This is a genomic window from Edwardsiella anguillarum ET080813, from assembly GCF_000264765.2.
Taxonomy (GTDB): Bacteria; Pseudomonadota; Gammaproteobacteria; order Enterobacterales; family Enterobacteriaceae; genus Edwardsiella; species Edwardsiella anguillarum.
On record NZ_CP006664.1, the window covers coordinates 3,042,478 to 3,098,911 of the forward strand.

Here is a 56,434-nt window from a genome sequence, read left to right on the forward strand (position 1 = left end):
AGGACGATCAACTGACAGCCGCGCCCCTGCAGCGCCACCACAAAGCGGTTGTACAGCTCGCGGGCATAGCTGGGCGGCGTTCCGGTATCGAACAGATCGCCGGCCACGATGATGGCGTCGGCCTGCTGCTGCTCGGCCTGCAGCAGCAGCCAGTCGAGAAACACACGGTGTTCATCGGCGCGGCTTTTACCGTAGAAGTGCTGGCCAAGGTGCCAGTCGGAGGTATGGATCAGACGCATGGTGTCCCTTGCTTGGCAACGGGGGCGCGCCCGCGGCGGCGGGCGGAGGATATGGTGGCCAGTATACCCGGCGCGGCAAAAGGGCGCCAACCCGTTGGCCGCCGCGGCTGGGGGGATCTCTTTTTTTTCATAAATCTGTCATAAAAATGACGCATAATTGCAGCGGATGACAATTAACCGGGAAGTCAGTATGACCATACGCATTTTAGTCGTAGAAGATGAAACGCCCATCAGGGATATGGTGAGTTTCGTTCTGGAGCAGAACGGCTATCAGCCGCTGGAGGCGGAGAGCTATGACGGTGCGTTAAGCCAGCTGTGCGAGCCTTACCCCGATCTGATTCTGCTGGACTGGATGCTGCCCGGCGGCTCGGGTATCCAGCTTATCAAGCAGCTGAAGCGGGAGCCGGCGACCCGGGATATTCCGGTGATGATGCTGACGGCGCGCGGCGAAGAGGAGGATCGGGTGCGCGGCCTGGAGGTGGGCGCCGATGACTATATTACCAAGCCGTTTTCGCCCAAAGAGCTGGTGGCGCGGATCAAGGCGGTGATGCGGCGCATTTCGCCGATGGCGCTGGAGGAGACCATCAACCTACAGGGGCTGAGCCTCGATCCCGTCTCGCACCGGGTGATGGCCAATGACATCGCGCTGGAGATGGGGCCGACCGAATTTAAGCTGCTGCACTTCTTTATGACTCACCCTGAGCGAGTTTACAGCCGCGAACAGTTGCTCAATCATGTCTGGGGCACTAACGTGTATGTGGAGGATCGTACCGTCGATGTCCACATCCGTCGTCTGCGCAAGGCACTGGAGGGCAGCGGTCACGATCGCATGGTGCAGACCGTGCGCGGTACCGGCTACCGTTTCTCCGCCCGTTTCTGATCGGCGACGGAGTTCTGACTGTGTTAGATAAACTCTCCTGGAAGACGCTGCTGTCTGAGCTGCTGCTGTGCTGCGTGCCGGCGCTGCTGCTCGGCGCGCTGTTCGGCCATTTACCCTGGTTTTTACTGTTGGCGCTGTGCCTGCTATTGATGTGGCACGGCTGGAATCAGCTGCGGCTCTCCCACTGGCTGTGGGTGGATCGCAGCATGACGCCGCCCAGCGGGCGCGGCAGCTGGGAGCCGCTGTTTTACGGGCTGTACCAGATGCAGCAGCGCAATCGGCGGCGGCGGCGTGAGCTGGCCTTGCTTATCAAACGGTTCCGCAGCGGGGCGGAGTCGCTGCCCGACGCCATTGTGATGCTGACCGATGAGGGCAACATCTTTTGGTGTAACCATCTGGCGCAGCATCTGCTGGGGTTCCGCTGGCCGGAGGACAATGGGCAGAATATCCGTAATCTGCTGCGCTATCCCGAATTCAGCCGCTATCTGGGCACCGCCGACTACGCCCGGCCGCTGACGCTGCACCTTAACAGCGGGCGCTATATGGAGTTTCGCCTGATGCCCTACAGCGAGGGGCAGATGCTGATGATCGCGCGCGATGTGACTCAAAAGCGTCAGCTGGAGGGCGCGCGGCGCAACTTTTTTGCCAACGTCAGCCATGAGCTGCGCACGCCGCTGACGGTGCTACAGGGCTATCTGGAGATGTTTGGCGACGATGCCATGCCGGCGCCGCAGCGCGAGAAGGCGCTGTTGACCATGCAGGCGCAGGCGCAGCGTATGGATGGACTGGTCCGGCAGCTGCTGGTGCTGTCGCGGATTGAGGCGGCGCCGGACATCGATCTCAGCGCGGTGGTCGATGTCCCGGCGATGCTGCATATGCTGGAGCGGGAGGCCAACGCGCTGAGCGACGGTCAGCACAGGCTGCACTTTAGCATTGATGACGGCCTGCGGGTGCGCGGCAACGAGGAGCAGCTGCGCAGCGCCGTCTCCAACCTGGTGTATAACGCGATCAACCATACGCCGGCGGGGACGCAGATCAGGGTATGCTGGCAGCGTACCGCGCAGGGGGCCCATTTTACCGTACAGGACAATGGGCCGGGCATCGCTCGGGAGCACCTCAGCCATCTGACCGAACGCTTTTACCGGGTCGATCGCTCCCGCTCCAGTCGCACCGGCGGCAGCGGGCTGGGACTGGCCATCGTCAAGCATGCGCTGCAGCATCATGAGGCACAGCTGGCGATCGATAGCACGCTCGGGCAGGGAACCCGCTTCGCGTTTACCCTGCCGTCCCATCTGGTGTTCAACGGCGTGCCGCCGGGCTGATGCCGCCGGGCTCGCGTGCGCACCGGCGCACGCTAGTCCTCCAGCTGCGCTTCGATCACCAGGCTCCAGCCGTCGACGCTGCGCCAGTACTCCTGCTCCTTCTCCACGTCCAACTGCACCAGGCTATTTTGCCGCAGATAGTGGGGCGGGAAGCGCAGCACCCATTGAAAGCCATAGGTCTCCAACTGCAGCGTATCGGGCGGCGCGGTGGACTGGCGCTGATTGTTGAGCAGGGTGGCCAGACGCAGGATCTGGATCAGCGGCAGATACTGCTTTTTCTTAAACAGGGTGAAGCGCGGCAGCTCCTCCAGCCGCAGCGCCTTGCGCTGGCTGCGCACCAGCGTCGCCAGCATCAGTTGCTGCTCCTGGGTGAAGCCGGGCAGATTGGTGTTCTGCAGGATATAGGCCGAGTGGCGCTGCATGCCGCTGTGGTTGATGCTCAGCCCCACCTCATGCAGCGCGGCCGCCCAGTTGAGCAGGGCCTCTAGCTGCGGATGCACCAGGCGCGGGTTTTGCACCATCCACTGTGCGTAGAGTTGCTGTGCGCTGGTCTGCACGCGCTGGGCCTGCTCACGGTCAATATTGTAGTGTTCGGCCAGGCTGCGCGCGGTGCGGCTGCGGATATCCTGGTGACGGAAACGCCCCTCCATCTCATACAGCACCCCTTCGCGCAGCGCGCCGTCTGACAGGCGCAGCTGCTTTATCGCCAGCGCGTCGAACACCCCGCACAGAATGGCCAGCCCCGGAACGAAGACCTGGCGGCGATCCTCGGACAGCCCCGGCAGACGCAGGCGATCGACGTGGTCGTAGCGCAGCACCTCGTCGCACAGCATCGCCAGGCGCGCCGGGGTGAGCAGCCCATCTTTCTCGCCCATGGCGATCAGAACCTCATAGGCCGCCTTAATGGAGCCGGAGGCGCCCAGCGCGGCGTTCCAGCCCTGAATGCGGTACTGCCAGGCCATGTTCTCCAGCTTTTGTGCCGCGGCCAGGCGGGCGCGCTGAAAGCCGGCGGCGCTGATGACCCCGCCGGCAAAGAACTGCTGGGCAAAGCTGACGCAGCCCATGCGCCGGCTCTCGACCAGAATCGGGTCAAAGTCCTCGCCGATCACCATCTCCGTGGAGCCGCCGCCGATGTCGATCACCAGCTTGCGGCCCTTCTCCGGCTGGGTATGGGCGACGCCCATAAAGATCAGGCGCGCCTCTTCATGGCCGGAGATGATCTCGATGGGGTAGGGGATCACCTTGGCGGCGCGCTTGAGAAACTCCTGAGCGTTGTCGGCCTGACGTAGGGTGTGGGTGCCGACGATGCAGACGTTTTCCGCCGGAAAGCCCTGCAGGCGCTCGGCGAACAGGGCCAGGCAGGCCAGGCCGCGCGCCATGGACTCCTCGCTCAGGCGCTGGTGTTGATCCAGGCCGTCGGCCAGGTGGACGCGCTGCTTTAGCCGCCCCAGCACCTGGAGCGCGCCGTTGACGACGCGCGCGATCACCATATGAAAACTGTTGGAGCCGAGATCGACGGCGGCGATCTCCTGCGGACGGGGCGAAGTGGGAATCAGCGGCATAGGCAGTCCGGTTCAGTCATGGGTCGGCGGCGCGGGGAGTTCCTGCGCTTGTTGGGCGCCGGCGTGTTCCAGCGCCCGAATGTAATCATAGATGGCCAGCTGTGAGCGCACTTTGCGGCGGTTGCCGCGCGGTACATAGCGATTGCTCAGCTCCCGATCGAGGTAGCGGGCCTTGACGGTATCGCTGAACTGCAGCTCCAGCAGATCCAGCACCCGCTGGCGCAGCTGGGGATCGAGCAGGCTCACCGCCACCTCAATGCGGTAGTCGATGTTGCGGGTCATCCAGTCGGCCGATGAGAGAAAGACCTGCGGATCGCCGTGGTTGTCAAAGACATAGACCCGGGCATGCTCCAGGAAGCGATCGACGATGCTGATGGCGCTGATATTATCGCTGACTCCCGGGATCCCTGGCACCAGCGCACACATGCCGCGCACCAGCAGGCGGATTTTCACCCCGGCGCTGGAGGCCGCGTACAGACGATCGACCAGCCCTTTATCCACCAGATTGTTGATCTTGAGGGTGATCCCGGCGCTCAGCCCGGCCTGGGCATGGGTTATCTCCTGATCGATCAGTTGATACAGCATGCGGCGTGAGTTCTGCGGGGAGACCATCAGGTGCTCAAAGTTAACCGGGCGATAGGGGTTTTCGATGAAGTTGAATACCCGGCGGACTTCGTTGGTGATGCGGGCATCGGCGGTCAACAGCGAATAGTCGGTGTACAGCCGGGCGGTTTTTTCGTTGAAGTTGCCGGTGCCAATATGGGCATAGCGCACGATGTCGTCGCCTTCGCGGCGCGAGATCAGGAACAGCTTGGCGTGGATCTTCAGCCCCGGCGCCGAGAAGATCACGTGTACGCCGGCCTCCGTCAGCCGCTTGGCCCAGTGAATGTTGGCCTCTTCATCGAAGCGCGCCTGCAGCTCCACCACCACCGTGACCTTCTTGCCGTTGTGGGCCGCATGGATCATCGATTCGATGATGCGGGAGTTCTTGGCCACCCGGTAGATATTGATCTTAATCGCCAGCACGCTGGGGTCGAAGGAGGCCTGGCGCAGCAGCTCCAGCACGTGCTCGAAGGTGTGGTAGGGGTAGTACAGCAGTACGTCGTGGTCGCGGATAGCGTCGAAGCCGTTACGGAAGCGGTCGAACCAGACGTGGCGCAGGCGCGGCAGCGGGCGATTGAGTAGATTGGCCTTACCGACGTTGGGAAACTTAATGAAATCCTTAAAGTTGTGGTAGCGCCCCCCCGCGATGACCGAATCGTAGGAGGAGATACCTAGCCGGCGGGTCAGCAGGCTGACCAGCTCGTCGGGCATGTCGCGCTGGTACACAAAGCGCACCGGCTCGGCGGTCAGGCGCTGCTTGAGGCTAGAGGACATCAGCTCCATCAGGCTGGACTCCATCTCCGTCACCAGATCGTATTCGGCGTCGCGGGTCATCTTCATCGAATAGGCGTTCAGGGTGTGGTAATCGAAGAAGCCACAGAATATGTCATCCAGGCAGTAGCGCAGAATGTTATCCACCAGAATCATTGGCTTGCGTCGGCGCGGCGTCTCCGGCGGCAGCATGATGAAGCGCTCGACCTTGTCGGAGGGGATCTCCAGCAGCGCATAGCGAGTCTGCTGGCCGCTGACGATCTCCACCGCCAGATAGGTGTAGTCATCCTTGAGGAAGGAAACCAGATCGGTCTCCTCATCGAGCATGATCGGCGTGATATGCTGGCGTAGATGGTTGCGGTAGTACTGCCGTAGCCATACCTGCTGGTTTTCGGAGAGCTGGCGTTCGTTGATCAGGAAGATCTGATTGCGTGCCATCTCCAGCAGCAGGTCGTTGTACAGGGAGTCGAACTCCTGATCGGCCTTGAGCACCTTGGCCTGGATCTGCTGCAGCAGGTGGCGCGAGCTGCCGTTATCCGTGCCTTGCTCCTCGCTGATCAGTATGCGGCGCTTCAGCTCGGCGAAGCGTACCTTATAGAATTCGTCTAGGTTGCTGGAATAAATGCCGAGAAAACGCATGCGCTCGATCAGCGGGTTGCTTTTATCGGCGGCCTCCTGCAGTACGCGCTCATTGAAGGATAGCCAGCTGAGCTCTTTGTCGATGTAGCGCTTTTCCTGCCCCATTGTGACTCCAGTACTAAAGCAAAAACGATCCGTCCCGCGCTGCGCGGGGCGGCTGCCCGGCGGTGATACCGCCGTGGACGGAACATTGCCCTACTATTATGGCGAGTCTGTGGTGGGAAAGTCCAACCGCGGAGCTATACGCCCGGCGCCGGCGCGCGGTACATGGCCAGATAGCGGTGCTGGAACATGCACATGCGGATGGCGTTGCGGTACTCGCCGTTGATGAAAAACTCGTGGATCAGCTCCCCCTCGACCTCAAAGCCCAGTTTGCTATAGATATGGATAGCCTTGTGGTTCTCTTTGTCGACGATCAGGTACAGCTTATACAGGTTGAGCACGGCAAAGGCGTGCTCCATGGCCAGCTGCGCCGCGCGGCTGGCGTAGCCGTGCCCCTGATGGGTGGGATCGATGATGATTTGAAATTCGGCGCGGCGGTGAATATGGTCTATTTCGACCAGCTCAACCAGCCCTATCTTGGTGCCGTTCTGCTCGACCACAAAGCGGCGTTCGCTCTGATCGTGGATATGCTTATCGTACAGTTCGGCCAGCTCGACAAAGGCGATGTAGGGCTCCTCGAACCAATAGCGCATCACGCTGGCGTTGTTATCAAGCTGGTGGACAAACGGCAGGTCTTCCCGTTCCAGGGGATGTAGCCTGACGTCGCTCTCGCTGGACATAATCGTTCCTCTCGTCGCAGGGAATGGGCGGCCGGGGCCGCCGGATAGGGAACGATATTATAACCGCTGTTTATGAATAACTGCAGGGGGCGACGGCGTCTGATACGGTCGCCGCGTGGTTAATCGCTGGCGTACCCCTGCGGCGGCAGCGCCTGTCCGTCCAGCCAGGCCAGGCCGTCGCGCTGGCGTAGACGATCGCTGCAGAACCAGGCGACCGCCAGCGGATAGATGGCGTGCTCCTGTACCTGTACCCGGGCGGCGATCCCGGCGACGCTGTCGTCGGCGAAGATCGGTACCTGGGCCTGCAGCACCACCGGGCCGCCGTCCAGCGTGTCGCTGACAAAGTGCACGGAGGCGCCGTGCCGGGTATCGCCATTGTCCCGCGCCCGACGGTGGGTATCCAGACCGGGGTAGCGCGGCAGCAGCGAGGGGTGAACGTTGAGCATGCGTCCAGCGAAGCGCTGGACAAAGGCCGGCGAGAGGATGCGCATATAGCCGGCCAGCACCAGAAGATCGGGGTGATAGGCGGCGATCTGGGCCGCCAGCGCCATGTCGAAGGCCTGGCGGTCGGGGTAGTCATCCACGCCCAGGGCGCACGTGTCAATGCCGGCCCGGCGCGCGCGCGCCAGTCCGTGGGCGTCGGCGCGGTTGCTGAAAACGGCGACGATCCGTCCCGAAATTCGCCCGGCGGCGCAGGCGTCGATCAGCGCCTGCAGATTGCTGCCTTGGCCGGAGATCAGCACGACGATACGCTTCATGGCAGTCCCCCTCAGCGCAGGATCTCGACCTGCGGTTCGTCGCCCTGTGCCTCGGCGATATGGCCCAGCAGCCAGGCCTGTTCGCCGCGTTGGCTCAGGTGCGCCAGCGCGGAGTTAGCCAGTGCCTGCGGCAGGGCGATCACCATCCCGACGCCGCAGTTAAAGGTGCGGTACATTTCGTGACGGCTGACGTTGCCGGCCTGCTGTAGCCAGTCGAAGACGGCCGGCCACTGCCAGCTGTCCTCGTCGATGACGGCCTTGGCACCGGCCGGCAGCACGCGAGGAATGTTCTCCCAGAAGCCGCCGCCGGTGAGGTGGGCGAGGGCGTGCACCTCATGGCTGGCGATCAGGTCTAGACAGGCGGCGACGTAGATACGGGTCGGCGCCAGCAGATGGTCGGCCAGCGGGCGCCCGGCCAGCATCGTCGTGCGCGGATCGCAGCCGCTGACCTCTAGGATCTTGCGGATCAGCGAGTAGCCGTTGGAGTGCGGCCCGCTGGCGGCCAGGGCGATCAGGGCATCGCCGGGGCGAACCTGACTGCCGTCGATAATCTGGGACTTCTCTACCACGCCGACGCAGAATCCGGCCACGTCGTAGTCTTCGCCGTGGTACATGCCGGGCATTTCGGCGGTCTCTCCGCCCACCAGCGCACAGCCGGCCTGTTTACAGCCCGCCGCGATCCCGCCGATGACGCTCGCCGCGGTATCGACGTCGAGCCTGCCGGTGGCATAGTAATCCAGGAAAAACAGCGGCTCGGCGCCCTGAACCACCAGGTCGTTGACGCACATGGCCACCAGATCGATACCGATGCTGTCGTGGCGCTGCAGGTCCATCGCCAGACGCAGCTTGGTGCCGACGCCGTCGGTGCCGGAGACCAGCACCGGCTCACGGTATTTTTGCGGCAGTGCGCACAGTGCGCCAAAGCCGCCCAGGCCGCCCATCACTTCAGGCCGGCGGGTCTCTTTGACGACGCCTTTAATTCGGTCAACCAACGCGTTGCCGGCATCAATGTCTACGCCGGCGTCTTTGTAACTGAGAGCGGTTTTGTCGGTCACTGCGTAAATCCCCATGGCGGTTAGGCGTGGTCCGTCGGCGGCGCGATGAGGCGTCCGCGAACCCTGCGGAAAATGTCAGGCGGCGCAATTCTAGCAGTCAAAGCAAACGTTTGCTATCCCGTTATGCCCGACGGTAACGTTTTCGCCCGTCAGGTAACAGAGTGTTTCTTTCTTGATTGAGATCATGCTTTTTTCTCTGGTAAGCGGGCGAAAAGGCGGTATAATCTCGCGATTTTTTTGGGCGCAGAACAGCTACATGGGAGAAAAAAAATGAAGATCGTTGAAGTGAAACACCCGCTTGTGAAACACAAACTGGGTTTGATGCGTGAAAATGACATCAGCACCAAACGATTCCGTGAACTGGCCTCTGAAGTGGGCAGTTTGCTGACCTATGAAGCGACCGCAGACCTCGAAACAGAAAAAGTAACCATTGATGGTTGGTGCGGCCCGGTCGAAGTTGAACAGATTAAAGGGAAAAAGATCACCGTGGTGCCGATCCTGCGCGCAGGGCTGGGCATGATGGAAGGGGTGCTGGAGCATGTGCCGAGCGCCCGTATTAGCGTGGTGGGGATCTACCGTAATGAAGAGACGCTGGAGCCGGTTCCCTATTTCCAGAAGCTGGTCTCCAACATCGATGAGCGTATGGCGCTGGTCGTCGACCCGATGCTGGCCACGGGCGGCTCCATGATCGCCACCATCGATCTGCTGAAGAACGCCGGCTGCCGCTCCATCAAGGTGCTGGTGCTGGTGGCGGCGCCGGAAGGTATCGCCGCGCTGGAGAAGGCGCACCCGGACGTGGAGTTGTACACCGCCTCCATCGATCAGGGCCTAAACGATAAGGGTTACATTATTCCGGGTCTGGGCGACGCCGGCGATAAGATATTTGGTACCAAATAACCCGTGAGCCGACTCGTTAGTCGGCTTTTTTTTGGCGTGACGCCGGGAGCGTCGCGCCCCTTTCAAACACCAACACTATCGATTAACGAGAGAGGAAATACACCATGACCCGTCGCGTCATCGGCGTCAGCGAGCGTCCGCCGCTTCTGCAAACGATTCCGTTGAGCTTTCAGCACCTGTTCGCCATGTTTGGCGCCACCGTGCTGGTTCCCATTCTGTTTAAGATCAACCCGGCGACGGTACTGCTGTTCAACGGCATCGGCACTCTGCTGTATCTGTTTATCTGTAAGGGCAAGATCCCGGCCTATCTCGGCTCCAGCTTTGCCTTTATTTCTCCGGTGATGCTGCTGCTGCCGCTAGGCTATGAGCTGGCGCTGGGCGGCTTTATCGTCTGCGGCGCGCTGTTCTGCCTGGTGGCGCTGATTGTTAAAAAAGCCGGTACCGGCTGGCTGAACGTGATCTTTCCTCCGGCGGCAATGGGGGCGATTGTGGCGGTGATCGGACTGGAGCTGGCCGGTGTGGCGGCCAATATGGCCGGCCTGCTGCCGGCCGACGGTGCCCGCGCCGACGGCACCACCATCACCATCTCGATGGTGACGCTGGCGGTGACGGTGCTGGGCTCGGTGCTGTTCCGTGGCTTTTTGGCCATCATCCCGATCCTGATCGGCGTGCTGGTAGGCTACGGGCTCTCCTTTTTCATGGGCGTGGTGGATATTACGCCGATCAAGGAGGCCCACTGGTTTGCGCTGCCGACCTTCTATACGCCGCGTTTTGAATGGTTCGCCATTTTGACCATCCTGCCGGCGGCGCTGGTGGTGATTGCCGAGCACGTCGGCCACCTGGTGGTGACCGCTAATATCGTGAAGAAAGATCTGATGCGCGATCCGGGGCTGCACCGCTCCATGTTTGCCAACGGCTTCTCCACCATGTTCTCCGGCTTTTTCGGCTCGACGCCGAACACCACCTATGGCGAAAACATCGGCGTGCTGGCGATCACCAAGGTCTACAGTACCTGGGTGATCGGCGGGGCGGCGGTGCTGGCGATTCTGCTCTCCTGCGTCGGTAAGCTGGCGGCGGCGATCCAGGTGATCCCGGTGCCGGTGATGGGCGGGGTCTCCCTGCTGCTGTATGGGGTGATCGGGGCGTCCGGGATCCGGGTGCTGATCGACTCCAAGGTCGACTACAACAAGGCGCAGAATCTGATCCTGACCTCGGTTATCCTGATCATCGGCGTCAGCGGTGCCAAGGTGCACATCGGCGCCGCGGAGCTGAAGGGGATGGCGCTGGCGACCATCGTCGGTATCGGGATGAGCCTGTTGTTCAAGCTGTTCAGCCTGATGCGCAAAGAAGAAGAGATTATCGAGCTGCCGGAGGATATTTAACGCCGCCGACGGGAGCCGGGCGGTGTCCGGCTTTCGTCTTTCCGCCTGCGCGCGTCGGGATGATGCGGGGCGGATCTGTCGCATACAATGTCCGCTTTTCTCCACGCTCCGTGGCTATGTTAAGCGCGTGATGGCGCGCTGCCGCCGCTGGCTATTCTCTTGATCCTGCTTCTTTTTATTTATCTTCCTCCCCGGAGAAGGTGGCGTTGGCGCCGCGTCAGTGGGCTCCCCGGCCCGTCAGGATAATTAACGGTAAAAAAGGAGTTATCCCATGCATGCACTCCTGCTGCGTCTGAACCCCCTGCTTCACAATGAGGATCTTGGTAAATTGCTGCTGCGTATCACGCTGGGCGGTCTGATACTGCTGCATGGCGTCAATAAAGCTGCCTTCGGCCTGACGGGCATCCATGCGCTGCTGGCGCCGGCGCTGATCGTGCTGGGGGTGCTGGTCCGGCCCTCGGCCCTGATCATGGCGTTTACGATGCTGTTCGCCTGGTATTTGGCCCACGTCGGCGATACCTTCAGCCTGACGAAGAGCGGTGCATCGGCGATCGAGAGCCTGCTCTATTACGGCGTGAGCGGCCTGGCGCTGGCCTGCCTGGGGGCGGGGAACTATTCCCTGCTGAAGACGGCCCGCTCCGGGGCGTGTCCCTGCGGGGGTTTTTAGCGCCGCGGCGTGATTAGCGCATGCCTGTGCGCATTTCTGTGTTAAACTGAAAACGTTTTTTGCAAGTTCATGTCTGAGGTGCATCTGAACACGCCCACCCAGCTTTCATTGCCGCTCTATCTGCCCGACGATGAAACCTTTGCCAGTTTCTACGCGGGGGAGAATGCCGCGCTGCTCGCTGCGCTGCGTAATGCATTACGTCAAGAGCACGGATCCTACATCTATTTCTGGTCACGTGAGGGCGGCGGACGCAGCCACCTGCTGCATGCGGCCTGCGCTGAGCTGTCGCAGCGCGGAGAGGCGGTCGGGTTTGTGCCGCTGGATAAGCGGGCCTACTTTGTCCCCGAAGTGCTGGATGGCATGGAGCAGCTGGCGCTGGTCTGTATCGATAATATCGAATGTATCGCCGGCGATGAGGCCTGGGAGATGGCCATCTTCAATCTGTATAACCGGATCCAGGAGAGCGGACGCACCCGCCTGCTGATCACCGGCGATCGTCCGCCGCGCCAGCTCAATCTGCGGCTGCCCGATCTAGCCTCGCGCCTGGACTGGGGGCAGATTTATAAGCTGCAGCCATTGGGCGATGAGGAGAAGCTGCAGGCGCTGCAGCTGCGCGCCCGTCTACGCGGCTTTGAGCTGCCGGAGGACGTGGGGCGTTTCCTGCTTAAGCGTCTGGATCGTGAGATGCGCACCCTATTTATGACCCTGGATCAGCTCGATCGAGCCTCTATCGCCGCCCAGCGTAAGCTGACCATCCCCTTCGTTAAAGAGACGCTGCTGCTGTAGCCGAGCGGCGATCTATGTCGCGCGACGGGCTTGCCCGGCGCCCAACTCTATTTACAGAATCTCCAGCACCTGCGGCGGCGGGCGGCCCAGGCGCGCCCGCGGGCCGTTGACCACGATGGGGCGTTCTATCAGCGAGGGATGTGCGGCCAGCGCGTCGATCAGCGCGGCCTCGTCCAGCGCCGGGTTGTCCAGATCCAGCTGCCGATACAGATCGTCGCCCCGGCGCATCAGCTGACGCGCGGAGTCAAAGCCCAGCGCGGCGATCAGGCCGCGCAGCGCGTCGGCATCCGGCGGCGTCTCCAGATACGGCACGATCTCGGGGTGGATGCCGCGCTCTTCCAGCAGCTGCAGCGTGGCGCGGCTCTTAGAGCAGCGGGGATTGTGATAGATAACGACGGAGGACATAGGGGCTCCTGTAGTTAGGGGAATCCCCCGGCGCCCGCGGTGCCGGGGAGTGGGCATCAGCGCCGCTGGTACTGTTTAAAGCGTTCCTGCAGCTGGCGCAGCTGATCGATTCGGGCGTCATAGCGCGCCTGTTTCAGGCTGCCGAGGGGCATCAGCGCGCTGGCGTTGCCCAACAGCCCGATAGCCTGCTGCAGTTCGCCGGTCAGTGCCAGCTGTTCGGCGCGGGCGGCCAGCTCCTCGTCGCGCAGCCCCTGTGCGGCGCTGGCTTGCGCCAGCAGATCCCAGCCGTTGACATCGCTGGGGTAGCTGTAGGTATAACGGTACAGCAGGCGAGAGGCCAGGGGCGCCTTCCCGCCCTGAATATAGGCGTTGGCCAGATTGATCTGCAGGACGGGATCGCTGCGATTTTTTGCTAGCGCCGCCTCCAGACGGGCGATGGCCGCCGCCGCCTGCTTCTGGCTGAGGTCGATATCGGTTATCAGGTCGATATACCAGACGTTGTCCGGATCGGCCGCCAGCAGCGGCTGCAGGGTACGGCGCGCATCGTCAGGCTTGTTGGCCTGAGAGAACAGAATGGCTCGCCCATAGCGCGCCGCCTGCTGCTCGCGTACGTTGCCGCGCGCCAGCGTATCCAGCATGTCGCTGCTGAGATAGCCGCCGTCGAGGTCGTTACCGCTGTACATGCCCAGGGTGCGAACCTTGGCCAGCAGGTAGTCGAGAGAGGACTGAACCGGGTGGGGGCGCATCTGGTTGGCGCGGTTGCGGGTATCGGTCAGGCGGCTGTCCGGCAGGGGATGGGTCAGCAGGATCTCCGGCGGCTTGGAGGAGTAGCGCGACTGGTCGGCCAGCTTTTGCAGAAAGTTGGGCATAGCCTGGGGGTCGAATCCGGCGCGCTGCAGCACCTGAATACCGATGCGATCGGCCTCCTGCTCATTCTGCTGGGTAAAGCTGATGATCCCCTGCTGGGCGCCCGCCAGGGTGCCGGTCAGGGCCGCCATGCCCGCCTGCGGGCTGGCCATCGCCAGCAGGATGGATCCGAGGGCGCCGACCCAGGTCAGCGGCGCAGTGCGCTGCTGCTCCTCCATCGCTCGCGCCAGGTGGCGCTGGGTAACGTGGGAGATCTCATGGGCCATCACCGAGGCCAGCTGACTCTCATTGTCGGTATAGCGGAATAGGGCGCTGTGCAGCACCACGTTGCCGCCGAAGAAGGCAAAGGCGTTGATGTCGTCATTGCGAACTAGATAGAAGTGGAACGGTGTCCGCACGCCGTCGGCGTGGGAAACCAGGCGCTCTCCCAGCCGGTTGATATAGCCGTCGAGCAGGGGATCGTTAATCAGCGGCGCGCTGGCCCGCAGCTGGCGTACGTAAAAGTCCCCCATCGCCAGCTCCTGATTGATGCTGAGGATATTACCGGCGGTGGTGCCGATATCCGGCAGCGATTGATCCTGTATGGCGGCGGCGTGCAGCGAGGGCGCGGCACCGAATAGCCCGCCCACCAGCAGCAGGGCGATAAGCGATCTGTTGAACCGTAAAGTCATGAGTGACGCTTCCAAAGCAACGATAGACATTTGACGCCGATCCCGGCGAAGAGTTCTTCTTCCCGCACCCGCTCTCTATTACACTAGGCCAGATAAAGGGCCGTGTCCTGCAATAACCTGATGGTTGTCCATTCTGCCACTATTGCCCGGCCGTGCCAAAACTTGTTGGTTATTATTTATCATATTGTTATATAACGTGATTTATGGAGCAGTCGCGCCGCGGCGCAGAATGAAGGAGTATAACCGTGCTTGAAATGCTGAGGCAGTGGTACCGGCGCCGCTTTACCGACCCCCAGGCGATCGCCCTGCTGACCATCCTGCTGGTGGGATTTTGCATTATCTATTTCTTTAACGGCATCCTGGCGCCGCTGCTGGTTGCCATCGTCCTGGCGTACCTGCTGGAGTGGCCGACCCATAAGCTGCAGCTGGTCGGCTGTTCGCGGCTATGGGCGGTCTGCGTGGTGCTGCTGCTGTTTATTGGGATTGTGCTGCTGACGATGCTGGTGGTGATCCCGATCGCCTGGCAGCAGGGGCTGGCGCTGATGAGTGACATGCCGAAGATGGTGACCCGCTTTTATGAGTATGCTGCCACGCTGCCGCGCCGCTACCCGGCCCTGATGGATGCGGGCATCATCGATGTAGTGGTGGAGAATCTGCGCGCGCGGATGGCGCTGATGGGCGAGTCGGTGCTGAAGTTCTCCCTGGCGTCGCTGGTCGGACTGGTCACGCTGGCCATCTATCTGGTGCTGGTGCCGCTGATGGTGTTCTTCCTGCTCAAGGATAAGGGACAGATGCTCAATGCGCTGCGCCGGGTGCTGCCGCGCGAGCGCGGCCTGGCCGGTCAGGTCTGGCTGGAGATGAATCAGCAGATCACCAACTATATCCGCGGCAAGGTGGTGGAGATGGTGGTGGTCGGCGTGGCGACCTATCTGGTGTTTCTGGTGCTGGGGCTGAACTATGGCCTGCTGCTGGCGGTGCTGGTCGGCGTCTCGGTGCTTATTCCCTATATCGGCGCGGTGCTGGTGACCATTCCTGTGGTGCTGGTGGCGCTGTTTCAGTGGGGGATGGGGGCAGATTTCTGGTCGCTGTTCATCGCCTATCTGGTGGTGCAGGGGCTGGACGGTAACGTCCTGGTGCCGCTGCTCTACTCCGAGGCGGTTAACCTGCATCCGCTAGTGATCATTCTGTCGGTGATCATCTTTGGGGGGCTGTGGGGATTCTGGGGGGTCTTCTTCGCGATCCCGCTGGCGACCCTGGTGAAGGCGGTGATCCACGCCTGGCCGGATGACTTCGGTAATGACTCGACGCCGGGCGCCAACGGGTAGCGCCTAGGCGGGCGCGGCGCCAGAGGGCGTCGCGCCGCGGGCGTTACGGGTGGCTGCGCAGGTACTCCAGCACCACGTCGCTGTGGTTGCTGGTTTTAAACCCCTCGAACACGTGTTCAATGCGGCCGCTGCCGTCGATCAGAAAGCTGATGCGGTGAATGCCGTCATAGGTTTTCCCCATGAAGGTTTTCTCTCCCCAAACGCCAAACAGGGCGGCGACCCGGTGCTCTTCATCGGACAGCAGGGTAAAGTTCAGCAGCTCCTTCTCCGCAAAGCGGGAGAGCTTTTCCGGTTTATCGGTGCTGATCCCCAGCACCTCTACGGCGTACTGTTTCAGCTCATTCATGCTGTCGCGCAGCCCGCAGGCCTGTACGGTACAGCCTGGGGTCATGGCTTTGGGATAAAAGTAGACCAGTACTCTCTGGCCCTGGAAGTCAGCCAGACCGATCTGCTCACCGTCTTGATCCAATAGGGTAAACTGTGGCGCGATGCTACCGGCTTGCAATGGACTCATTACGACTCTCTCCGTCTTTAACCGTCATGCTGAGAATAATTGACTACGTTGATGCTGCCCTGCGCGTTGAGCTCGAGACAGAGCTGGTTAAACGCGCGCTCGATCAGCGTGGGGTCTTGGCTGGCCGGGCTATGGGCGGTGATTTGAATATAGAGCTGTTGCTCATCGGAACCGTCGCGGGTCTGGGTTCGGGAGACCAGTTCGGCGATGTTCATGCGCTGTGAGTCAAACAGATCGGTAAAGCGTTCGATGATGTGCGGCGAGTCTTTGACTTCGACCTGCACCCAGACCGTGGCCGGCATGGTAGGACGCTCGTGCCAGGTGGTGCGCTTCATTACGATCAGCAGGTCCATCTCTACGCCTTTCAGCGGCAGGGTGGACTCTATCAGGGTGATCGCGTTCCAGCTGCCGGAGAGCAGCATGATGAACGTGAACTCTTCGCCCAACATCGCCAGTCGGCTGTCTTCAATATTGCAGCCACAGCTACTGACGTGGCGGGTAATATTGTTGACGATGCCGGGGCGGTCCGCGCCAAGGGCGGTGATGACTAGATAGTGTTGATTGGGCTGTGGCAAAAGAGTTCTTCCTGTATCGATAGTGGGTGTACCAAGGTAATCATAAAAAAAAGTATGCTACAAGCAATTAGCATTCAGATGTCTACTTGCGTTGGCAATGCTTTAAAACGTACCATGAGACGCCTGTTTTTAGAGGGGGGATGGACTATGTTCACGGGAAGTATTGTAGCGCTGGTAACGCCGATGGATGACAGGGGCAATGTCGATCGCGCGAGCCTGAAAAAGTTGGTCGATTACCATGTAGCCAGCGGGACGTCCGCCATTGTTGCCGTGGGCACCACCGGTGAGTCCGCCACGCTGAGCCATGACGAGCATGTCAACGTGGTTTTACAGACGCTGGAGCTGGCCGATGGCCGGATTCCGGTGATCGCCGGGGCGGGCGCCAACGCCACCGCCGAGGCCATTGCGCTGACCGAGCGCTTTAATCACAGCGGGGTGGTGGGATGTCTGTCGGTCACGCCGTATTATAATAAGCCGACGCAGGAAGGGTTATATCAGCACTTCCGTGCCATCGCCTCTTGTACCGATCTGCCGCAGATCCTGTATAACGTGCCGTCGCGCACCGGTTGCGATATGCTGCCGGAGACCGTGGCGCGTTTGGCGCAGATTGACAATATTATCGCGATTAAAGAAGCGACCGGGAACTTAAGTCGCGTTGGGCAGATCCAAGATCGGGTCAACGACGATCGCTTTATCCTGCTCAGCGGCGATGATGCGTCGGCGCTGGACTTTATGCGTCTGGGCGGAAAAGGGGTTATCTCGGTAACCGCGAACGTGGCTGCGCGCCAGATGGCTGAGATGTGCCGCCTGACGCTGGCCGGGGATTTCCATGCCGCACGCAGGCTAAACCAGAGCCTGATGCCGCTGCATCATGATCTGTTTATAGAAGCAAACCCGATACCGGTAAAATGGGCCACCAAGGTATTGGGACTGATAGCGACCGACACCCTGCGTCTGCCGCTGACTCCGCTGAGCGCCAGTGCGCGTCCGGCGGTTGAGCGCGCACTGCAGCATGCCGGTGTGCTGTAACTCTTAGGGAGATTGAATGGCTTACTCAGTACAAAAGTCGACGATTGCGACCCTGGTTGGCGTGTCGCTGGCGATGATGCTCTCCGCCTGCTCCAGCGATCAGCGCTATAAGCGCCAGGTCAGCGGAGATGAGGCCTACCTGGAAACGCCGGCTCTGCAGGAGCTGAAGGCGCCTGCGGGGATGATCCTGCCGCTGCAGAACAGCACCTACGATATCCAGAGGAGTAACGATAAGGGCGCCGTCGGCAAGGCGCTGGATATCCGTCCTCCGGCGCAGGCGCTGGCGCTGCTGAACGGTTCGCGCACCCAGTACACCAACGGCGCAGCGATCATGCTGGTGGAGAACTCAGCCGGGATGAGCGGGCTGTGGCAGCAGGTCGTACGCTCGGTGCAGGAGGATAACTTCCCGATTGCCAGCCGCCAGGATGCCAGCCAGTCGCTGACGACGGAGTGGATCGCGTTCAATCGCGCCGATGAAGATCAGCAGTACCGCGGCCGCTATCAGATCTCGGTTCAGCCGCAGGGATACCAGACGGCGATCGTGGTGAAGTCTCTGGCGTTGGAGCAGAGCGGAACGCCGGTGACCTCAAGCAGCGAGATCCAGCGCTATGCGGTGAATGTGCTGAACGACGTTGCCGGCAATCTGGATAAAATCCAGAGCGATCAGGCGAACGCGCGCGCTAACCGGAGCCTGGGACAGATCGACGTACAGAGCGGGGCCGACGATACCGGTCTGCCGCTGCTGATCGTGCGTGCGCCTTATGCCCAGGTCTGGGAGCGCCTGCCGTCCGTGCTGCCGCGCGTTGGCATGACCATCGGCGATCGCAGCCGCCCGCAGGGGACGATCGCCGTCAGCTACAAGGAGCCGGGCAGCAGCACCTGGGAAAGCCTGCGGGCCAGCGTGCCGGATCTGGCCAACGGCGACTATAAGATCCAGGTCGGCGATCTGGACAACCGTACCAGCCTGCAGTTCCTGGACAGCAAGGGGCAGCCGCTGACCCAGGCGCGTAACGACGCGCTGGTCAAGGTATTCCAGGCGGCGTTCGCCCGCCCGTAACCCGAACGGACATCGCGAAGGGGGCTAACGCCCCCTTTTTTTGTATTTTTTTCTCCACGCAATCGTTTGGCTGGCGTATAATGGCCCGCATCCTGCGGCGCTGTCTCGCCCGAACGCTTCGGTTTGTTCTGTTCTTAACCTATGGAGTATACAAATGCAAAAGCTCGCTGAGTTGTACCGCGGCAAGGCTAAAACGGTCTATGCCACGGAGGATCCGGATCTGCTGATTCTGTCGTTCCGCAACGATACATCAGCCCTGGATGGTCAGCGCATTGAGCAGTTTGATCGCAAAGGTATGGTGAACAACAAGTTTAATCACTTCATCATGAGCCAGCTGGAGGCGGCCGGGATCCCGACGCAGATGGAGCGCCTGCTGTCCGATACCGATGCGCTGGTGAAGAAGCTGGAGATGGTGCCGGTGGAGTGCGTGATCCGTAACCGCGCCGCCGGTTCGCTGGTGAAGCGTCTGGGTATTGAAGAGGGCATGCCGCTGAATCCGCCGCTGTTCGACCTGTTCCTGAAGAACGACGCCATGCACGATCCGATGGTCAATGAATCCTACTGCCGTACCTTTGGCTGGGTCAGCGACGAGCATCTGGCGCAGATGAAGGCGCTGAGCTACCGCGCCAACGAGGTACTCAGTCAGCTGTTTGACGACGCCGGGCTGATCCTGGTGGACTTTAAGCTGGAGTTCGGTCTGTATAAGGGCCAAGTCGTTCTGGGCGATGAGTTTTCGCCGGACGGCAGCCGACTGTGGGATAAGGCGACGCTGGCGAAGATGGATAAGGATCGCTTCCGCCAGAATCTGGGCGGGCTAATTGAGGCCTATGAAGAGGTGGCTCACCGTCTGGGCGTGCCGCTCGACTGAGCGGTGACGCGTCGAATGGAGAGACGACGGGGGCGCTAGCCCCCGTCGTCATTATGGTGCCAGCCCGGCCATGACGCACTCCTGCCCACGGCCGGTGTCCCCGATCCGGCGCGGTTTCGGGGTGATCCGCCAGGCGGTACCAATACGTCCGACCTGGCAGTGCGCGCTGTACAGCGGCATGGTGCCCCCTTGGCGGCGCGATCGGCAGAAAACGCGCGACCTGCGGTGCATAACGGCGCGCCAGCCCGGTAGTGATGTGACCGCGGATCCGCCGGGATCGCCCGGGGCACGGTTGTGCCGCGTCAGATCCATCCGTGCGCGGCCGTGAAAGGACAAGTTGCGGGCATCCGGTCGGCATGGCGTGGGGGGTGGCGCCTGTGCGGCGGAGAGCCGTGCCGACGGTAGGAAAAACAGACGGAAAGCCGAGCGCAGGCGCGTTTCTCCTTTGGGCCGAGGAGAAACGGACATGGCACGAGCCAGACCGCGCCGGGGCCGATAGGCCGCGGGTAGCTTGGCGATGATTGGTTATTTATTGTGATGTTATGGCGCGTCATGATCGTTTTGCGATCGCTTGTCGATGATGGCGCGCGGCAGTGCAGACGGCGGCGATGCTGGTATACTCAGGGATTCCCTTTTGCTGCCCTGGTGTCGCTATGCCGCTTTCCGCCTCTCTTCCTGCCATGTCCCGCGCCGGCGTGCGCCGCCTGCTGGTGATCAGCGGCGAGGCCGACTGGTGCCGACGGCGCGCCGCCCTCGCCCTCGCCCCGCTGGCCGATGCAACCTGGTGCGGCAGCCCGGCACCGGCGGGATGTCAGGCGCTGCCGCTGACGCAGATCCGTACGGTGTTGGGACGTGAGCTGGGGCACTGCGTGCTGGACTGGCATCCGGGCTGTCACGCGGAGGCGCTGGCGGCGCTGGCCGGCGCGTTACGCGCCGGCAGCTGGCTGATCCTGCTGACTCCGCCGTGGTCTGCCTGGGCGCAGCGTCCCGATGATGACAGCCTGCGCTGGAGCGAGCGCGAGCATCCTATCGCCACGGCGAATTTTGTTCACCATCTGCAGCGGACGCTGTCCGACGCCGACGGCGTCACGCTATGGCGCCAGGGGGAGGCGTGCCCGGCGCCGGCGCCGCTGAGGCGCGCGGCGTGGCGGGCACCGGATGGCGCGCCGACGGCGCAGCAGCGGGCGATACTGCGCACGCTGCGTACGCCGGCTGCCGTCAACGTGGTGCTGGGCCCCCGCGGGCGCGGCAAGTCAACCCTGAGCGGTATGCTGGCCGCCGAGCTGTGCGGTGACTGTCTGCTGACGGCGCCGGCCCGGGTCGCCGCCGAGCGGGTGCAGACGGCGGCGGGCGCGCTGCCGTTCGTGGCGCCCGATCTGCTGCTGCAGCGGATCGAGGCCGGGGAGGCGCTGCCCGGCTGGCTGCTGATCGATGAGGCGGCGGCGATTCCGACGCCGCTGCTGCAGCGCCTGATCGCGGCGTTTCCCCATGTGCTGATGACCACCACGGTGCAGGGCTACGAGGGGACCGGCCGCGGGTTTCTGCTCAAGTTTTGCACGGCGCTGCCCGATTGCCGTATCCATCGCCTCGATCGGCCGCTGCGCTGGGCCAGCGGCGATCCGCTGGAGGCGTGGCTGAACGCCGCGCTGCTGTTCAGCGATACCTGTGGGGCGGCGGCGCCGGTCAGCGCGCTGCGCTGGCTGGATCAGGAACAGTGGCAGACGGCACCGGCGCGGATGGCGGCCTTTTATGCCCTGCTGACCAGCGCCCACTACCGGACATCGCCGCTCGATCTGCGGCGCCTGATGGATGCGCCCGGTCAGCGCCTGTGCGCGGCGCTGGGCGAGGCGCGAGTTCAGGGGGCGCTGTGGCTGGTGGAAGAGGGAGGACTGTCCGCCGCGCTGGCGCAGGCGGTGTGGGCCGGTGAGCGTCGTCCGCGCGGCAGCCTGGTCGCCCAGTCGCTGGCGGCGCACGGTGGTGAGGCCGACGCTCCGCGGCTGCGATCCTGGCGCGTTAGCCGTATCGCCGTGATGCCGGCGCTGCGCCGGCGCGGCGTCGCATCGGCGCTGATAGCCGCGGCGCTGACGCAGGCGCGCGCGGGGGCGGTGGACTTTGTTTCGGTCAGCTTTGGCTATACCGATGCGCTCTGGGCGTTCTGGCAACGCAGCGGATTTACCCTGGTGCGCATGGGGACCCAGCGGGAGGCCAGCAGCGGTTGCTATACGGCGATGGCGCTCTGCCCGCTGACGGCGGCGGGAGAGGCGTTGACCCAGCGCTTGGCCCGGCGTCTGGCGCGAGATGCCCGTTGGCTGATGGCGCAGACCGGGCTCGCGCTCCCGCTGACGCAGCTGACGGCGGACCTGCCCGATGAGGCCGATCTGCGTGAGCTGGACGGCTTTGCCCATCACGCCCGCCCTTACGATAGCGCCTGTCCGGCGCTGCTGCGTTTTCTGGCCTGTCGACCGGCCTCTGCGCTGCCGCCGCTGTTGGCGCAGCTGTTGCAGGCGCAGGGCGATCTGGCACGGCTGCCGCCGCAGGGGGGCATCAGCGGACGGCGGGCCCTAATCGCCGCCCTGCGCCGGGCGCTGGCCGCCGCGCTGGCGGCGGAGGCGTAACGCCGTCGGCACACCCGGCCGTGGGGCTCGCGGGCAGCGTGGTTTTTCTCCTGTCGCGGCAGGCGTATAGTAGGTAACAAGAGAGTCCGCATGAGTGATTAGGAGCCGCGTATGGAACATCATCATCACGTTGTGCAACAGCCGGTGGGGGCGGCGCAGCAGCTGATTCTGCTGTTTCACGCCGTAGGCGATAACCCGGTCGCCATGGGGCAGATCGGGACGTATTTCGCCCAGGCGTTCCCCCAAGCGCTGGTGGTCAGCGTCGGGTCGCCTGAGCCGTCGCCGGATGGCGCAGGGCTGCAGTGGTATGCGCAAGAGGGAGAGGATGACGAGAATCGTCCGGCGCGTATTGCCTCCGCGTTGCCGCGGCTGATCGCGCTGGTGCGCTACTGGCAGCAGGTCAGCGGCGTCGGCTATGCCGCGACGGCGCTGGTGGGCTTCTCTCAGGGGGCGACGATGGCGCTGGAGGCGGTGCGCAGCGAGCCGGATCTAGCGGGTCGGGTGATCGCATTCAGCGGGCGCTTTGCTACCCTGCCGCAGCATAAGCTGGGCGATACGGTGGTGCATCTGCTGCACGGCAGCGAGGATCCTCGGATCGATCTGGCGCACGCGCAGGCGGCCGAGCGCCGGCTGCGCAGCACCGGCACCGATGTCACGCTGGATATTGAGCCGGTGGGACATGCGATCAACGCGGCCCTGATGGAGGCGGCGCTGGAGCGGATGCGCGCCTATATTCCACAGCGTTATTGGGATGAGGCGCTCAGCGGCAAACGCGGCGAGATCGTCGCCTACCGCTGAGGGGGGAGGGGCGTTACTTGCGCGGCGCCTTGTCCTGGCCTTTGTCCTTCTCCTGCCGGGGCCAGTCATCGTCGTCCCACTGCGCATTGTTGTCGCGGTGCGGCGGCAGCGGCGGGCGATCGTCCAGATAGCGTTTGGGATTGACGCGCATCAGCGCCTTGATCCCGTTCCAGATCATGCCGATCAGGATCAGCAGGATCACCCACCAATAGTCAGCCAGCCAGCTCATTCCTTGCTCTCCTGGGTACGGATATAACGGGAAAAAATCGCCTCCAGATGGGGCTCCAGCCAGTCGCGTCCGGCGATGTCGCGATCCTGCCAGGCCTCCCGCAGCACCGCCGGCGTCAGCAGGGATTCGGCCTGCTGGGCCAGCGGACGGTAGCTCAGATGCCAGGGTTCGGCGCCGACGCCTTCCTGCCCGCCGCCGAACGGGCGGTAAAAGCCGAACGCCGCCATGTGCGTATCCAGCCAGCGGGTAAGGGGGAACTGGCAGCCCGCGGGCTGATACTCCCATGGCTCCAGCTGGAGTCGGGTATCCGCGGGCAGCAGATCCGGATCGTAGACATCGAGATCGCTGCCCCAGTGGTGCCGGCTGGCGCCGGGCAGGGCGGACCAGCGCAGGATGGCCTGACAGCGTTCACCCGGCGTCAGGTCGGCCACCTGCAGCGGCTGGCTGTCGGCGTCCAGCAGCGGACGCTTTCCGTTGAACTTGTCATTCCAGATGGCCTGCTGACGCGCAAAGTCGCGAAAGCTGCTGGCGGGCTGCAGGTTCAGCCCATCGGCGAGCGCACGCCGCTGCATGGCGCGAAACGCGTCGGCGGCCCGCGGCTGCAGGCGGTGGTTGCCGCCGATGGACTCCAGGTGATCGGTGCTCAGACCGGTCAACATCGCCGGGGTGATCATGCGATGAGTTGCTCCATAATCCGTTGGTACATGCGACTGAGGCTCTGTAGGTCGGCCGCGCTGACGCATTCGTTGACTTTATGTATGGTGGCGTTAAGCGGCCCCAGCTCGACCACCTGGGCGCCCATGCGGGCAATGAAACGCCCGTCGGATGTGCCGCCGGTGGTCAGCAGGCGCGGGGTTTGGCCACCGTAGCAGGCGACGGCGTTGACCACCGCGTCGACCAGCTCGCCGCCCGGCGTCAGGAATGGCAGGCCGGAGAGAGACCAGTTAAGGGTATAGCGCAGGCCGTGGCGATCCAGCAGCGCCGCGACGCGTTGCTGGATCGACTCAACGCTTGACTCGGTGCTGAAGCGCAGATTGAACTGTACATACATATCGCCGGGGATCACATTATTGCTGCCGGTACCAGCGGCGATATTGGCAATTTGCAGGCTGGTCGGCGGGAAGAAGTCGTTGCCGCTATCCCACGCGATAGCCACCAGCTCCGCCAGCATCGGCGCGGCGCGGTGCACCGGATTGTCGGCCAGGTGAGGATAGGCGACGTGCCCCTGAGTGCCGTGCACGGTCAGATCGGCGGTGATGGAGCCGCGGCGGCCGTTTTTGACCACGTCGCCCAGACGCTGCTCGCTGGAGGGCTCACCCACCAGGCAGTAGTCAAGGCGTTCGCCGCGCGCCATCAGGGTCTCGACGACGCGGACGGTGCCGTTGACCGCGCTGGCCTCCTCATCGGAGGTGATTAAAAAGGCCAGCCGACCGCGGTGATCCGGCCTGGCGGAGACAAAGCGTTCGGCGGCGACCACCATGGCGGCCAGCGATCCCTTCATATCCGCCGCGCCGCGGCCGTACAGCATGCCGTCCTGCAGCGTCGGGGTAAACGGGGGATGGCGCCACTGGCGCTCATCGCCGGGCGGTACGACGTCGGTATGGCCGGCAAAGGCCAACACCGGGCCATCACCGCCGCGCCAGGCCCACAGATTGCGGGTATCGCCGTGCGGCATCGCTTCAATATGGAAGTCCAGCGCGCGCAGGCGGGCCAGCAGGATATCCTGGCATCCGGCGTCGTTAGGGCTGATGGACGGGCAGCGGATCAGCTGCTGCGCCAGCGTGAGAACCGGACAGACGCTCATTGTGCCTCCTCGGCGAAAAACTGCGCGTAGCGCTCTGGGGTGAACCCGAGCAGCAGCTGCTCTCCCCACTGCAGCAGCGGACGCTTGATCAGCACCGGAGAGGCGAGCATCAGCCGCGCCGCCGCCTCTGGCTGAGCGGCTTCGGCGCGGGTGGCCTCATCCAGGCCGCGCCAGGTGGTACCGCGGGTATTCAGCAGCGCGCCGACGCCGAGCTGCTCGATAAATCCGTTCAGCCGCGCCTCATCCAGGCCATCGCTGCGGTAGTCGTGAAAGCGATAGGGGATCTGCCGTTCATCCAGCCACCTGCGGGCCTTCTTAACCGTATCGCAGTTTTTGATGCCATAGATCACCGGCATCGGAGAGGACGACAGAGTAGTCATGACGCTATTACCTTTGTTATCGGGAGCTTCCATAATGCGGTAAATCCGCCGTGGGATCTACCCTTAGCGTGCAGCGCCTGGCTAGCGTAGCTGCCGTTTGGCCGAGGAGAAAATGCTGTCCCCAGAAGGGGGTTATGCAATGATTGATTTCAGTGATAAAAACATCAACTCCATAAAAATAAACACAATATTTTCATCATATTATAATGAATCGCTGCTTTTATCGTCACATGGCGCCGCTATGTTCCCCGTACTTCTATTTTATCGGGGACATCTCATGCATAACTTCTCTTTGCTGACATTATTGATGACATTGGGGCTACTCTCTCTGCCGCCAGCGGACGCGCGGCAGGATAACGTGCTGCGGATACTGACCTATAACACCTATTTTGATCGCTTAGATGAGCCGGCTATCACGTTGCCTTTTTTTATTAATGCCAATTATGATCTGATGGGGTTTCAGGAGGTTGAAACCTTACAAAGTCTGGATAACCGTGGGCGGCGCTATCAGCGCCTGCTGGAGCAGGCGGGGCTTGGGCACTTTAGCGCATTGGGCGATAGTGCGGTACAAACGCCGTTGCCCGCCCGTTTTGGCAACCTGATGCTGGCCGATGGGACGTTGTACTACGATATTGATTTGCAACAGCAGGTCATCAGTGCGCTTAATGGAATAACATTGGATGATGGCGTGCGTACCTTACTGGCGTCGGTTATCCAGAATGGCGTTCCTCTATCCGAGGCGCTGGGGCAACTGTTGGACAAGCCGCGGTCGCTGGTTAATCTGGTGAATGTGCTGTCAGCGCTGCGTACGCATCAGGTGCCTTTGGCCAATGTCATGATGAACCTGCCCTATGCGGTGCTGGAGCATGGCGTGGTGGATACGCCATTGTTGTTCGGCAGCCCACACCTCAGTTCTCAGGATGATTCCTCTTTTCGCCTCAATCAGGTTCAACTGCTCAATGCAGTTGCGCATGCAACACCGTTGCCGATTGTGCTGGCTGGTGACTTTAATGCCGGCGAATATGCGGAGCGCGGGCTGTTCAGCGTGGATGCGCAGGTGCAGCTGTTTAACCGCTATATACAGAACCCGGATTCATCGCCCGCCCAGTTTTACCGCACGTTGCTTGAGCAATATGCCCAAAGCAGGAAGCTGTTGAACGCACTGATTGATCGCGGGCAAGCGTTGAATGACGTTGAGGGGGCGTGGATCGCCGCACTGTTCCGAGCTGAAAACTATCCCGTGGATGGCAATCTGCCGCGCACTATGAATCTTTTGCGCCAGCGCTACCAGCTGTTTATACACGACGAAGAACGGGAGCCGTTTGCGCCTCATACCCTGAATGACGGCAGTGCGACCTGGCCGTCGGTTATGGATGATAATGCCCGCCGCGGCTGGGGAGCCTGGAGCCGTGGGCAGGTGGACTATATTGTTGTATCGCGCCCTTTTGCAAAATGGTTTTCCCTGGCGGACGACGCCAGCGATCCCTACAGTGGCATTATGCAGCTGGCGTTTAATCCCATGGATTCTACCTACCGTATCAATGATGCCTATTTTGCTATCGATGGCACGCCGATGAATGGGCAACGCGTTGTCGCGAGTGACTATGTGTCTGCCTCAGACCACGCGCTGGTGGCCCATACGTTACGCTATACTGGCCCTGCGCTACGCCTGGCAGGTGATGGGCGGCTCGCATTAATCTGGGGGCCTGAGGCGGCTAACTACACGCCACAGTCCCCGCTGTTTTTATTAACGCGCAACAACCACCGTAATGATATGTACCTGGGCAATCTGGCCGACGTGCAGGGGGAGCCGCTACCGCTGTTAGCGCAGCGGCCGGAGGTCATCAAACAGACGCCACTCTCCTGCGCATGGCGCAATGATGCCCATATTGGCGCGGCGGTGAGCCGCTATTGTCTTGACGATCACCGTATGATTGGCAACGTACGTGTGACCGGAGATGCTGTGTTACTGGTGGATGACGGGGAAGCGATGGGGAGACAACCTAAAGTTGGCCTTGCACGTCGTAGCACACTGGTGCTTGCCACCTCCACGCCTGACAATTTTCATCTGGCGTCGCTGAATCATGCTGGAAACCTGTGGCTGAGTGCCGCTACAGCTGGAAATCAGCTGATCGTCGACGGTGATTACCTGAGTGATGATGGTCTGCTGGGATTTGGGGTAAATGCACCTGGCGCTGATCTCCGCAGCGATAGCCTTACGCTGAACGGACCCAGCAGTGGCAATATACGTGTTGCTATTACCAGTAGTGAAGGGTTGGGGCAGCAGGCGGATGCTATCGCGCTTATTTCGCTGGCCGGGGAGAGTCAGGCAACGTTTGCATTAGCGCAGCGGACCGTGGCTGCCGCTTATGATTACCGTCTGGCTGAGCAGGCAGATGATGGACTGGGCCAGGGGAGACGTCGCTATTGGCTGACTAATCTGGCAGAGGATGGACATAGTACGTTAGTTCGCCCGGAAAGCCAGGGATATCTGGCTAATCTGGCGGCGGCTAATACCCTGTTTCTTCCTCGCTGGCAGGAGATGGTTTATCCGCACGCAGCCCGGAGCGCGGCCTCCAGCATGTGGCTACGCCAGAATGGGGGATATCGCTATTACCGCGATAGCAGCGGCCAGTTAGATACCCGGGGGTACCGTTATGCTGTGCAGTTGGGCGGAGAGGTTACTCAGTGGCAAGACGATCACGGTGATTACCGGTTGGGGGTGATGGGCGGCTATGGAACGTCGCACAGTATGAGCCGCAACCGCCTAAGCCAACGGCAGGCTGTGGCCAGTTTGGATAGCTATACCGCGGGAGTATACGTCGCCTACAGCCGCGATCCGTTGGGGTTGCAGGGGCTTTATTTCAATGGGGCGTTGCAGTATGTCTGGGGCGATAACCGGGTACAGGGAGAGCAGTTAAGTGCGCAACGCTATAATAGCCGGGGTTTTCTGGCATCCATTGAAGGCGGGTACGCCTGGCGTTATGCCATCAATGTCACACATACGCTCGCGCTGACGCCCCAAATTCAGCTGGCCCATATGGGGGTGAAAGGAAAGGATGTCACGGAGGCGGCGGGTACCCGGATTCGGGACGATAGTAACGGCGGCATGTATGCCCGGGCGGGTATCCGCGCTGCCTGGCAAATTGATATGGCCTCGGGCAATACGTTGACGCCGTTTGCTGAGCTGGGTTATCAGCATCAACCCGCCTTTGCGCTGATGATGGACAACGCCACGGTTGAGCAGGGAACGGTGAGCAATACACTACAGGTCAGTGTGGGTATCCGTGGGCATATTGACGGAGATCTGGGCTTTTCGGCCCAGTTGAATGGACAGGTGGGAGAGCAGCGTTACCGTGACGGTACGGCATCGCTGCAGATAGCGTATCGCTTCTGAACATTGTCCTGTAATCGCTATCCCAGTCCGGCATTTTGCCGGCAGGGATAAAATTTATCCGCATAAATCTTCACCGTAGGTAAAGGACGCGTTATCATGAGGTCGAATATAAATTCGACAACATAGAACTGATATTACGATGATTGATAAAGAATTGGATACCTGGAAGTCATTTATTGAGTTTATTTTGAATCAGCAAGAACGGCAACAATAGGCCGGCAACGCCCCTGACGGGGCGCTGCCGGTGTCGTTTCTGGCGTTATCCGCCGTTAATTATACCGTTTGGCTTTTCCGGGAAAGCGGCGACGTACCAAGATAAAGAACAGCGGAACAAAGTAGATCGACAGCAGGGTCGCGGCGATCATGCCGCCCAGCACTCCGGTACCGACCGCGTGCTGGCTGCCGGAGCCCGCGCCGTGGCTGAGGGTCAGCGGCAGTACGCCGAAGATGAAGGCCAGCGAGGTCATCAGGATCGGGCGCAGACGCAGGCGACACGCCTCCAGCGTCGCCTCCAGCAGATCTTTGCCGCTGCGGTTGAGTTCGTTGGCGAATTCGACGATCAGAATGGCGTTTTTCGCCGACAGGCCGATGATGGTCAGCAGCCCCACCTGGAAATAGACATCGTTTTCTAGCCCGCGCAGCCAGGTGGCGCAGACGGCGCCCAGTACGCCGAGCGGCACCACCAGCATGACCGAGAAGGGGATCGACCAGCTTTCATACAGCGCCGCCAGGCACAGGAACACCACCAGCAGGGAGAGGGCGTACAGCGCCGGCGCCTGGGCGCCGGACAGGCGCTCCTGATAGGACATGCCGGTCCACTCCAAGCCAAATCCGCTGGGCAGCTCGCTGACCAGCTGCTCCATTATTTCCATGGCGCGGCCGGTGCTGATCCCCTGCGCCGCCTCGCCGACGATTTCGACCGCCGCCTCGCCGTTATAGCGCTCCAGGCGCGGTGAGCCGTAGTCCCAGCGGGTGCTGGAGAAGGCGGAGAAAGGCACCATATTGCCCTGGTTATTACGGACATACCATTTGTTGATGTCGTTCGGCAGCATGCGATAGGCGGCCTCGCCCTGCACGTAGACTTTCTTCACCCGCCCCCGGTTGAGAAAGTCGTTGACGTAGGTCGAGCCCCAGGCGGTTTTCAGCGTGTCGTTGATATCGTCGATGCTCACGCCGAGCGCCTGCGCCTTGCGCTGATCGATATCGACCTGCAGCTGCGGACTGTCGTCCATCCCGTTATGGCGCACTCGGGTCAGCTCTGGCTGCCTGGCCGCGGCGGCCAGCAGCCGATCGCGGGCCTGCATCAGCGCATCGTGGCCGAGACCGGCGTGATCCTCCAGCTCCAGATCGAAGCCGGCGGAGCTGCCGAGTCCGGAGATGGCCGGCGGGCTGCTGGCAAAGACCCGCGCCTCGCGAATGTTGGCGAAGGCCCGACTGGCGCGCTCAATGATGGCGGCGGCGCTGTCGCCCTCGCCGGTGCGCTGATCCCAGGGCTTGAGACGCACGAACATGCGCGCGACGTTCTGGCCGTTGCCACCCGGGCCGGCGCCGACGATGGAGAAGACCGACTGCACGTCTTTGCCCTCGTCGACCAGCAGGTAGCTTTCGACCTTTTCCACCACCTTCAGAGTCTCCTGCTGCGTAGCACCGACCGGCAGCTGGATCTGGGTCATGAAGACCCCGCGATCCTCCTGAGGTAGAAAGGAGGTGGGCAGATGCAGGTACAGGGTGCCCAGCCCGCCGAGGATCAAAAGATAGAGCAGCATGCTGCGTCCGCCGTTGCGTACCACCCGGCCCACGCCGTTCTCATAGCGCAGGGCGCTGCGTTCAAAGGTGCGGTTAAACCAGCCGAAGAAGCCTTTTTTGGCGTGCAGCTGCGTCTTGCTGACCGGCCGCAGCAGGGTGGCGCACAGGGCGGGAGTCAGGATCAGCGCCACCAGCACCGAGAAGATCATGGCGGAGACGATGGTGATGGAAAACTGGCGATAAATCGCGCCGGTGGTGCCGCCGAAGAAGGCCATCGGCACGAAGACTGCCGACAGCACCAGGGCTATCCCCACCAGCGCTCCCTGGATCTGATCCATCGATTTGCGCGTCGCCTCCCGCGGCGAGAGCCCCTCTTCGCTCATCAGGCGCTCGACGTTTTCCACCACCACGATGGCATCGTCGACTAAGAGCCCGATGGCCAGCACCATGGCGAACATGGTCAGGGTGTTGATGCTGTATCCCATGGCAAACAGCACGGCAAAGGTTCCCAGCAGCACCACCGGCACGGCGATGGTCGGGATCAGGGTCGCGCGCAGGTTCTGCAGGAACAGGTACATCACCAGAAACACCAGGGCGATAGCCTCAAACAGGGTTTTGACCACATCCTGGATCGCCGCCTGGACGAACGGGGTGGTTTCGTAGGCGTACTCCACCTTCAGGCCGTGGGGAAAATAGGGTTCCAGCTGCGCCAGCTTGGCCTTGACCCGCGCATCGGTGGCCAGCTCATTGGCGCCGGAGGCCAGCTTAATGCTCATTCCCGAGGCCGGTTTGCCGTTGAAGCGCGACAGGTAGTCATACTTTTCGGCGCCCAGCTCGACCTGGGCCACGTCGCCCAGCGTCACCAGAGAGCCGTCGCTGTTCACCCGCAGCGTTATTGCGCGGAACTGCGCTGGCGTCTGGAGCTGGGACTGCGCCATCAGGGTTGCGTTGAGCGCCTGGCCGGGAACCGACGGGGAGGCGCCGATCTGGCCGACGGCGATCTGACTGTTCTGGCTTTTGATCGCGCTGACGACGTCCTGGGTGGTCAGGCGGAACTGGTTGAGCTTCGTGGGATCGAGCCAGATGCGCATGGCGTATTGGGAGCCAAACGCATCGACGCTGCCGACGCCGTCGATTCGGCTGAGCGGATCCTGCAGGTTACTGGCCACATAGTCGGCGATATCCTGGCGATCCATGCTGCCGTCGGTGGAGACGAAGGCGACCGTCATCAGGCTGCTGTCGCCGGATTTGCTGACGCGTATCCCCTGCAGCTGAACTTCCTGCGGCAGTTTACGGGTGGCGGCGCTGAGCTGATTCTGGACCTGCTGCATCGCCTCATTGGGATCGGTGCCGGACTGAAAGGTCAGCGTAATGGAGGCGCTGCCGCTGCTGCTGCTCTGGGAGGACATGTACATCAGTCCATCCAGACCGGTCATGTTCTGTTCGATGACTTGGGTAACGGTATTTTCCAGGGTTTGGGCCGATGCCCCGGGATAGGTGGCGCTGATGCGCACCGTCGGCGGCGCCAGATTCGGGTACTGCTCGATGGGAAGCTGGTGGATGGCCAGCAGCCCCGCCAGGCTAAAAATGATGGCGATGACCCAGGCAAAAATGGGGCGATCGATGAAAAATTTAGCCATACAGTAACCCTGGTTTATCTGATGCGAGGTGACGCGCGGCGGCAGGCCGTGAGGCGCCTGAACCGCATAGAATGATGCTGCACTGTATCCTGCGCCGCCGAAAAAAAAGTGGAGAAAAAATGGAAAAAACGTAAAAAATCGTGCGTTGGAACATGGCTGTCCTTCAGTTGTGCAAAAAACGCGCTGTGCCGCGCCGTCCGGCCCATATTTGCCCCGGGCGGGGTGAAAAGTTGTGCAATACTGGAATTCTCCTCTGCGCGAGCTGAGTCCGCGCGGGGATCACCAACGTCATCGCGCCGTGCGAGGGGTGTCGCGCACCGGGCGTCTGAAGGAGAAGAGATGGAGATCAATCCGGTATTTGCCCGTCGGCTGTATCTGTGCTGGCTGCTGACCCACGAAGAGAAACCCAATGTACCGCGTCTGATGCAGCTGACCGGCTGGCCGCGGCGTACGCTGCAGGATGTGCTCAAGGCGCTACCGGGGCTGGGGGTCACCCTGCGTTTCGTTGAGCAGGGCGTGCGTCATAACGATGGTTACTATTCCCTGACGGACTGGGGGCCCCTTGATGCCGGGTGGATCGCGCAGCATGTCGACGGGCTGTTGGCATGCCTGGATCAGCCGGTACAGGGCGAACCTGCGCGCCCCTAAGGGGCGCGATAGCATGCCAAACGGGCGCTGCCGTCACGCAGGCGGCGGGCCGGTATTTCCTCGGGGCGGCCCTATTCCCGCTATCAGCTGTTTTTGTACTCCAGGTACAGCACCGTGGCGGCCACGCGGGAGCGCACGTTGAGCTTGCGCAGCAGGTTGCGGATGTGCACCTTGACGGTCTCCTCCGAAATATGCAGCTGCGCGGCGATCTGTTTGTTGGACATGCCGCGGGCCACCTCCTGCAGGACATCCAGCTCGCGCTCGGTCAGGTCGGCCAGCGGATCGGCGATTTCGCTGCGGGTGCTAAGGTAGGCGATCACCGACTCGCTGAACACCGAGCGCCCCTCCGCCGCCTGGCGGATCTGGGCCAGCAGCGCCTCGGGCTCGCTGTCCTTCAGCAGATAGCCGTCGGCGCCGGCGTCGACCAGAGCATACACGTCGCTGCGGGCGTCGGAGACGGTCAGAATGATAATGCGGGCGTCGATACCCTCATTGCGCAGGGCCTTTAGCGTATCCAGCCCCGACAATCCCTTCATGTTGAGATCCAGCAGGATCAGATCCGGCTGGCTGCGTTCGGCCAGGGCAATGGCTTCGCTGCCGTTGCTGGCTTCGGCGACCACGCTGAAAACGCTGTCCAGCTCCAACAGCTGACGAACTCCGCGGCGCATCAGCGGGTGATCGTCGACGATCATGACGCGGAAAGGGGCGGTAGTTGATGTTGGATGTTCCATAACGAGCTCCCTGAAGAGGGGCGGTCATTGCCCGCCCGTAGTTTATTATTATAAATCAGATCCCGTCGCCGGTAGGGGGACGAAAGATCAAGGTTACCCGGGTTCCGCCGCCGGGGCCCGGGGTGATGTGCAGTTCTCCCCCAAGACGGGCGGCACGCTCGGCCATGATGGTCAGGCCATAGTGACCGGGCGGCTCCTCGGCGCTGGGCAGGCCAATGCCATCGTCGGTGACGCTGATCACGTTGGCGCCGTCGTCACGGCAGCAGCAGCTCAGGGTAATCTGCTGCGCCTGGGCGTGCTTGATCGCGTTGAGCGTCGCTTCGCGGACGATTTGCAGCACGTGAACCTGCTGCTGTGCGTTCAGTGACTGAGAGGAGAGCGCACAGTGTAGCGTAATCCGCGCGTCGGTCTGTAATTTTAGCGGCGCCAGTAGCTGTTGCAACGCTTCGCGCAGATCGGCCTCTTCGATGGTCAGCCTGAAGGTGGCCAGCAGTTCGCGCAGCTGGCGATAGGCGTCGTTGAGCGCCTGATCGAAGTCGCGGATAATCGCCTGCGCCGGGTGGTTGTCGGCGTCGGTTGCCCGCCGCAGCAGGGTTATCTGGATACGCAGGAAAGCCAGCGCCTGGGCCAGGGAGTCGTGCAGCTCGCGGGCGATGGTGGCCCGCTCCTCCATCAGCAGCAGCTGCAGCTGCTGCTTTTGCGCCCGATTGAAGTAGACCCCGCGGCTGAGCATGTTGGCGACGTTCTGCATCAGCTGCATCTGCGGAGACTGCCGTGCGGGCCAGCGCAGCGCACCGAGCGGCTGCCCGTCTAGCATCAGGGGCAGCTCCCGGGTCGGCTCGCGTTCATCCGTGGAGCCGCTGGCGAGCAGCCAGCGCCCCTGGCCGCTGTCGATCACCTCCAGCTGTAGGAAGTCGAGCGCCTCACTGCTGCGCACGATGTTCAGCACCTGTTCAAAGCTGGGCTGGGTTATCTGGCTGACGGTCAGCGCTTGCGAAGCCTCAAACAGCACCCCCAGGGTGCGGTTGGCCTGAGTCAGGCTCTCGGTCTTCTCCTGCACTTTCTCTTCAAGGGAGCGGTACAGCTTCTCCAGCTCACCGGACATGCGCACGAAGGCCTTGGAGAGCACCCCCATCTCATTGGGCAGATTGACGTCCAGCTGCAGCGGGGCGAAGTGGCCGTTTTGCATGCGGATGCTGGCGGAGACCAGCTTGTTGAGCGGCGCGACCACCTCGCGGCGGATGGTGCGGATGGAGAACCAGACCAGCCCTATCAGCGCCAGCAGCCCGACCAGGCTTATCAGCACCACCTGCTCCATCTTCTGTTCGGCATAATGCTGCAGCACCAGTACGAAATGGTCGATCTGATCGACATAGTGGGCGACGCCGTGCAGAAAGGCTTGGCTATGCCCCTGGCGCAGCTGAATGTCCAGCTCCTGCCAGGTATCCAGCAGCTGGGTATATTCGTCGCGCACCGACGCCGGCACATAAAAGCGGGTGAGCTTTTGCAGCGCCGGGGCGTGCAGCGACTGGCCGTACTCCTGCAGGTGACGGGCGATATCCTGGGGCTGGCTAGTGAGATCGTAGGCCAGACGATAGCTCTGCATACGCAGCGAGCCGGCAATATTGACCGCCTCGGCATCGTTGATGCTGCTGGCGACCGTCAGCAGGGCGATCCCGGTCGACAGAACGGAGAGGATCACCATGGCGATCAGGGCGCGCGCCAGGGTATTGGTCACGGAGCGTTTTACCAACACGGCTGTTTTCCTCATCGGTGCACGGCGACGGTGACGTGCGGCCATGCGCTGTATATTTAAGTAAATAGCGAATAACGCCGGGAGAGTGGACACAATGCGTGAAAGCGGCCAGAAAGGTTTGATCCTGCGCAATTATTCCCCCCATTTAACCCAAAAGAGGAATTATCAGCTGCGATGGAAACCGGATACTCAATAGCATAAGCCCCATAAACGCGATGCCTTTATTAACAGATAAATTAAGCGCGATAAACCGTTAAGCGCTTTTTGGCCCGCGAGGTCACTTTTTACCCGATGGATGAGCAATGTCACAGGAGCGCGCGATGACTACCCTGTCCCGACGCCATTTGCTGCGTGGTCACTGGCATCATGCCGCCGCGCAGGTGCGCCCGCCGTGGTCTGTGAACGGGTCGGCCTTTATCGCCGGCTGCAGCCGTTGCCATGCCTGTATTGCCCAGTGTGAAAGCGGAGTGCTGGTCATCGGCCAGGGCGGCTTTCCCTCCCTCGATTTTTCCCGCGCGGAATGCACCTTTTGCCGGCGGTGCGCCGATGCCTGTCCCGAGGCGCTGTTTCTCGACGCCGAGCAGACTCCCTGGCAGCTGCGGGCCGAGATCGCGGAGCACTGTCTGTCCCGACGCGGCACCGAGTGTCGCAGCTGTCAGGACGGCTGCGAACCGCGGGCGATCGCCTTTATTCCACGGCCGGGCGGCGTGGCCGCCATCCAACTGATCTCCGAATGCTGTAGCGGCTGCGGCGCCTGCGTTGCGGCCTGCCCGGTGAACGCAATTCAGATGGCGGAGCAAGCCTGTCCCATAGAGGTTAAGGAAGCGTAATGAGCAGTGAGATATGGCACGTCTGCGGGCTGGTGGTTCAGGCCCGCCCGCAGTCCGTCGAGGCGGTGGCGCAGGCGCTGTCCGCGATGGAAGAGACCGAAGTCGCGGCCAGCGAGCCGCAGCAGGGCAAGCTTGTGGTTGTCATGCAGAGCGAGGATTCAGGCAGGCTGCTGGATCGAATTGAGTCAGTGCGCAATGTGGCAGGCGTGCTGGCGGTGTCGCTGGTTTATCACCAGCAGGATGAGCAAGGTGAGGATACGCCATGAAACTCAGTCGTCGAGACTTCATGAAAGCCAACGCCGTCGCTGCCGCTGCCGCCGCAGCGGGGCTGACCATTCCGACCGTGGCACGCGCGGTAACGGACGGCGGATCGGATAATATCACGTGGGATAAGGCGCCGTGCCGCTTCTGTGGCACCGGCTGTGGGGTGCTGGTCGGCACCCAGAATGGCCGCGTCGTGGCCTCTCAGGGGGACCCGGATGCACCGGTTAACCGCGGGCTGAACTGCATCAAGGGCTACTTTTTGCCCAAGATTATGTACGGTAAGGATCGTCTGACCCAGCCGCTGCTGCGGATGAAGGCGGGCCAGTATGACAAAGAGGGCGAGTTTACGCCGGTCAGCTGGGATCAGGCGTTTGATGTGATGGCTGCCAAGTTTAAGGGCGCGCTGAAGGAGAAGGGGCCGGGCGCCGTCGGGATGTTTGGCTCCGGGCAGTGGACGGTCTGGGAGGGCTATGCCGCCGCCAAGCTGTTCAAGGCCGGCTTCCGCTCCAACAACATCGATCCCAACGCCCGTCACTGCATGGCCTCCGCGGTGGTCGGCTTTATGCGTACCTTCGGTATGGATGAGCCGATGGGCTGTTATGATGACATCGAGCAGGCCGACGCCTTTGTGCTGTGGGGCTCCAACATGGCGGAGATGCACCCGATCCTGTGGTCACGCATCACCAACCGCCGTCTGAGCAACGATAAGGTGCAGGTCGCGGTGCTGTCCACCTTCGAGCACCGCAGCTTCGAGCTGGCGGACAACCCGATTATCTTCACCCCGCAGTCCGATCTGGTCATCCTGAACTATATCGCCAACTATATTATCCAGAATAACGCCGTTGATCAGGCGTTTATGGATAAGCACGTCAATATTCGCAAAGGGGCGACCGATATCGGTTACGGTCTGCGTCCGACCGATCCGCTGGAGAAGGCAGCGAAGAACCCGGGCAGCGATGCCTCTGAGCCGATGAGCTTCGAGGACTACAAAGCCTTTGTGGCCGACTATACCCTGGAAAAAACCGCTAAGATGACCGGCGTGCCGCAGGATCAGCTGCTGGCGCTGGCCAAGCTGTATGCCGATCCGAACATCAAGGTGGTCTCCTACTGGACCATGGGCTTTAACCAGCATACCCGCGGGGTATGGGCCAATAACCTGTGCTACAACATTCACCTGCTGACCGGCAAGATCTCCACGCCGGGCTGCGGTCCCTTCTCCCTGACCGGCCAGCCGTCGGCCTGCGGCACCGCGCGTGAGGTTGGCACCTTTTCCCACCGCCTGCCGGCGGATATGGTGGTGACCAACGAGAAGCATCGTCAGATCGCCGAAACCCGCTGGAAGATCCCGGCCGGAACCATTCCGGACAAGGTGGGGCTGCACGCCGTCGCTCAGGATCGCGCCCTGAAGGACGGCAAGCTCAATGCCTATTGGGTGATGTGTAACAACAACATGCAGGCCGGTCCGAACATCAATGCGGATCGTATGCCGGGCTGGCGCGATCCGCGTAACTTTATTGTGGTGTCCGATCCGTACCCGACGGTGAGCGCGCTCTCCGCCGACCTGATCCTGCCGACCGCCATGTGGGTGGAGAAAGAGGGGGCCTACGGCAACGCCGAGCGCCGCACTCAGTTCTGGCATCAGCAGGTGAAGGCGCCGGGCGAGGCCAAGTCAGATCTGTGGCAGATGATGGAGTTCTCCAAGCGCTTCACCGTTGATGAGGTCTGGCCGGCGGCGCTGCTGGCGAAGATGCCGGCGCTGAAGGGCAAGACGCTGTATGAGGTGCTGTATGTCAACGGCAACGTCGACAAGTATCCGCTGGATGAGGTGCCGGCCGACCGCCTGAACGATGAGGCGCGCGCCTGCGGCTTCTACGTGCAGAAGGGGCTGTTTGAGGAGTACGCCGGCTTTGGCCGCGGCCACGGCCACGATCTGGCGCCGTTCGATGCCTATCACAAGGCGCGCGGTATCCGCTGGCCGGTGGTCGATGGCAAAGAGACGCTGTGGCGCTACCGCGAAGGCTATGATCCGTTCGTCAAGGGCGGGGAAGAGGTGCGCTTCTACGGCAAGCCGGACGGCAAGGCGGTGATCTTTGCGCTGCCCTACGAGCCGCCCGCCGAAAGCCCGGATCAGGAGTACGATCTGTGGCTGTCTACCGGCCGCGTCCTGGAGCACTGGCACACCGGCTCGATGACCCGCCGGGTACCTGAGCTGCATCGCGCCTTCCCGGAGGCGGTGCTGTTTATCCATCCGCTGGATGCCAAGGCGCGCGGTCTGCGCCGCGGCGACAAGGTGAAAGTGGTGTCGCGCCGCGGTGAGCTGGTGTCCATTGTCGAGACCCGCGGCCGTAACCGCGTACCGCAGGGGTTGGTCTACATGCCGTTCTTCGATGCCGCCCAGCTGGTTAACGTGCTGACGCTGGACGCTACCGATCCGCTGTCGAAAGAGACCGATTTCAAGAAGTGCGCAGTGAAGATTGAGAAGGTGTAAGGACGGCGCAGATGACGGAACAACGGGATAAGGGACCGGCTCGGCGGCGCTTCTTGCGCGATGCCGTGCGCGGTGCGGGCGGACTGGCGGCCGTGGCCCTGCTGCTGGGGCTACAGCAAAAGCAGTCCCAGGCACGGGACGGGTTGGCACTGCGCCCGCCCGGCGCGTTGGCCGATGGGCGCTTTGAGGCGGCCTGCATTCGCTGCGGGCAGTGCGTACAGGCCTGTCCATACGACACGCTGAAGCTGGCGACGCTGCTGTCGCCTTCGTCGGCGGGGACCCCCTATTTTATTGCCCGTCAGACGCCGTGCGAGATGTGCGACGACATTCCCTGCGTGGCGGCTTGCCCGAGCGGCGCGCTCGACCCGGCGCTGACTCACATCGATGACGCGCGGATGGGGCTAGCGGTGCTGCTCGATCATGAAAACTGCCTTAACTGGCAGGGGCTGCGCTGCGATGTGTGTTACCGCGTCTGCCCGGCGATCGACAGCGCCATCACCCTGGAGCTGCATCGCAACGAGCGCACCGGTAAACACGCCAAGTTCTTACCCACCGTGCACAGCGACCACTGTACCGGCTGCGGTAAGTGTGAACAGGCCTGCGTGCTGGAGGAGGCGGCGATCAAAGTGCTGCCGCTGGCGTTGGCGCGCGGCGAGCTGGGGCATCACTACCGCCTTGGCTGGGTAGAGAAACAGAAGGCGGGTCATTCGCTGGTGCCCTCGGACACGCAGCTGCCGATCCGTCTGCCGCAGGGAGGTGAATGATGGCCAACCCGGTAGCCCAGGCGGGCAAAGAGGCGCGCGTGCGCCTTGGCTGGTGGCGCAGTCACCGTTGGCTGCTGCTGCGGCGCGGCTGTCAGCTGGGCGTGCTGCTGATGTTTCTCAGCGGCCCGCTGTTCGGGGTGTGGATACTGAAGGGCAACTACAGCGCCAGTCGCTTTCTGGATACGCTGCCGATGACCGATCCGCTGATGATGCTGGAGAGCCTGCTGGCCGGCCACTGGCCTGCGCTGACGGCGCTGCTGGGGGCGCTGCTGGTGCTGGGGCTATATGCCCTGATCGCCAGCCGGGCGTTCTGCGGCTGGGTCTGTCCGCTGAATCCGGTGACCGATCTGGCGGCCTGGCTGCGCCGTCGCCTGGGGATCCGTCAGTCGGCCACGCTGTCGCGTTCGCTGCGCTACGGTATTTTGCTGGCGATTTTGGCCGGCAGCGCGGTGAGCGGAACGCTGCTGTGGGAGTGGCTTAACCCGGTGGCGCTGCTGGGGCGCAGCCTGATCTTCGGCGTCGGCGGCGGTCTTTGGCTGATCCTAGCGATCTTTCTGTTCGATCTGCTGGTGACCGAACACGGCTGGTGCGGCCATCTCTGTCCGCTGGGAGCCCTGTATGGCGCCATCGGCAGCAAGAGTCTGCTGCGCGTCGGTGCGGTGCGGCGCGATCGCTGCACCCGCTGCATGGACTGCTTCCACGTCTGTCCTGAGCCTCAGGTACTGCGTGAACCGGTTCTCAATCACAATCACAGCCCGCTGGTACTGAGCAAGGCGTGCATCAGCTGCGGGCGCTGCATGGACGTATGTGCTGAGCAGGTATTTGAATTTAAGACACGATTTCATCGTTCGGGAGATAAACAATGAAGAGCAATGTCCTGAAGAAGCGGTTCTCCCTGGGGGCACTGTTATTATCATTGGCGTTGTGCGGCGCGGCTTCGGCCGCCGACGATGCCGTTAATCTGGTGCAGTCACCGGAGGTGTCCGGTACGGCCGAAGGGCAGATCAGGATGCCAAAGCAGCAGGAGCGCATGGCGCTAAACTATGTTAACCAGCCGCCGATGATCCCGCACAGCGTGGACGGCTACCAGATCACCAAAAATACCAACCGCTGCCTGCAGTGCCACGGGGTGGAGAATTACCGCACCACCGGGGCGATGCGCGTCAGTCCGACCCACTTTATCGACGCCAGCGGCAAGATGCTGGGACAGGTGGCGCCCAACCGCTACTTCTGCCTGCAGTGCCACGTACCGCAGACCGATGCGCCGCCGATCGTCGGGAATACCTTTACCCCGTCTAGCGGCTTTGGTCAGTAAAAGGGGCCTATGATGAGCGAGCAACACAACGCCCCGACGGGCAACAAGCCGGGCCTGCTGCGCCGGGTGTGGCAGTGGTGGCGTCGTCCCAGCCGTCTGGCGATCGGCACGCTGCTGCTGCTGGGATTCGTCGCCGGTATCCTGTTCTGGAGCGGTTTCAACACCGGGCTGGAAAAGGCCAACACCGAGCAGTTCTGCCTCAGCTGTCATGAGATGCGCGACAACGTTTACCAGGAGTATCTGGAGACGGCGCATTACTCCAACCGCAGCGGCGTGCGCGCCACCTGCCCGGACTGCCACGTGCCCCACGAGTTTGTGCCGAAGATGATCCGCAAGATCAAGGCCAGCAAGGAGCTGTATGGCAAGGTGTTCGGGGTTATCGATACGCCGCAGAAGTTCGAGGCGCACCGACTGCAGATGGCGGAGAACGAGTGGGCGCGTATGAAGGCCAACAACTCCCAGGAGTGCCGTAACTGTCATAATTTCGACAATATGGACTTCAGCCAGCAGAAGACGGTGGCGGCGAAGATGCACGACCAGGCGATCCGCGATAACAAGACCTGTATCGACTGTCATAAGGGCATCGCCCATAAGCTGCCGGAGATGAAAGGGATCCCTACCGGCTATTAATCTGCAGAGGCTGTCGCGGTAAACACATAATGCGCCGAGAGGCGCATTATGTTTATCCGCTATCGATGCGTGCTAGCGTTAATCCTCAGCTCACCGTGGGTATTTTTCACTGAATATTTGCTCATAATCGCCAATTTTAGCGACTTTTATCGTCGACCCCCCACCTTCAAACTCGGCTGTTAACCAGACATCCACGATCGCTTTCGCCAGTTCGGGTCCGATGACGCGGGCACCCAGCGTAATGATGTGGGCATCGTTGCTTTTACGCGCTCGCTGGGCGGAGTAGGTATCGTGGCACTGCGCTGCCCGGATCCCCGGTACCTTATTCGCCATAATGCTCATGCCAATGCCGGTACCGCATAGTAGGATCCCCCGCTGATGATGCGCTTCCCTGATGGCCTGAGCGACCCGGACGGCGATATCGGGGTAGTCACTATCGTGGATTGTATCCGTGTAATCCGTAAAGGGGATATGACGCTGCTGTAGATACGCGATGAGCGTCTCTTTAAGGGCGATAGCGGCATCATCGGCGCCAATGGCAATCGGTAGCATAGCTTCCTCCGGGGATCATCCCTAGTGAGCTGCGGCGGTATGGCCATCTCGGCGAGAGGCCGCAGCGACTGACCATTCATATGAACATAGATAGAACTTATGTTCTTTATGTTGCCTGATTAATCTCGTTCTGTTTTTCGATTCAAATCACATAAAAATACTTAATCAGCGCTAGTTTGGTTATTTTGTGATCGATTTGGCTATTTTTGACACGCTCTCTGTTCAATATGCTCCTCGTCAACAGTGTGTATTTGTTCTTTATATGAACAAATGAATCATAGGGAAACGAGAGGAGTGACGTTTATGAGCCAGTGTTGCGGAGCAAACGCGGTAACGGTGCGCGAGGGGATCCCTGCGACGATGCAGGCGGTGGTGGCGTATGCCCCCCACGACTACCGTTTGGAGGAGGTCGCCGTTCCAACGATTGGCGAGGGCGAGATCTTGGTGAAGGTGGAGGCCTGCGGTATCTGCGCCGGTGACACGAAAGCCTTTGAAGGGGCGGCCAGTTTTTGGGGGGATGAGACGCAGCCGGCCTACATCAAAGCGCCCATGATCCCGGGTCATGAATTTATCGGTCATGTCGTTGGGTTCGGCGCTGGCGTGGTGGATTTTGCGCTAGGCGATCGGGTTATCGCGGAGCAGATCGTGCCGTGCTGGTCCTGCCGGTTTTGTCAGCGCGGTCAGTACTGGATGTGTGAGAAGCACGACCTGTATGGCTTTCAGAGCAACGTGAATGGCGGAATGGCGGAGTATATGAAATTTACGCCGCAGTCCATCAATTATCGGGTCCCCGACGATCTGCCGATGGAGAAAGCGATTCTGATTGAGCCCTATGCCTGTTCATTCCACGCGGTACAGCGCGCGAAGATCCAACTGGGGGATACGGTGGTATTAGCCGGCGCCGGGACCCTGGGGTTGGGGATGATTGGCGCGATTAAAAAGTCAGGGGCGGGCAGGCTGATCGTTCTGGACCTTTCCGATGAGCGTTTGGCCCTCGCGCAGAAATTTGGCGCCGATCGGGTACTCAATCCGGCCCGGGATGACGTCGTATCCAGCGTTAAAACGATGACCGACGGATATGGCTGCGATGTGTATATCGAGGCAACGGGAGCCGCGGCGTCGGTTGAGCAAGGGTTACGGATGATCCGCAAGCTGGGGACATTCGTTGAGTTTTCGGTATTTAAGCAACCGGTGAGCGTGGACTGGAGCATTATCAGCGATCGTAAAGAGCTGGATGTGCTGGGGTCACACCTTGGCCCCTATTGCTATCCGCGGGTGATCGAGGGAATTGCCAATGGCGATTTGCCCACCGAGGGCGTAGTAACGCATGTCCTGCCGCTATCGCAGTTTGCCGAGGGGTTTGCACTCATGCAGCGCGGCGTCGGCTCAATTAAGGTTGTGCTTAATCCAAATCTATAAGGTCTGGTGCGGCGTGACATCCATGTGATGGGGGGCAATATGTTAGAAAACGTTGTTCACCGCAGTGGTTTGCCATCCCGACTGTGGTTCGGTTATGTCGGGGTATTGATCTTTATGATGGGGGAGGGGCTAGAGCAGGGATGGCTATCACCCTATGTGATCTCCCGGGGACTGAGCATCCAGGAGTCTGCGCTGCTGTTTAGCGTCTATGGCTTTGCCGCTGCGTTGGCCGCCTGGTTTTCCGGCGTATTGGTTGAGATGTTTGGGGCGCGTCGCGTGATGCTGGGCGGCGTCATTCTGTTTTTGATCGGCTCTCTCTTTTTTCTGTTGCTGGGGCTACCGAGCAATAGCCTGCCGATCATGATCCCGACCTATGCGCTGCGTGGCCTGGGATACCCACTGTTTGCCTATGGCTTCCTGGTGTGGGTCGCTTATGAGGCGCCGCCCGCGCGGCTGGGCTCTGCGGTGGGGATTTTTTGGTTTGTTTACAGCGGTGGTCTGGGCGTGCTGGGGGTGCTGTACTCCAGCGTGATGCTCCCCTATCTGGGCGAAGTGAACACGCTATGGAGCGCCCTGATCTTCGTGACACTGGGCGCTGCGATTGCCCTGTGGCTCAATCGCGGTGGGCAGGAAACGACAGCGGCCGCGCGGAAAACCTCGCTGTGGTATGTCCTTAAAGGCGTTACGATCGCGTTTGAAAATCCGAAGATTGGCCTGGGGGGCATTGTGCGAACCATCAATACTTCTGCCGCCTATGGCTTTGTCGTGTTTATGCCGCTGTACATGATGGAGATGGGGTTTACCCGTACCCACTGGCTGCATATGTATACCGCGCTGTGGACCGTCAATATCATTTTTAATCTTATCTTTGGCCTTATCAGCGATAGATTGGGCTGGCGTAACGTGGTGATGTGGTTCGGCTGCGTGGGCTGTGCGTTAACGACGCTGCTGTTCTACTACACGCCGCTGCTTTTTTCCTCCAGCTATGCGCTGACGCTGTGCGCCGCGGGCCTGTTTGGCGCCTGCTTAGCCGGGTTTGTCCCGCTGTCGGCCATTATGCCCACGCTTGCGCCAAATAATAAGGGGGCGGCCATGTCGGTACTGAATCTAGGGGCGGGGCTCAGTACCTTTGTGGGACCGGCGATCGTGGGGGTGTTTATCGGTAGCTTAGGCGCCGGCGGTGTGATTTGGATCTTTACCGGTCTCTATCTGTTTAGCGGTGTACTCATGCGCTTTGTGACGCTGCCTGGCGCGGCGAACAATAGCGATGTGTCCTCGGCTATTCGGCAGGAGTAAACCATGGAGGAGTCGCATCATGATGACTCATGAATGTCGTGCGCCGTTTTCTTTACGTGGGAAAGTGGCGGTGATTACCGGCGCCGCCGCGGGCATCGGTCAGGCGATTGCCGCGTGCTACGTGCAGGGTGGCGCGAGCGTAGTGCTACTGGATCGAGATCCGCGGGTAGCGACGGTAGCGCGTCAGCTCGATGCGCAGAACGCGCTAGGGCTGGAGGTGGATGTGTGCGATCGGGGGGCCCTGCAGTCGGCGGCAGCACAGGCACTGCGACATTTTGGCCATATCGACGTATTGGTCAATAGCGCCGGCATTGTCGCGCTGGCACCGGCGGCGGCGCTGTCTGAAGCGGATTGGGCGGCGACGATGTCGATCAATGTGACGGGGACCTTTTTGGCGTGTCAGGTGATCGGCGCCTACCTGCTGCGCCAGCGGGCCGGCAGCATTATCAATCTGGCGTCGCAGGCCGGCGTGGTGGCGCTGCCGCACCATGCCGCGTATTGCGCGAGCAAGGCGGTGGTGATCGGTCTTACGCAGGTCCTCGCGTTGGAGTGGGGCGTGGATAACGTTCGGGTAAATGCGCTATCGCCGACCGTGGTACTCACGGATCTTGGCCGGCGCGCCTGGTCCGGCGAAAAAGCCGAGCGAATGAAGGCCGCCATTCCGCTGCGCCGCTTTGCTGAGCCGGATGACGTCGCGGCCTGTGCCCTATTTTTAGCCAGCGATGCCGCCAGCATGGTGACCGGGGCTAATTTACGGGTTGACGGCGGCTACACCATCCAATAACGGGGATACCCGTTGCGAAATGACAGTGAGGTAGGTGATGAACAGAATGATTAACGATCCGAACCTCGTGGTTGAAGAGGCGATTCAAGGGTACCTGCGGGCCTATCCTGAGTATTACCGTCGGACGGAACATCCCCGGGTACTGGCGCATCCGTCGGTGCCGATAGCGGGAAAAGTGGGGGTGGTCTCCGGCGGCGGCTCCGGTCATGAGCCTGCATTTTTGGGCTACGTGGGTAAAAATTTACTGGATGCCGTCGCCATCGGTGAGATTTTTTCATCGCCGACCGCCGGCGCGTTTCTGGATGCCTTCCGAGCAGCGCACGGCGGTGAAGGGGTTGTCTGCCTATATGGTAATTATGCCGGTGACAATATGAATGTTGCGTTGGCGATCAAAAAAGCGGCGGCCGAGGGGATCGTGGTTAAAACGGTGGTAGCCAATGACGATGTGGCCTCTGCGCCGGAGAGTGAGCGAGAAAAGCGTCGGGGCGTCGCGGGGGAAATATTTATGTGGAAGGTCGGCGCCGCCTCTGCGGCGCGCGGCGACGAGATGGATCGCGTGATCGCCTATGCGCAGCGGGCCATCGATCGCTGTCGCTCCATCGGCATCGGCCTGAGCGCGTGTACGCTCCCGGCATTGGGAAAGCCCAATTTCTCTATTGCGGATGGCACGATGGAGGTGGGTATCGGCCATCACGGTGAGCCAGGGATCCGGGTCGAACCGCTGCGTCCCGCCGCGGAGATGGCGGAGACGATGCTGCACGCTGTCATGGCGGAGCTGGCGCTGGTTCCCGGGAGTGAGGTGGCGGTCTTGGTCTCCGGGCTGGGGGCGACGCCGGTGATGGAACTGTATATCTACTATGATGCCATCGCGCGGCGTCTGGAGGCGCAGAGGATAACGATACACCGTTGCTACGTTGGAAACTATTTTACCTCGCTGGATATGATGGGGGTAACGCTGACCGTGATGGCGTTGGACGATGAGCTGAAGCTATTACTCAATATGCCGGTGTCATCACCGGGATTGACGCAGGAGGGGTAATCGCGATGGTTTATGCAGTCACCGTTTCCAACGGCGGAGAGATTGTCGCTGCGCTGGTCGCCGCGGTGGTCCGCCAGCGGACGTATCTCAGTGAAATTGACGGCGCCATCGGCGATGGCGACCACGGCGTAAATATGGCGAAGGGATTTATGCTGTGCGCTGACGCCATGGCAGGGCAACGACTTTCCTTGCCGCAGGCATTGCGCTGCCTATCGGAGTCGCTGATGGAGGGAATTGGCGGCTCTATGGGGCCGCTGTACGGCAGCCTGTTTATGGGGATGGCGCAGGGCGCGCCGGAGAGCGCTACGCTGTGTCGTGAGGACGTGCTGTCTATGCTGCAGGGCGGACTGCGTGAGTTACAGGCGGTCAGCAGCGCACAGGTGGGAGATAAAACCATGATGGACGCCTATGTCCCGGCGGTGTCTGCCTTTGAGGTGGCCCTGCGACAAGGCGATAGCCTAGAGCGGTCGCTCTGCATGATGACGCAGGCGGCGGCACGCGGACGTGACAGTACCTACGATCTCATCGCCCGAGTTGGCCGGGCTAGCCGCTTGGGGGAGCGCTCTCGGGGCGCTTTGGATGCCGGCGCCGTCTCCTGTAGCCTGCTGCTGTCGGCGTTGGCGGATGCGCTATTGGCGTGTTCCAACGGCGGTGAGTAGCGGTGTTTTTTGTCAGACCATGCGATCTGCGTCTATACGATGGGATCCCCTCGTGGGCTATGCTTATAGCCCACGACGGCAGACGAGACAGGGTGTGTAGAGCAGATGGAGAGGCAAAATGGAACGCTGGATGAACAATTATTGACCGAGATCGCCGTCGCATATTATCAAAATGATATTACACAGCAGGAGATCGCGAAAAAATTTGGTATTTCACGGATTAAGGTCGGGCGGCTGCTGAAGCGAGCCAAAGAGGAGGGCATCGTAGAGATTTCAGTACGCTACCATCCGGTATTCAGCACCCGGCTTGAACAGCAGCTGAAGGCGCATTTCCCGATTACCCGTGCGTTAATTGCGCTGGACTGTCAGGATGAGGACGAGCAGCGGCGTCACGTTGCGGCGTTAGTCTTTAATCATCTCTCTACGGTACTCAGGGATGACATGGCGGTCGCCGTGGGTCAAGGCCGTAATGTGGCGGCCGTGGCTGAGCACGTCGGTAATGCCGCTGAGCGTCGCTGTCGTTTTATCTGTGGCATCGGCGGCAACCATCGGCCCGGGGATGCGTTGAATGCTGACCATATTAGCCGGCGGTTGGCTAAAGCGTTTGGGGGACGCAGTGAGACACTGTATGCGCCTGCGTATGTGGAAAACCGCACGTTAAAAGAGGCATTTATGCAGAATGGCACCATTAAAGATACGCTGGATCGCGCGCGTCGGGCGGATATCGCCTTGGTCGGCATTGGTGACATGAACGAAGATAGCTATATGGTGAAGCTCGGCTGGTTTACGCCGCGCGAGATTGTCGATGCCAGTCTGAATCAGGGCGTGATCGGTGAAATCGGCGGCTATGACTTCTTTAACGCGCAGGGTATGCATGTGGATACCGTGATGAACGATCGCGTGATCGGTTTGAGTATTGATGAGTTGCGTAATATTCCGTGCGTGATTGCCATAGCCTCAGAAAATAGCAAGGCCTTGGCTATTTTGGGCGCGCTGCGGACGGGCGCCATTGATATCATTGCGACCAGCGCGGCCAATATTCGTACGCTGCTCAGCGTACTTGCATAGGCGGTTATCCCTCCGGTACGGAGTCCCCTTCTTGTCTCCCTGCATGTCGGTAAATCTGCTCCGATAAAGCCATTGTAATATGTGTTTTTTATCCGGTTATTTGAGATGGCGCCCTGAGGCGTGGGTGATCATCGCGTAGACCTCCGCCAGCCTACGCCGCGCGTCGGTTATTCCGCCTTTGAGGATTGATATTGCTTTCTGTTAGTGGCTATCCTGCAACGGTATGTCGTGACCTAGGGCAAAGCAATGAACATCCAATTTATCCATGAACGCCTACTCTCCGACGCCTGGCGACCGCTGCGCGAGTATGAGTATGACCTGCCGCGCCGGGAGGGTGGCGTGGTGCGTCAGCGGCGCGAGGTCTACCTGCGCGGCAACGGCGCCACCGTGCTGCTGTATAACCTGTCGCGCCGCTGCGTACTGCTGATCCGCCAGTTTCGCCTGCCGACCTATCTCAACGGTAACCCGGACGGCATGCTGATCGAGACCTGCGCCGGCCTGCTGGACAGCGATGCGCCAGAGGCCTGCGTACGTCGTGAGGCGATGGAGGAGACCGGCTATGCCATCGGCGAGGCCAGACGCCTGTTCTCCGCCTATATGTCGCCGGGCGGCGTGACCGAGATAGTGCATTTCTTTGCGGCGGAGTACCGCGAAAGCCTGCGCTGCGGCCGCGGCGGCGGCATTGAGGATGAGGATATCGAACTGCTGGAGATCCCGTTTGACGACGCCTGGCAGATGGTCTGCGACGGGCGGATCTGCGATGGTAAGACCATCATGCTGCTGCAGCACGCCCGCCTGAGCAACTGGTTCTGCGACGCGGCCGGGGGCGAATAAATGCGCATTTGAGCGGCGGTCCGCGTTTTCTTTTCGGCTTTATGTCCTGCTTCATAGTTTCGGCGCGCTATGGCACTATACTCACTCGTGATTTCACAAATCATTTACAGAGTGATAAAGAGTCTGGCCCGGCGGCATCGGGGACGATGGCGGCCGCGGCGCTCGGGGAATTCGCGAAAAGGAAACCAACGATGGATGAAAAATTAAAACAAAGTGCGCTTGAGTTTCATCAGTATCCCGTTGCGGGAAAAATCCAGGTTGTCCCCACCAAGCCGCTGGCGACCCAGCGCGATTTGGCGCTGGCCTATTCACCGGGCGTTGCCGCGCCCTGTCTGGAGATCGCCGACGATCCGTTGGCGGCCTATAAGTATACCGCGCGCGGAAATCTGGTGGGGGTCATCTCTAACGGTACCGCCGTGCTGGGGCTCGGCAACATCGGCGCCCTGGCCGGGAAGCCGGTGATGGAAGGAAAAGGGGTGCTGTTCAAGAAATTCGCCGGTATCGACGTGTTTGATATCGAAGTGGATGAACACGATCCTGACAAGCTGATCGAGGTGATCGCCGCGCTGGAGCCCACCTTTGGCGGCATCAACCTTGAAGACATCAAGGCGCCGGAGTGTTTCTATATCGAAAAGAAACTGCGCGAGCGAATGAAAATCCCGGTGTTCCACGACGATCAGCACGGCACGGCGATCATCTGCACCGCCGCTGTGCTCAATGGCCTGCGGGTGGTCGACAAACCGATCGATCGGGTGCGGCTGGTGGTCTCCGGCGCCGGCGCATCGGCGATCGCCTGCCTGAACCTGCTAGTGGCGCTGGGGCTGAGGCGTGAAAATATCACCGCCTGCGACTCCAAGGGGGTGATTTACCGCGGGCGCGACGCGCACCTGGTCGAGAGCAAGGCGGCCTATGCCATCGATGACAATGGCTGGCGCACGCTGGCGGATGCGATCCCCGGCGCGGATATTTTCCTGGGCTGCTCCGGCCCCGGGGTGCTGACGCAGGAGATGGTGAAAACCATGGCGCCGTCGCCGCTGATCCTGGCGCTGGCCAACCCGGAGCCGGAGATCCTGCCGCCGCTGGCCAAGGCGGTTCGCCCCGATGCGATAATCTGTACCGGCCGCTCCGACTTCCCCAACCAGGTGAACAACGTGCTGTGCTTTCCGTTTATCTTCCGCGGTGCGCTGGACGTCGGGGCGACCACCATCAACGAAGAGATGAAGCTGGCGGCGGTGCGCGCCATTGCCGATCTGGCGCTGGCGGAGCAGAGCGAGGTGGTCGCCTCTGCTTACGGCGATCAGTCGCTCTCCTTCGGGCCGGAATATATTATTCCCAAGCCCTTCGATCCGCGCCTGATCGTGAAGATTGCGCCGGCGGTGGCGCAGGCGGCGATGGACTCCGGGGTGGCGACGCGTCCCATCGATGATATGGACGCCTATATCGAGCACCTGACCGAATTTGTCTACAAGACCACCCTGTTTATGAAGCCGGTATTTTCCCAGGCGCGCCAGGATCCCAAGCGGGTTGTGCTGGCCGAGGGGGAGTCGGAGCGCGTGCTGCACGCCACCCAGGAGCTGGTGACGCTGGGGCTGGCCAAGCCGATCCTGATCGGGCGTCCGCAGGTCATCGCTCACCGGCTGGAGAAGCTCGGTCTGCACATCGAGATCGGCCGCGATGTCGAGGTGGTCAATAACGAATCAGATCCGCGCTATAACGACTATTGGCAAACCTATTACGGCATCATGAAGCGGCGCGGGATCTCGCAGGCGCAGGCGCGCCGGGCGCTGATCGCCGATCCGACGGTAATCGCGGCGATCATGGTCAAGCGCGGCGAGGCCGATGCGATGATCTGCGGTACCGAGGGCAACTACCAGGATCACTACCGCGTGGTGCGCGAGGTGTTCGGCTACCGTGACGGATGCCATACGGCCGCCGCGATGAATGCCCTGCTACTGCCGAGCGGCAACACCTTTATCGCCGATACCTATGTTAATGAGGATCCGAGCGCCGAGCAACTGGCGGAGATTGTGCTGATGTCCGCCGACGCGGTGCGCCGCTTCGGTATCGAGCCGAAGGTCGCGCTGCTCTCCCACTCCAACTTTGGCACGGCCAACTGCCCGTCATCGCACAAAATGCGCCGGGTACTGGAGCTGGTGCAGCAGGCGGCGCCGGGGCTGGAGATCGACGGTGAGATGCACGGCGATGCGGCGCTGGTGGAGAGCATTCGCCTGGGGCAGATGCCGGACAGCCCGCTGAAAGGGGCGGCGAATATCCTGATCATGCCCAATATGGAGGCCGCGCGCATCAGCTATAACCTGCTGCGGGTCTCCTCCTCCGAGGGGGTTACCGTCGGACCGGTGCTGATGGGGATCAGTAAGCCGGTGCATATCCTGACGCCGATCGCCTCCGTGCGCCGTATCGTCAATATGGTGGCGCTGTCGGTGGTGGAAGCGCAGAGCCGGGCGCTGTAGCGCCGTGATAATGCCGCCTGTGGGCGGCATTTTTGGCTCTCTTAAACTCCCCCGGCGATGCCGGGGGTATTTATTCTCTGCGCACCGGTACGACGGTGGCGCGGCGGCGGGGAGGAGCGATGCGAACGATGATGTTGACTCTGGCGCTGCTGGCGCTGAGCGGGTGCCAAACGCCGGCGCCGGTGGCGGAGCGGATTGTATCACTGGCGGAGGGTCAGACGCTGACGCCGACGCAGCTGGTCCAGCGTCTGGCGGCGTCGCCGCGGGTCATCGTCGGCGAGCGGCACGATAATCCACGTCATCAGCAGATCGCGCGCTGGCTGCTGCTGCAGATGTCGGCCCAGCGGCCGCAGGGCAGCGTGCTGCTGGAGATGCTGACGCCGGATCAGCAGGCCGGCGTGGCGGCGGCGCGGCAGCCATCGCTGTCGGATGCGCAGGTGATATCCCTGCTGCAGTGGTCACCGGGCTGGCCGTGGGCGCAATATGGCCCGCTGGTCCGCAGCGCGCTGCGGGGCGGCTATCCGCTGCTGGCGGCAAACCTGGGGCGCGACGCGCTGGCGGAGATCCGCCGTCGGCCACAGTCGCCGCCGGGGGCGCTCAGTACCCAGGATGCGGTGCAGATTGAGATTAGCGCCGCGCTACGCGGCGCCCATGAGACGCTGGATAGCGCACAGCTGACGCAGCGTCTGGCGGTGCAGCAGTGGCGCGATCGGCGTATGGCGCAGGCGCTGCTGGCGGCGCCGCTGCCGGCGCTGTTTATCACCGGCGCCTTTCACGCGCGGCGCGATCTCGGCGTGCCGCTGCATATTGAGGACGAGGAGCCGCTGACGGAGGTCAGCGTGTTGATCCTGGCGCCGCCCGGCGTCCGGGTCGGAGAGGCGCAGGCGGACTATGTCTGGTATACCGCGTCAGCGCGCCTGTAGCCACAGCTGTAGCTGATTGGCGAACAGCTGGCGCTCGCGAGGGCCCAGCGGCGCTGGGCCGCCGCTCTGGATGCCGCTGGCGCGCAGGGTCTCCATGAAGTCCCGCATCGTTAGACGGGACTTGATGGTCGTCGAATCGTAGCGTTCGCCGCGCGGGTTGAGGGCGCAGCCGCCGCGTTCCAGTACGGCGGCGGCCAGGGGAATATCCGCGGTGACCACCAGATCGCCGGGGGCTACCCGGCGAACTATTTCGTTGTCGGCGGCGTCCGGCGTCACCGCGACGCATAGCATCCGGGCCCGGCTACCGGCGGGCAGGCGCTGTGGGCGATTGGCGACCAGAGTAATCGCCAGGGCGTTGCGTTCAGCCGCGCGCAGCAGCACCTCTTTAATCACGTTCGGGCAGGCATCGGCGTCGATCCAAATTTGTCGTGTTGTCATATCGGCTCATTGGCCAGCCAATCGCGCGGGGTAAGAAAGTCGCGCGTCAGGCACGCTTCCGGCGAGTCGGGCGGCGGTTGATAGTCATATTCCCAGCGGACCAGCGGCGGCATCGACATCAGAATCGATTCGCTGCGCCCGCCGCTTTGCAGACCGAATAGGGTACCGCGATCCCACACCAGATTAAACTCCACATAGCGCCCGCGCCGGTAAAGTTGGAACTGCCGCTCCCGCTCGCCCCACGGCAGACCGCGTCGCCGCTCGGCGATAGGGAGGTAGGCGGGCGCAAAGCCTTCGCCGACGGCGCGGGTAAAAGCGAACGCCTGGTCAAAGTCGGGGGCGTTGAGATCGTCGAAGAACAGCCCCCCGACGCCGCGCGCCTCCTGACGGTGCGGCAGGTAGAAATAGCGATCGCACCACGCCTTATAGCGCGGGTAGAGCTGTTCGCCGAAGGGGCGGCACAGATCTCGGGCGCTGCGGTGCCACTGTATGACGTCATCGTGGAAGGGGTAAAATGGCGTCAGATCAAATCCGCCGCCGAACCACCACAGCGGCGCCGCGCCCGGGCGCTCGGCGATGAAAAAGCGTACGTTGGCGTGGGCCGTGGGAACATAGGGGCTGTGCGGGTGTAGCACCAGGGAGACGCCCATCGCCTGGAAGGGGCAGCCCGTCAGCTCTGGGCGCTTGGCCGTGGCGGCGGCGGGCAGACTATCGCCATGGATATGGGAGAAGTTAACGCCGGCCTGTTCAAACAGCGCCCCCTGGCGCAGCACGCGGGTGCGCCCCGCACCGCCCTGGGGCCGCTGCCAGCGATCCTCGCTGAATGCGGCGCCGCTGTCGGCGGCGGCGAGCGCCTGACACAGGTTGTCCTGTAGCCGCAGCAGAAAGCGCCGAACCGGTTCACTGTCTGGGATCATGGTACCGCCCTCTGTTAAGTCAACGCTGGGCAGTATAACCGATGGCGCCCCGCGTCGGCGCGCCGGGGGCATCGGTTGTCCGTCCGCGTTATGACGGCCTGCGCCGCTGATGGGCCTCGAAGTCGTGCAGGTAGTGCACGATGCCGCCGGCGATCGCTTCGGCGATGGTGGTACGGAACGCGGGAGAGGTCAGCAGGCGCTCTTCATCGTGGTTGGTGATGAAGGCGGTCTCGACCAGTACGGAGGGAATGGCGGGGGATTTGAGCACGGCAAAGGCCGCCTGCTCCGTATGCTGGCAGTGTAGGCGGTGCACCGGGCGGATCTGGCCCAGCAGATGACGCCCCAGGATCAGGCTGTTTTTAATGGTGTCGGTCTGCACCAGATCGAACAGCACCTGCTGCAGGTAGTTGTTGTCCTCCGAGGCATAGCGTCCGCCGGCCACCTTGTCAGCGTCGTTTTCCCGCTGGGAGAGGTACCTGGCCATGGCGCTGCTGGCGCCGCGGTTAGATAGGGCAAAGACCGAGGCGCCGGAGGCCTCTGGGCTGGTGAACCCGTCGGCATGAATGGAGACAAACAGATCGGCCTGGTGCTGCGCGGCGATCTCTACCCGTTTATACAGGGGAATAAAATAGTCATCTTCACGGGTCAGCTTAACTACCAGATTGCGCTGACGGCGCAGCAGATCGCGCACTCGGTGGGCGATATCTAGCACGACGTGCTTCTCTTTCGATCCCCGGTGTCCGACGGCGCCGGGATCGATGCCGCCGTGCCCCGGATCGAGCATCACCAGGCGCGGCGCATCCGCCGGCTTACGCCGGGCGCCTGGGTGGTCGGGCGTCTGCGCCGCCTGGACGGCGGAGGGCAGCAGACCGGCTCCCAGCAGCATGGCTAGCCCGGAGCACAGAAAGCCGCGGCGAGAGGACGGATGGGGAAGCGGGCGAAAATCGGAAAATTTCTTCATGGTGCAATCTATTCCGTCAGACAGTAACGCAAGCAATACGGGGGTCTTTCCCATGGGGCCGCCCGCGCTGACGCCGCGTCCGCTCATAGGATGTACCCACATCCTAACGCGATGAAAATACATGGATCGAGCGGATAACTATGTCTATTTGTTGCCTGAAACGGCGTCGGGGCGCAGGCGGAGGCGAATAATGGGCGATTTGCCCCCGTCGGTCGCGATATTTCCATTGCGAATCTGGGGATTGCAGCGATAATTAGGGCGCATCTCGTCGCTGTGCGCTGTGTCGACGCTCACGGCCAGTTACGGGACACGCCCTAGGCTGCGTCCGGTTCTTGCTGCACCGGTATGGTCCGAGGCCGACGCCCGGGCACTATTATAATCTATTACGGTCGATATCATGGAAATTCGCGTTTTTAATCAATCCGACTTTGATGAGGTGATTACGCTGTGGGAGCGCTGCGATCTGCTGCACCCCTGGAACGATCCTGAAACGGATATTGAGCGCAAGATGAATCACGATGCCGATCTGTTTCTGGTCGCGCAGGTGGGCGGCGAGATCGTCGGAACCCTGATGGGCGGCTATGACGGCCATCGCGGATCGGCTTACTATCTGTGCGTGCACCCGGACTTTCGCGGTCGCGGCATCGCCAATGCGTTGGCCAGCCGCCTGGAGAAAAAGCTGCTGGCGCGCGGCTGTCCGCAGGTGCGGATCCTGATCGACGCGGATAACGACGCGGCGATCAGCATGTATGAGAAGCTGGAGTATGAGACGCAGGATGTGCTGTGTCTGGGTAAGCGCCTGATCATCGATCAGGAGTATTAACGGCGTCTTTTGCGCATTCCATGCGCCGCCGCCCGTCCGGTGCGGTGGCCTGCGCTCTGTTTTACCTACGCCGGCGGCGCGCTGCCGCGGCGTTTTCCCGCCATCGCGGCAACTTTTTACCGTTTCACCACTCCAATCTCCAGGTATTCTGTCATACGGCGATAGCCGTACTCGCAAGGAGTTAACCGATGGGTTTTCGTTTCTGGATCGTCGTGGCGCCGCTGATGCTGAGCGGTTGCTCGACGCTGAGTTCATTTTCCTGGTCTACGCTGTCGTCCTTTAACTGGTTTTCATCGGGTCTGCATATCGATAATGACGGCGTCGGTGGGGTGTCGGCCAGTACGCCGATGCAGCAGGAGGCCGTCAGCCAAGGGTTGGACGGGGCGTACACGCTGCGCAGCGGAATGGGGATCGATAACGGGCAGGTAACGCGCTTTTTCCAGGCCATGGCCCAGGATAAGGTGGCGATGACGATCGCCGGCGACGCGACGGTGAAGCGCATTACGGTGGACAGTGCGGATCTCGCCACCGCCTGGGGCGCGCGGGTTGGGACGCCCTTTG

The 56,434-nt window shown here is 61.7% G+C and carries 53 protein-coding genes (2 of these 53 running past the window's edge); 32 read left to right on the forward strand and 21 right to left on the reverse strand.

The window, feature by feature from the left end; translation table 11 throughout:
* Nucleotides 1-239, reverse strand: the start of a protein-coding gene (sbcD, locus tag ETEE_RS13675) for an exonuclease subunit SbcD (protein WP_034163577.1). The gene continues 994 nt to the left of window position 1, outside the view; the window shows 239 of its 1,233 coding nt (coding positions 1-239); the start codon lies at nt 237-239; its stop codon lies off the left edge, out of view.
* Between the two features lie 190 nt (nt 240-429).
* Between sbcD and phoB the strand changes: the two genes are divergently transcribed.
* Entirely contained in the window at nt 430-1,119 is a 690-nt protein-coding gene (gene phoB / locus ETEE_RS13680) for a phosphate regulon transcriptional regulator PhoB (protein ID WP_034163575.1), read from the forward strand.
* A 20-nt stretch (nt 1,120-1,139) separates the two neighbouring features.
* Nucleotides 1,140-2,441: a phosphate regulon sensor histidine kinase PhoR gene (phoR, locus tag ETEE_RS13685; RefSeq protein ID WP_034163574.1), complete on the forward strand. Its 1,302-nt coding sequence runs from the start codon at nt 1,140-1,142 to the stop codon at nt 2,439-2,441.
* Between the two features lie 32 nt (nt 2,442-2,473).
* Here phoR and ppx read toward each other — a convergent pair whose 3' ends face one another.
* The 5 genes from ppx to purM form a co-directional block, all read right to left on the reverse strand.
* Entirely contained in the window at nt 2,474-4,003 is a 1,530-nt protein-coding gene (ppx, locus tag ETEE_RS13690; protein ID WP_034163573.1) for an exopolyphosphatase, read from the reverse strand.
* A gap of 12 nt (nt 4,004-4,015) precedes the next feature.
* Nucleotides 4,016-6,121, reverse strand: a complete 2,106-nt coding sequence (gene ppk1 / locus ETEE_RS13695; protein WP_034163572.1) for a polyphosphate kinase 1 — start codon at nt 6,119-6,121, stop codon at nt 4,016-4,018.
* 134 nt (nt 6,122-6,255) lie between these two features.
* Nucleotides 6,256-6,798 carry a spermidine N1-acetyltransferase gene (gene speG, locus ETEE_RS13700; RefSeq protein ID WP_034163571.1) on the reverse strand — a complete coding sequence of 181 codons (543 nt, stop codon included), beginning with the start codon at nt 6,796-6,798 and terminating at the stop codon, nt 6,256-6,258.
* Between the two features lie 119 nt (nt 6,799-6,917).
* Entirely contained in the window at nt 6,918-7,556 is a 639-nt protein-coding gene (gene purN / locus ETEE_RS13705) for a phosphoribosylglycinamide formyltransferase (RefSeq protein ID WP_034163570.1), read from the reverse strand.
* Between the two features lie 11 nt (nt 7,557-7,567).
* Nucleotides 7,568-8,611 carry a phosphoribosylformylglycinamidine cyclo-ligase gene (gene purM / locus ETEE_RS13710; RefSeq protein ID WP_034163803.1) on the reverse strand — a complete coding sequence of 348 codons (1,044 nt, stop codon included), beginning with the start codon at nt 8,609-8,611 and terminating at the stop codon, nt 7,568-7,570.
* 270 nt (nt 8,612-8,881) lie between these two features.
* On the opposite strand from purM, the gene upp reads away from it, so the two are divergent.
* The 4 genes from upp (at nt 8,882) to hda (ending at nt 12,343) form a co-directional block, all read left to right on the forward strand.
* Nucleotides 8,882-9,508 (forward strand): uracil phosphoribosyltransferase, encoded by a 627-nt coding sequence (upp, locus tag ETEE_RS13715; protein ID WP_034163569.1) that lies wholly within the window; start codon nt 8,882-8,884, stop codon nt 9,506-9,508.
* Nucleotides 9,509-9,612: 104 nt separating this feature from the next.
* Nucleotides 9,613-10,890, forward strand: a complete 1,278-nt coding sequence (gene uraA / locus ETEE_RS13720; protein WP_034163567.1) for a uracil permease — start codon at nt 9,613-9,615, stop codon at nt 10,888-10,890.
* A gap of 271 nt (nt 10,891-11,161) precedes the next feature.
* Nucleotides 11,162-11,557, forward strand: a complete 396-nt coding sequence (locus ETEE_RS13725; protein ID WP_034163565.1) for a DoxX family protein — start codon at nt 11,162-11,164, stop codon at nt 11,555-11,557.
* 69 nt (nt 11,558-11,626) lie between these two features.
* On the forward strand, nt 11,627-12,343 hold the full coding sequence (gene hda / locus ETEE_RS13730; protein ID WP_095666561.1) for a DnaA inactivator Hda: 717 nt from the start codon (nt 11,627-11,629) through the stop codon (nt 12,341-12,343).
* A gap of 51 nt (nt 12,344-12,394) precedes the next feature.
* Here the strand turns inward: hda and arsC are convergent, their stop codons facing one another.
* Nucleotides 12,395-12,748 carry an arsenate reductase (glutaredoxin) gene (arsC, locus tag ETEE_RS13735; RefSeq protein WP_034163563.1) on the reverse strand — a complete coding sequence of 118 codons (354 nt, stop codon included), beginning with the start codon at nt 12,746-12,748 and terminating at the stop codon, nt 12,395-12,397.
* A gap of 56 nt (nt 12,749-12,804) precedes the next feature.
* Complete coding sequence (gene bepA / locus ETEE_RS13740; RefSeq protein WP_034163562.1) at nt 12,805-14,286, reverse strand: beta-barrel assembly-enhancing protease; 1,482 nt, start codon at nt 14,284-14,286, stop codon at nt 12,805-12,807.
* 245 nt (nt 14,287-14,531) lie between these two features.
* Here bepA and ETEE_RS13745 point away from each other — a divergent pair, with 245 nt between their 5' ends.
* A complete protein-coding gene (locus ETEE_RS13745; RefSeq protein WP_034163561.1) occupies nt 14,532-15,611 on the forward strand; it encodes an AI-2E family transporter in 1,080 nt (359 codons plus the stop codon).
* 43 nt (nt 15,612-15,654) lie between these two features.
* Here ETEE_RS13745 and bcp read toward each other — a convergent pair whose 3' ends face one another.
* Together bcp and ETEE_RS13755 are read right to left on the reverse strand one after the other, a co-directional pair.
* Entirely contained in the window at nt 15,655-16,125 is a 471-nt protein-coding gene (bcp, locus tag ETEE_RS13750) for a thioredoxin-dependent thiol peroxidase (protein WP_034163560.1), read from the reverse strand.
* Between the two features lie 17 nt (nt 16,126-16,142).
* Nucleotides 16,143-16,700, reverse strand: a complete 558-nt coding sequence (locus tag ETEE_RS13755) for a glycine cleavage system transcriptional repressor (RefSeq protein WP_012847959.1) — start codon at nt 16,698-16,700, stop codon at nt 16,143-16,145.
* A gap of 147 nt (nt 16,701-16,847) precedes the next feature.
* On the opposite strand from ETEE_RS13755, the gene dapA reads away from it, so the two are divergent.
* The 5 genes from dapA (at nt 16,848) to ypfH (ending at nt 23,067) form a co-directional block, all read left to right on the forward strand.
* Nucleotides 16,848-17,729 carry a 4-hydroxy-tetrahydrodipicolinate synthase gene (gene dapA, locus ETEE_RS13760; RefSeq protein ID WP_034163559.1) on the forward strand — a complete coding sequence of 294 codons (882 nt, stop codon included), beginning with the start codon at nt 16,848-16,850 and terminating at the stop codon, nt 17,727-17,729.
* Between the two features lie 16 nt (nt 17,730-17,745).
* Entirely contained in the window at nt 17,746-18,786 is a 1,041-nt protein-coding gene (gene bamC, locus ETEE_RS13765) for an outer membrane protein assembly factor BamC (protein WP_034163558.1), read from the forward strand.
* A 154-nt stretch (nt 18,787-18,940) separates the two neighbouring features.
* A complete protein-coding gene (gene purC, locus ETEE_RS13770) occupies nt 18,941-19,654 on the forward strand; it encodes a phosphoribosylaminoimidazolesuccinocarboxamide synthase (RefSeq protein WP_034163557.1) in 714 nt (237 codons plus the stop codon).
* A gap of 653 nt (nt 19,655-20,307) precedes the next feature.
* Complete coding sequence (locus ETEE_RS13780; protein WP_034163554.1) at nt 20,308-22,269, forward strand: tRNA(Met) cytidine acetyltransferase TmcA; 1,962 nt, start codon at nt 20,308-20,310, stop codon at nt 22,267-22,269.
* A 111-nt stretch (nt 22,270-22,380) separates the two neighbouring features.
* Nucleotides 22,381-23,067, forward strand: coding sequence for an esterase (gene ypfH / locus ETEE_RS13785; RefSeq protein WP_034163552.1), 687 nt, complete (start codon nt 22,381-22,383; stop codon nt 23,065-23,067).
* Between the two features lie 13 nt (nt 23,068-23,080).
* Here ypfH and ETEE_RS13790 read toward each other — a convergent pair whose 3' ends face one another.
* The 4 genes from ETEE_RS13790 to ETEE_RS13805 are packed head-to-tail and all read right to left on the reverse strand — an operon-like array spanning nt 23,081 to nt 25,480.
* Complete coding sequence (locus tag ETEE_RS13790; protein WP_034163550.1) at nt 23,081-23,296, reverse strand: YpfN family protein; 216 nt, start codon at nt 23,294-23,296, stop codon at nt 23,081-23,083.
* Nucleotides 23,293-23,970 (reverse strand): M15 family metallopeptidase, encoded by a 678-nt coding sequence (locus ETEE_RS13795; protein WP_034163548.1) that lies wholly within the window; start codon nt 23,968-23,970, stop codon nt 23,293-23,295. The genes ETEE_RS13790 and ETEE_RS13795 overlap by 4 nt, the downstream gene beginning before the upstream one ends.
* Nucleotides 23,967-25,100, reverse strand: a complete 1,134-nt coding sequence (gene dapE, locus ETEE_RS13800; RefSeq protein ID WP_034163547.1) for a succinyl-diaminopimelate desuccinylase — start codon at nt 25,098-25,100, stop codon at nt 23,967-23,969. Before dapE ends, ETEE_RS13795 begins: the two co-directional genes overlap by 4 nt.
* Complete coding sequence (locus tag ETEE_RS13805; protein WP_034163800.1) at nt 25,097-25,480, reverse strand: ArsC family reductase; 384 nt, start codon at nt 25,478-25,480, stop codon at nt 25,097-25,099. Before ETEE_RS13805 ends, dapE begins: the two co-directional genes overlap by 4 nt.
* 97 nt (nt 25,481-25,577) lie before the next feature.
* Between ETEE_RS13805 and ETEE_RS13810 the strand changes: the two genes are divergently transcribed.
* Nucleotides 25,578-28,877, forward strand: a complete 3,300-nt coding sequence (locus ETEE_RS13810; protein WP_144242828.1) for an autotransporter family protein — start codon at nt 25,578-25,580, stop codon at nt 28,875-28,877.
* Between the two features lie 269 nt (nt 28,878-29,146).
* Here the strand turns inward: ETEE_RS13810 and acrD are convergent, their stop codons facing one another.
* Nucleotides 29,147-32,263, reverse strand: coding sequence for a multidrug efflux RND transporter permease AcrD (gene acrD / locus ETEE_RS13815; protein ID WP_034163545.1), 3,117 nt, complete (start codon nt 32,261-32,263; stop codon nt 29,147-29,149).
* A gap of 339 nt (nt 32,264-32,602) precedes the next feature.
* Between acrD and ETEE_RS13820 the strand changes: the two genes are divergently transcribed.
* Nucleotides 32,603-32,911: a winged helix-turn-helix domain-containing protein gene (locus ETEE_RS13820; RefSeq protein ID WP_034163544.1), complete on the forward strand. Its 309-nt coding sequence runs from the start codon at nt 32,603-32,605 to the stop codon at nt 32,909-32,911.
* Nucleotides 32,912-32,994: 83 nt separating this feature from the next.
* Here the strand turns inward: ETEE_RS13820 and narP are convergent, their stop codons facing one another.
* Nucleotides 32,995-33,642, reverse strand: a complete 648-nt coding sequence (gene narP, locus ETEE_RS13825) for a nitrate/nitrite response regulator protein NarP (RefSeq protein WP_034163543.1) — start codon at nt 33,640-33,642, stop codon at nt 32,995-32,997.
* A gap of 55 nt (nt 33,643-33,697) precedes the next feature.
* Nucleotides 33,698-35,398: a nitrate/nitrite two-component system sensor histidine kinase NarQ gene (narQ, locus tag ETEE_RS13830; protein WP_034163542.1), complete on the reverse strand. Its 1,701-nt coding sequence runs from the start codon at nt 35,396-35,398 to the stop codon at nt 33,698-33,700.
* A gap of 320 nt (nt 35,399-35,718) precedes the next feature.
* On the opposite strand from narQ, the gene napF reads away from it, so the two are divergent.
* From napF to napC, 7 genes are read left to right on the forward strand one after another with little or no spacing between them, the layout of a single operon-like run.
* A complete protein-coding gene (gene napF / locus ETEE_RS13835) occupies nt 35,719-36,228 on the forward strand; it encodes a ferredoxin-type protein NapF (RefSeq protein WP_034163799.1) in 510 nt (169 codons plus the stop codon).
* Nucleotides 36,228-36,494 carry a chaperone NapD gene (napD, locus tag ETEE_RS13840; protein WP_012847979.1) on the forward strand — a complete coding sequence of 89 codons (267 nt, stop codon included), beginning with the start codon at nt 36,228-36,230 and terminating at the stop codon, nt 36,492-36,494. The genes napF and napD overlap by 1 nt, the downstream gene beginning before the upstream one ends.
* Entirely contained in the window at nt 36,491-38,980 is a 2,490-nt protein-coding gene (gene napA / locus ETEE_RS13845) for a nitrate reductase catalytic subunit NapA (protein WP_034163541.1), read from the forward strand. Before napD ends, napA begins: the two co-directional genes overlap by 4 nt.
* Before the next feature lie 11 nt (nt 38,981-38,991).
* A complete protein-coding gene (napG, locus tag ETEE_RS13850; RefSeq protein ID WP_034163540.1) occupies nt 38,992-39,744 on the forward strand; it encodes a ferredoxin-type protein NapG in 753 nt (250 codons plus the stop codon).
* Entirely contained in the window at nt 39,744-40,610 is an 867-nt protein-coding gene (gene napH, locus ETEE_RS13855) for a quinol dehydrogenase ferredoxin subunit NapH (RefSeq protein WP_034163539.1), read from the forward strand. The genes napG and napH overlap by 1 nt, the downstream gene beginning before the upstream one ends.
* Nucleotides 40,607-41,059 carry a nitrate reductase cytochrome c-type subunit gene (gene napB, locus ETEE_RS13860; protein WP_034163538.1) on the forward strand — a complete coding sequence of 151 codons (453 nt, stop codon included), beginning with the start codon at nt 40,607-40,609 and terminating at the stop codon, nt 41,057-41,059. The genes napH and napB overlap by 4 nt, the downstream gene beginning before the upstream one ends.
* 9 nt (nt 41,060-41,068) lie before the next feature.
* Complete coding sequence (napC, locus tag ETEE_RS13865) at nt 41,069-41,689, forward strand: cytochrome c-type protein NapC (protein ID WP_034163536.1); 621 nt, start codon at nt 41,069-41,071, stop codon at nt 41,687-41,689.
* Nucleotides 41,690-41,779: 90 nt separating this feature from the next.
* Here napC and rpiB read toward each other — a convergent pair whose 3' ends face one another.
* Nucleotides 41,780-42,241 (reverse strand): ribose 5-phosphate isomerase B, encoded by a 462-nt coding sequence (rpiB, locus tag ETEE_RS13870; RefSeq protein WP_034163533.1) that lies wholly within the window; start codon nt 42,239-42,241, stop codon nt 41,780-41,782.
* Between the two features lie 303 nt (nt 42,242-42,544).
* Between rpiB and ETEE_RS13875 the strand changes: the two genes are divergently transcribed.
* The 9 genes from ETEE_RS13875 (at nt 42,545) to ETEE_RS13915 (ending at nt 52,734) form a co-directional block, all read left to right on the forward strand.
* Nucleotides 42,545-43,660, forward strand: coding sequence for an MDR/zinc-dependent alcohol dehydrogenase-like family protein (locus tag ETEE_RS13875; protein ID WP_034163532.1), 1,116 nt, complete (start codon nt 42,545-42,547; stop codon nt 43,658-43,660).
* 39 nt (nt 43,661-43,699) lie between these two features.
* Entirely contained in the window at nt 43,700-44,956 is a 1,257-nt protein-coding gene (locus ETEE_RS13880; RefSeq protein WP_034163798.1) for an MFS transporter, read from the forward strand.
* Between the two features lie 19 nt (nt 44,957-44,975).
* Entirely contained in the window at nt 44,976-45,740 is a 765-nt protein-coding gene (locus ETEE_RS13885) for a GolD/DthD family dehydrogenase (RefSeq protein ID WP_081926428.1), read from the forward strand.
* 37 nt (nt 45,741-45,777) lie between these two features.
* A complete protein-coding gene (locus ETEE_RS13890; protein WP_034163530.1) occupies nt 45,778-46,779 on the forward strand; it encodes a dihydroxyacetone kinase subunit DhaK in 1,002 nt (333 codons plus the stop codon).
* A gap of 5 nt (nt 46,780-46,784) precedes the next feature.
* Nucleotides 46,785-47,438, forward strand: a complete 654-nt coding sequence (gene dhaL, locus ETEE_RS13895) for a dihydroxyacetone kinase subunit DhaL (protein WP_034163529.1) — start codon at nt 46,785-46,787, stop codon at nt 47,436-47,438.
* Nucleotides 47,439-47,543: 105 nt separating this feature from the next.
* Entirely contained in the window at nt 47,544-48,506 is a 963-nt protein-coding gene (locus tag ETEE_RS13900) for a sugar-binding transcriptional regulator (protein WP_034163528.1), read from the forward strand.
* Nucleotides 48,507-48,752: 246 nt separating this feature from the next.
* Nucleotides 48,753-49,340, forward strand: coding sequence for a GDP-mannose pyrophosphatase NudK (nudK, locus tag ETEE_RS13905; protein WP_034163526.1), 588 nt, complete (start codon nt 48,753-48,755; stop codon nt 49,338-49,340).
* A gap of 191 nt (nt 49,341-49,531) precedes the next feature.
* The gene (gene maeB / locus ETEE_RS13910) at nt 49,532-51,811 is read left to right on the forward strand and encodes an NADP-dependent oxaloacetate-decarboxylating malate dehydrogenase (protein ID WP_034163525.1); all 2,280 of its coding nucleotides are present in this window, start codon (nt 49,532-49,534) and stop codon (nt 51,809-51,811) included.
* Nucleotides 51,812-51,930: 119 nt separating this feature from the next.
* The gene (locus ETEE_RS13915; protein WP_034163523.1) at nt 51,931-52,734 is read left to right on the forward strand and encodes a ChaN family lipoprotein; all 804 of its coding nucleotides are present in this window, start codon (nt 51,931-51,933) and stop codon (nt 52,732-52,734) included.
* Here the strand turns inward: ETEE_RS13915 and ETEE_RS13920 are convergent.
* The 3 genes from ETEE_RS13920 to amiA all read right to left on the reverse strand — a co-directional run bounded on the left by ETEE_RS13920 (nt 52,720) and on the right by amiA (nt 55,050).
* Nucleotides 52,720-53,172, reverse strand: coding sequence for a YaiI/YqxD family protein (locus ETEE_RS13920; protein WP_034163522.1), 453 nt, complete (start codon nt 53,170-53,172; stop codon nt 52,720-52,722). The genes ETEE_RS13915 and ETEE_RS13920 overlap by 15 nt on opposite strands.
* Nucleotides 53,169-54,089, reverse strand: coding sequence for an oxygen-dependent coproporphyrinogen oxidase (gene hemF / locus ETEE_RS13925; protein WP_034163521.1), 921 nt, complete (start codon nt 54,087-54,089; stop codon nt 53,169-53,171). Before hemF ends, ETEE_RS13920 begins: the two co-directional genes overlap by 4 nt.
* Before the next feature lie 88 nt (nt 54,090-54,177).
* Nucleotides 54,178-55,050, reverse strand: coding sequence for an N-acetylmuramoyl-L-alanine amidase AmiA (gene amiA, locus ETEE_RS13930; RefSeq protein WP_034163519.1), 873 nt, complete (start codon nt 55,048-55,050; stop codon nt 54,178-54,180).
* A 397-nt stretch (nt 55,051-55,447) separates the two neighbouring features.
* Between amiA and ETEE_RS13935 the strand changes: the two genes are divergently transcribed.
* The gene (locus ETEE_RS13935) at nt 55,448-55,873 is read left to right on the forward strand and encodes a GNAT family acetyltransferase (protein ID WP_034163517.1); all 426 of its coding nucleotides are present in this window, start codon (nt 55,448-55,450) and stop codon (nt 55,871-55,873) included.
* Between the two features lie 188 nt (nt 55,874-56,061).
* Nucleotides 56,062-56,434, forward strand: the 5' portion of a protein-coding gene (locus tag ETEE_RS13940) for an RpoE-regulated lipoprotein (RefSeq protein WP_034163516.1). 209 nt of this gene lie beyond the right edge of the window; 373 of the gene's 582 nt are visible here — the first part of the coding sequence; its start codon is at nt 56,062-56,064; the stop codon falls past the right edge of the window.

Excerpts from the sequence above, each read along its gene's own strand:
- phoB (WP_034163575.1), top strand. The coding sequence starts at position 430 with ATGACCATACGCATTTTAGTCGTAGAAGATGAAACGCCCATCAGGGAT.
- ppx (WP_034163573.1), bottom strand. The coding sequence starts at position 4,003 with ATGCCGCTGATTCCCACTTCGCCCCGTCCGCAGGAGATCGCCGCCGTC.
- ppk1 (WP_034163572.1), bottom strand. The coding sequence starts at position 6,121 with ATGGGGCAGGAAAAGCGCTACATCGACAAAGAGCTCAGCTGGCTATCC.
- speG (WP_034163571.1), bottom strand. The coding sequence starts at position 6,798 with ATGTCCAGCGAGAGCGACGTCAGGCTACATCCCCTGGAACGGGAAGAC.
- purN (WP_034163570.1), bottom strand. The coding sequence starts at position 7,556 with ATGAAGCGTATCGTCGTGCTGATCTCCGGCCAAGGCAGCAATCTGCAG.
- upp (WP_034163569.1), top strand. The coding sequence starts at position 8,882 with ATGAAGATCGTTGAAGTGAAACACCCGCTTGTGAAACACAAACTGGGT.
- uraA (WP_034163567.1), top strand. The coding sequence starts at position 9,613 with ATGACCCGTCGCGTCATCGGCGTCAGCGAGCGTCCGCCGCTTCTGCAA.
- ETEE_RS13725 (WP_034163565.1), top strand. The coding sequence starts at position 11,162 with ATGCATGCACTCCTGCTGCGTCTGAACCCCCTGCTTCACAATGAGGAT.
- hda (WP_095666561.1), top strand. The coding sequence starts at position 11,627 with ATGTCTGAGGTGCATCTGAACACGCCCACCCAGCTTTCATTGCCGCTC.
- arsC (WP_034163563.1), bottom strand. The coding sequence starts at position 12,748 with ATGTCCTCCGTCGTTATCTATCACAATCCCCGCTGCTCTAAGAGCCGC.
- bepA (WP_034163562.1), bottom strand. The coding sequence starts at position 14,286 with ATGACTTTACGGTTCAACAGATCGCTTATCGCCCTGCTGCTGGTGGGC.
- bcp (WP_034163560.1), bottom strand. The coding sequence starts at position 16,125 with ATGAGTCCATTGCAAGCCGGTAGCATCGCGCCACAGTTTACCCTATTG.
- dapA (WP_034163559.1), top strand. The coding sequence starts at position 16,848 with ATGTTCACGGGAAGTATTGTAGCGCTGGTAACGCCGATGGATGACAGG.
- bamC (WP_034163558.1), top strand. The coding sequence starts at position 17,746 with ATGGCTTACTCAGTACAAAAGTCGACGATTGCGACCCTGGTTGGCGTG.
- purC (WP_034163557.1), top strand. The coding sequence starts at position 18,941 with ATGCAAAAGCTCGCTGAGTTGTACCGCGGCAAGGCTAAAACGGTCTAT.
- ETEE_RS13780 (WP_034163554.1), top strand. The coding sequence starts at position 20,308 with ATGCCGCTTTCCGCCTCTCTTCCTGCCATGTCCCGCGCCGGCGTGCGC.
- ypfH (WP_034163552.1), top strand. The coding sequence starts at position 22,381 with ATGGAACATCATCATCACGTTGTGCAACAGCCGGTGGGGGCGGCGCAG.
- ETEE_RS13790 (WP_034163550.1), bottom strand. The coding sequence starts at position 23,296 with ATGAGCTGGCTGGCTGACTATTGGTGGGTGATCCTGCTGATCCTGATC.
- ETEE_RS13795 (WP_034163548.1), bottom strand. The coding sequence starts at position 23,970 with ATGATCACCCCGGCGATGTTGACCGGTCTGAGCACCGATCACCTGGAG.
- dapE (WP_034163547.1), bottom strand. The coding sequence starts at position 25,100 with ATGAGCGTCTGTCCGGTTCTCACGCTGGCGCAGCAGCTGATCCGCTGC.
- ETEE_RS13805 (WP_034163800.1), bottom strand. The coding sequence starts at position 25,480 with ATGACTACTCTGTCGTCCTCTCCGATGCCGGTGATCTATGGCATCAAA.
- acrD (WP_034163545.1), bottom strand. The coding sequence starts at position 32,263 with ATGGCTAAATTTTTCATCGATCGCCCCATTTTTGCCTGGGTCATCGCC.
- ETEE_RS13820 (WP_034163544.1), top strand. The coding sequence starts at position 32,603 with ATGGAGATCAATCCGGTATTTGCCCGTCGGCTGTATCTGTGCTGGCTG.
- narP (WP_034163543.1), bottom strand. The coding sequence starts at position 33,642 with ATGGAACATCCAACATCAACTACCGCCCCTTTCCGCGTCATGATCGTC.
- napF (WP_034163799.1), top strand. The coding sequence starts at position 35,719 with ATGACTACCCTGTCCCGACGCCATTTGCTGCGTGGTCACTGGCATCAT.
- napD (WP_012847979.1), top strand. The coding sequence starts at position 36,228 with ATGAGCAGTGAGATATGGCACGTCTGCGGGCTGGTGGTTCAGGCCCGC.
- napA (WP_034163541.1), top strand. The coding sequence starts at position 36,491 with ATGAAACTCAGTCGTCGAGACTTCATGAAAGCCAACGCCGTCGCTGCC.
- napG (WP_034163540.1), top strand. The coding sequence starts at position 38,992 with ATGACGGAACAACGGGATAAGGGACCGGCTCGGCGGCGCTTCTTGCGC.
- napH (WP_034163539.1), top strand. The coding sequence starts at position 39,744 with ATGGCCAACCCGGTAGCCCAGGCGGGCAAAGAGGCGCGCGTGCGCCTT.
- napB (WP_034163538.1), top strand. The coding sequence starts at position 40,607 with ATGAAGAGCAATGTCCTGAAGAAGCGGTTCTCCCTGGGGGCACTGTTA.
- napC (WP_034163536.1), top strand. The coding sequence starts at position 41,069 with ATGATGAGCGAGCAACACAACGCCCCGACGGGCAACAAGCCGGGCCTG.
- rpiB (WP_034163533.1), bottom strand. The coding sequence starts at position 42,241 with ATGCTACCGATTGCCATTGGCGCCGATGATGCCGCTATCGCCCTTAAA.
- ETEE_RS13875 (WP_034163532.1), top strand. The coding sequence starts at position 42,545 with ATGAGCCAGTGTTGCGGAGCAAACGCGGTAACGGTGCGCGAGGGGATC.
- ETEE_RS13880 (WP_034163798.1), top strand. The coding sequence starts at position 43,700 with ATGTTAGAAAACGTTGTTCACCGCAGTGGTTTGCCATCCCGACTGTGG.
- ETEE_RS13885 (WP_081926428.1), top strand. The coding sequence starts at position 44,976 with ATGATGACTCATGAATGTCGTGCGCCGTTTTCTTTACGTGGGAAAGTG.
- ETEE_RS13890 (WP_034163530.1), top strand. The coding sequence starts at position 45,778 with ATGAACAGAATGATTAACGATCCGAACCTCGTGGTTGAAGAGGCGATT.
- dhaL (WP_034163529.1), top strand. The coding sequence starts at position 46,785 with ATGGTTTATGCAGTCACCGTTTCCAACGGCGGAGAGATTGTCGCTGCG.
- ETEE_RS13900 (WP_034163528.1), top strand. The coding sequence starts at position 47,544 with ATGGAGAGGCAAAATGGAACGCTGGATGAACAATTATTGACCGAGATC.
- nudK (WP_034163526.1), top strand. The coding sequence starts at position 48,753 with ATGAACATCCAATTTATCCATGAACGCCTACTCTCCGACGCCTGGCGA.
- maeB (WP_034163525.1), top strand. The coding sequence starts at position 49,532 with ATGGATGAAAAATTAAAACAAAGTGCGCTTGAGTTTCATCAGTATCCC.
- ETEE_RS13915 (WP_034163523.1), top strand. The coding sequence starts at position 51,931 with ATGCGAACGATGATGTTGACTCTGGCGCTGCTGGCGCTGAGCGGGTGC.
- ETEE_RS13920 (WP_034163522.1), bottom strand. The coding sequence starts at position 53,172 with ATGACAACACGACAAATTTGGATCGACGCCGATGCCTGCCCGAACGTG.
- hemF (WP_034163521.1), bottom strand. The coding sequence starts at position 54,089 with ATGATCCCAGACAGTGAACCGGTTCGGCGCTTTCTGCTGCGGCTACAG.
- amiA (WP_034163519.1), bottom strand. The coding sequence starts at position 55,050 with ATGAAGAAATTTTCCGATTTTCGCCCGCTTCCCCATCCGTCCTCTCGC.
- ETEE_RS13935 (WP_034163517.1), top strand. The coding sequence starts at position 55,448 with ATGGAAATTCGCGTTTTTAATCAATCCGACTTTGATGAGGTGATTACG.